The sequence below is a fragment of the Mesorhizobium sp. M1307 genome, from assembly GCF_040318155.1.
Classification (GTDB): Bacteria; Pseudomonadota; Alphaproteobacteria; order Rhizobiales; family Rhizobiaceae; genus Mesorhizobium.
This window is the reverse complement of record NZ_JAMYLR010000040.1, coordinates 1-52258: the sequence shown is the minus strand read 5'-3', so window position 1 is coordinate 52258 and position 52258 is coordinate 1. Positions and strand designations below refer to the sequence as shown.

The following is a 52258-nucleotide window of genomic DNA, read 5'->3' as shown; positions in this document are numbered from 1 at the left end:
TCGGCTGGGCTCTGAATGCTATGTCGAGTGTTCGGTACACGCTGGAAACGTCGTCACGTGCGCTGCAAATGAAGAACTCGCTGACTCAGGCCCAGATCCAAGCCATTGCCACGGAAAAATTACTGGATTTGGGATTGAAAGACGTCGACGTAACAATAGCAATCGACGTCGCCAGCGGCGGCTTTCGCATGGCACATCTGACCGCCCAATATGCGTTCGTGATCGAGTTCCCGTATTTCAACCGATATCCGATACATTATCAGACAACTGTCACAGTTCCCCTGATTGCATCGTGAGCACGTCCCCGGCCAGTCGAGCGGCACCTTTCGCAGGATGTTCGCTGCACGCCGCCTTTATAGGCGATCGCTTTGTACAGCGTGCCGTTGCCGGCTTTGTTCCGGCCGAGCCCCCACCCCTCGCCTAGCGCTGCGCCGCCGCTACTTGTTTGTTGACAGGCATGCGAGGCCTACATGTGGAATTTGGCAGCAGAGGGCTGGAGGCTCCTCAAGCAGAGCGTCATCGGCTTCATCGACGACAATGCGCTGAGCCATGGGGCGGCGATAGCGTTTTATGCCACGACCTCGCTTGCGCCGATCCTGCTCATCGTTGTGGCTATTGCCGGCATGGCCTTCGGGCACGAGGCGGCGCAACTCGCCCTTTCGGCACAGATCGCTGGCCTGATGGGGCCGCAAAGTGCCGAGCTGCTGCGAGCTACGATCGAAAACGCCTCGCAGAAGGAAGCCGGAACCCTCGCCAGCATTCTGGGGCTGGTCACGCTGTTCGTCGCCGCATCCGGCGTGTTCGGCGAGATGCAGCTGGGGTTGAACGAAATCTGGAAAGTCAAACCGAGCGGGGCAACGATTTCACGAATGGTTCGGGCACGCATTGCAAGCCTGGGCCTGGTCGCCGCCCTCGGTTTTCTGCTCCTGGTGTCGCTGGTCGTAAGCGCTGCAATTTCGGCGCTCGGAGAAGTCATCAACGCTTACCTGCCGTTCGGCACCATCATCCTGAGCGCGATCAACGGGATCGTCTCGTTTGCCCTGATCACGCTGCTGTTTGCCGCAATCTACAAGGTGCTGCCGGACCGCAGCCTGCAATGGCGCGATGTGGGCATCGGCGCCGTGGTCACCGGGTTTCTGTTCACCATCGGCAAGTCGCTGATTGGCTGGTATATCGGAACCAGCGCCATCTCATCGTCATACGGCGCGGCCGGCGCCCTGCTCGTCGTGCTGTTATGGGTCTATTATTCGGCCGAGATATTTCTGCTGGGCGCCGAATTCACGCGAGCCTTTTCGGTTCGACACGGCAGCCGGTCCGATTTGAAGAACAAGGTGGAATCGCATGACAAATGAGTTCACGCCGAAATTCGACCTCGCCGGCAAGGTGGTGCTGGTCACCGGGGCCTCGCGCGGCATCGGCCGCGCCTGCGCACTCGCCTGCATGTGCTGGCCACATTCCGCTCGGCCGCATCGGCGACCCGATCGACGTCGCGGGCACCGTGGTGTTCCTCGCCTCGCCGGCGGCGTCACTGATGACTGGCGCGAATATATTGGAGGATGGCGGTTGGTCGGTAGCGTGATAGGACTCTTTGGCTGGTAGTGCGACACCGCTTCGCGAGCGCCGTCTCCCCACACCAGGAAGAAGCGCGCGGACTTCGCAAGGTTAGTCCAAGAGGTCTTTTATGAGCGAAAAATCTCAATCGAACGGTGAATTCGACGAACCGCGGAATGAGCCACTCTTCACGGCTATCTCGCAGACAGACCCCGCCTTCCTAGCAGCTTACGATCGCGCGCTTGCGAGTGTGCCGACATTTGTCGAACATATCGAGGGAAATGCAGATGCCTTCTGTTCCGCGAAGCTTCGGTTTCGCGATCCCGACGAGTCCGTACGCCTTCGGGAGGACCACTTTGTTTTCCTTTGGCTTGCCGCTGTGCATTATCATGCTGAGGAGCGGCTATTTTCAGGTACGTTTTTCGAGGTGCCACCCGAGCTTCAGAAATGGCATCAAGTCGGACAGCGACTTTCGTTTGAAGGCGATGATATTTTCGATTGGATGGTTCTCGACGCGGGGCACTTGCAGGGGGGATTCACATTGCGTGTAACCCGAGACAAGCTTCCTGAGAAAGATCGTGGCTCATACGATCGATACATCGGGGTTTCGGTTTATGAGCCACTGCCGTCCTGATTCAACGTATGCTTGATAGCCTGGTCTTTCGTTGGAGGATTGGGCAGCCGCACTGGTCAAACCAGCTTTCTCATTCATCGCCGGCGAGCCAACGGACCATGTTCGCCATCAGTCTTCCGTAGAACGGCCGTCCGAGGAAATCCTGCGAGAGCCAATGCGGGCCGATATCGGTTGCCCAGGCAATCGTGCGGCCGCGGCCATGGCTACCGACGGCAAGGAGCGGCCAGTCGGTGCCGCGATGGTGGCAGGTCGCCAGAAGCCGGGACGAACCGTCGCGCCTGAATTCCAGCTTGTTCATGCCGAGAATCGGCGGCAAAGGCCCCTCCACCCCGGAAAAAATCGGATGTGACGACTGCAGGACGGAGGCCTGCAGTCCTTGCGGCACCTCCATGCCGTCGCAGTAGGGTAGGCAACGGACCGGCAGAACGTCCTCGACCGGGGTGTCGTGGAAACGCGCCGTCCCGAACATGCCCTGAAAGCCCATGTAACCGCCGGCCAGCATCAGCCCGCCGCCACCTTCGACATAGGCCTTGAGCACATCGAGGCGGTTGACGCCGACACGCCCGGCGCGGGCATCCGGCGTCACCAGCAATGTCAGGGCGCCGACGTCGGAGATCACCACCGCCTGATATTGGGCGAGCCCATCGAGGTCATAGGGAAACTCCGCGCCGCAACGCTCGCCGCCGATCTGCGTGACCGCGATGCCTTCAGTGGCCAGCGCGGCATTGAAGGCCGTCGCACCATTTGCCGAGGCCGCACTTGTAAGCACGTCGCTGCCGATGGCAACCGAGGTCGTCGCTGCAAAGGTTTCGCCTGCAAGCAATATCTTCATTGCCGCCCCGCACTGTTTTCATTCGAGAGGTTTTTAGGAAGGGCGCCGGATGGACCGGCGCCCCCTAGAACTCAAGCTCTATAGGATCAGAATTTGAACTCGGCCAGATTTTCGGGAGTCACGATCTTGGCCGGACCAAGGATCAGTTCGCCGCCGGCGCCAATCGTGTATTCGCCGAGCCTGCCTGCCGTGAACTTCTCACCCTCCTTGCCGGTGATCTTGCATTGCGCAAACGCCTGGGCCGTCTGATAAGTAAGATAGCCAAGATCGGTGACGTTCCACCAGATATCCTGAGCCGCTTCGTCCTTGATGTATTTCGAGATCAGAGTGGCCGGCGCGAGGCCGGTCAGCTTGACCTTGCCGATCATGCCCGCTTCCTCGAGTGCACGCGCGGCCGCCGGAAGGCCGATGCCTGCCGGGACGATGATCACCTTGAGATCGGGAAACGCCTGGACCAGCGCCAATGCCTGCTGCTGGTTGATCTGTTCGCTTTCTTCGCCATAGGCCACCTGCACCAACTTCATTTTGGAGAACTTCGGCTCGGCCGCCATCTTCGCCTTCATGAAGTCGATCCAGGCATTCTGGTTGGTCGCCGTCGGCGTCGACGACAGGATCGCGAATTCGCCTTCACCGCCGCTGAGGGCGAATGCACTTTCGAGCATCATCTCGGCGAGACTGTCGCCCTTCACCTGATTGACGAACACCGCACGCGCATCGGCGGCCACATCGGAGTCATACGAAATCACCCTGACGCCCTGCTGAACGGCGCGCTTCAGCGCAGGCGCGACGGCATTGGCGTCGTTGCCGGCAATTGCGATGACTCCGACCTTCTGCGACACGAGGCTGTTGATGAATTCGATCTGCGCCTCGGCGGTCGCCTGCGATGGGGCGACCTGGGTAGCGGTGCCGCCAATTTCCTTGGCTGCCTCTTGTGCGCCTCCAAAGGCCACTTTGAAGTAGGGATCCGTGTCGAGCTTGGGCAGGAAACCGACCGTTACGGGTTTCTTGGCGCACTCCTGGCTGAAGGCCAGCGAGCTTGGCGCAAGCAGAACCGCGGATGCGAGCAGGGCTAATCTAAACGCTTTCATTGTGACTCCTCCGTCAAAATTCGGGCTTGAAGGAAGGGGCCCGAGATCACCCCTTTGTCTCGCGCATTGCGCGGGATCTGCTGAGCATCTCCTGTGTGGAGCGCCAGTAATTGCCGACCAGCAGCGAGCCGATCAAAAGCAGGCCGATGATCATGCCCTGCGCGTCGCCACCGATCTGGTTCAGCGCCAGCACGTTGCGGATGATGGCGATCAGGACCAGTGCCAGCATGACGCCGGTCAGGCGTCCCTTGCCGCCAAAGACGCTGACGCCGCCGAGCAGCACGATGGTGATGACGTCGAGCTCCATGCCGAGCGCATTGTTGGCGCGGGCGTTGGAAAGGCGCGCGGTATAGACGATGCCGGCTATCGCCGCGACGATGCCCGAGACGACGAACAGGTTCAGCACCATCCGGCGCGTGTTTATGCCGGAATAGCGCGCCACTTCGGGGCTGCCGCCGAGCGCGTAGATGCGCTTGCCGGTCGGCGTCTTCTGCAGCACGACCGCAAACACCGGCGCCAGCACCAGGAAGGGCACGATGGTCCACGGTATCTCGGTGCCAGGCAGGTTGTTGATGCCGAAATCGACGACCGCGGGCGGCAGGATGTTGACCGAGCCGGTGCCGAGCAGGATGTAGCCAATGCCTCGATAGAGCGCCATGGTGCCGAGCGTCACAACCAACGACTGCAGTCCAAGGCCCGAGACCAGATAGCCGTTGAAGGCGCCGAGCAGGCCGCCGATGACGAGCGTCAGCGGGATTGCGGCAAGTGTCGGCACACCGGCCTGGACCAGCAAGCCAAAGACGACGGACGTCAGCGCCAGCACCGAGGCGATCGACAGGTCGATCTCGCGGGTGATGATGAGCAGCGTCATCGGCAGGATCAGCAATGCCTTTTCCGAGGCGCTGGCGGCCAGTTGCGAGAGATTGAAGCCGGAAACGAAATTCGGCACGAAGATCGCGGCATAGAGGAAGATGGCCACGCAAGAGGTCGCCAGCAGCAGATCCCAGAAGTCGATCGAACGGAGGAACTTTTTCACCGCGCCCTCGCCTGTCTTGCCTGCTCGGCCCGCCGCACGATGAAGGTGTCGATGCCGATGGCGACCAGGATCACGAGGCCGTAGACGCCCTGCAGCCACAGCGGGTCGACGCGCACCAGCGTCAGCCCGTTTTTGATGACGAGCAGCGTGAGCGCGCCGAGGATGATACCGAGCAGCGTGCCCGAACCACCGCGGATGGCGACGCCGCCGACCACCGCCGCCGCGATCACGGTGAGTTCGAAGCCGAGCGCGACGCGTGCATCGATGGTCGCATAGCGCGATGCCCACAGCGCGCCACACAGGCCGCCGAGCAGGCCGGCCATGCCAAAGGCCAGCAGAATGCGGCGGTCGACGGGGATGCCGATAAGACGCGCGCCGTCGGGATTGGAGCCGGCGGCGAACAGTTCGCGCCCGATCGCTGTGCGATAGAGCAGCACGTAGCCCAGGCACACGATAACGATCGCGATGATGACGATCAGCGGCACGCCGGCGATCTTCAGGCCGGTCATGTCGAGCCAGGCTTGCGTGACTTCGTCGGCGCTGATCTGATCACCGGCTGCCCAGATCGAGTTGAAGCCACGGAAGATCGACATCGAGGCCAGCGTGACGACGATCGCCGGGATCTTTCCCCTGGTGACGACGAGGCCGTTGATCAGGCCGGCGACGCCACCGACGGCGCATGCGGTTATCAGGCCAATGCCGATGTCGAGCCCTGGATAGGCCTGGACCATGCTGGCCGCCATGTAAGCCGACAGGCCGATCACCGCAGAGATCGAAAGGTCGATGTTGCGGGTGATCAGCACCAGCATCTGCGCGAGTGCAGCAACGACGAGCAGGGCGGCATCCATCGACACGGCGGTCAGGTTTGCAGCGCTCACCATGCGCGGGTTGATGATGGTGACCGGGATGGCGACCGCCAGCATCGCGGCGAGCAGACCGAACTCCCGCCGCTTCAGTATGTCGAGCGGTCCTTTTCTCTTCTCCTCGCGGGCGGCCTGTGCCGCCGCATCGGCGCTTTCGCCGGCCTTGGTCGCTGCTTCCAGCACCTTTTCCTGAGTGGCTTCGCCCCTGGCAAATTCGGCCGTCCGATGGCCTTCGCGCAGGACGATGATGCGGTCGCACATGCCGATGAGCTCGGGCATTTCGGAGGAGATCAAGATGATTGCCATGCCCTGGGCGGCAAGGTCGGCGATCATCGCATGCACTTCCGCCTTGGTGCCGATATCGATGCCTTGCGTCGGCTCGTCGAGGATGAGGACGCGCGGTTCGGTGCGCAGCCATTTGGCCAACACCACCTTCTGCTGGTTGCCGCCGGACAGTTCCTTTACCGGCTGCGCGTAGCCGGAAAAGCGAAGCTTCATGCGCTTCAGCCAGTCCGAAACCAGATTGATCGCGCGGTTCGTGCCGTAGAAGCTGGAGCGGGCTGTCTTGTCGAGGACTGGCAGCACCGCGTTGTCGAGGATGGAAAAATCCATCACCAGGCTCTGGCCCATGCGGTCTTCAGAGACATAGGCGATACGCGCATCCATGGCGTCGCGTGCCGACGCGAAGCGCACAGCTTCGCCGTCGATCAGGATTTCGCCGGCATCGGGCTGGTCGATTCCGAACAGCACGCGCGCGATCTCGGTCCGCCCGCTGCCGACCAGGCCGCCGAGCCCGAGCACCTCGCCGGCATGGAGCTTGAGGTCGATATTGGAAAAGCCACCGGCGTGCGAAAGCCCCCTCGCCTCCAGCACCAGTGCGCCGGTGGCGTGGCTTCGTTGCGGATAGAGGTCGGTGACCTCACGGCCGACCATCATGCCGATGGCAGCGGCGCGGCCAAGCTCGGCCTTCGGCTTGACGCCAATGAGACGCCCGTCGCGCAGCACCGCGATGCGGTCGGCGATGCGGAAGATCTCGTCCATGCGGTGGCCGACGAACATCATCGCCACGCCGTGCAGCCGCAGGTCGGCGACGACAGTGAACAGCCGCTCGACCTCGCGCTGCGACAGGGCGGCCGTCGGCTCGTCCATGATCAGCACCCGCGCGTCGAGCGACAGGGCGCGGGCGATCTCGACCAGTTGCTGTTCGGAGGTGCGCAACATTCCGAGCCGGGTTTCGGCCGGCACGTCGAGGCCGACTGTCGCCAGCACCCTGCGCGCGCCGGCAAGCATGGCGGCGTTGTCGATGCCGCCGAAGCGGTCGCGCGGCATATGGCCGAGATAGATGTTCTCCGCCACCGAAAGATCAGGGAAAAGACCGGGGTGCTGGTGCATGACCGAGATGCCGGCAGCCTGGGCGTCGTGCGGCGAATGGAAGACCACAGGCTTGCCATCGACTTCGACATGGCCGCCGGTCGGGAGATACACGCCGGCCAGCAGCTTCACGCAGGTGCTCTTGCCGGCGCCGTTTTCGCCAAGCAGAGCCAGCACCTCGCCTGAGCGCAATTCGAAGGACGCGTCCTTGAGGGCAATCGTGCCGCCGAAGGCTTTTGTCGCCTGAACCAGGGCAACGGGGACAGCCGCGTCGCTCTTCACCATGGCGTCGGCTTCGCCTAATGCGCCCAAGTGCAGCACCTTTCCTCCCTGGTCCTGTTTTTTCAATTTGCTATATTAAATGGCCGAATGCCGCAACTGGAAAATTGACTTCCATGGCCGCGAAGGGCACTGTCGCGTCGCGCACGGGTGCGATTGGAGTGCTCGACCCCGCGGCAGCCTCAAAGCTGCAAGCGGCTGGAGTGGCTCTGCGGGAATGAATGGGGAGGCGCCGGTTTTGTCCGGAAAAGGCAGCAATTCGGTCAAGGTTCGGCATTATAACGAGCGCTTCGTGCTTGATGCCATTCGCCGCCTGAAGGAGGCATCCAAGTCCGATCTGGCGCGCGCCGCAAATCTGACGCCGGCTGCGGTCGCCACCATTGTCGACGGGCTGGAATCGTCCGGATTCGTAAAGCAAGTGGGAAAAAGGTTCGGGCAACGCGGATCGCCATCCACTCTCTACCGACTTGCACCTGAGCGTATCTACAGCGTCGGCATCAAGATCGGCCGGCGCGCGCTGGAAGCCGTGCTCGTCGACTTTGCCGGCGAGGTCCGCTCGCGCGAGTCGCACGAATATCGCTTTCCGGATCCCGACATGGTGCTCAAGGCAGGCAACATGTCGCTGGCCAATTTCGACAAGCTGGTCGAGGGGCTTGGCGATGCCAGCATCGTCGGCGTCGGCATCGCCTCGCCATATTTCCTCGGCGGCTGGAGCGAAGAGCTCGGCTTTCCCGACGATCTCGGCAGCCGCTGGGAAGCAATCGATCTGACGACGTTCTTCGCCACAAAGCCGAAGACCCCGGTCTTCGTGGAAAACGACGCATCATCGGCCGCACTCGCCGAACTCATCCAGGGGACCGGCGCGCGGTTCCGCGACTTCATGCATATCTCGATCGACACCTTTGTCGGCGGCGGACTGGTGCAAGGCGGCAAGGTCCATACCGGGCCGCACGGCAACAGCGCCGCGCTCGGTCCTTTGCCGGTCTCGCCTTCAAGCCTCGATTCGGTGGCGGCCAAGCCGGCGCGCTACCAGAGCCTGCTGCATCGCGCTTCGATCTATGTGCTGGTCAATCATCTCAAATCGCGCGGCATCGAGATCAACCGCGTGCGCGAACTCGACCCCTTGCCGCCAGGGGCGCGCGAACCGCTGTCCGAATGGATCGACGATTGCGCCAATGCGCTGGTCGAGGCGATCATCGCCATCACCTCCGTCATCGACATCGAGGCGATCGTTCTCGACAGCATCCTGCCGCGGCCGATCCATCTCGAGCTGCTGGCAAAGGTGCAGACCCAGTTCAACAGGATCAGCGCCATCGGCATCGTGGCGCCGGAAATCGTCTCGGGACAATTCGGCCCCGAGGCCTCGCCGATCGGCGCGGCGATGCTGCCGTTCTCGGCACTGTTGGCGCCCGACAGCGGCGTGCTCATGATCGGCAAGGACAGAACAATGCTGCCGGGCAGCCTTTCGAGGCTTGCCAGCCAAGGCCAACCAGCAAGAAGCTCAGCGCCTTCAACGGCATAAGACAGTGCCGCGAAAGAGCATCAAGCTCCAGGCATCATCAACATCAGCTCGCAGTCCGGCACGGGCACGACGGGCTTTTTGCGCCGGCACTGGAACTTTTAGCGGCTGCTAATCTTCATTCGTCACCAACATTGAAATGCCGATCGGTCCGCGCTCCGCTTCAGTGCGGGCCCAGGAAGCAAGGAGGAACATATGAACTGGGATCAAATCAAGGGAAAATGGACGCAGTTCAAAGGCAAGGCGAAGGAGCAGTGGGGTGACCTCACCGACGACGATCTTGATCGTATCGAGGGCAATAGGGACCAGCTCTTGGGACGCATCCAGGAGCGATATGGCATTGCCAAGGAAGAGGCGGAGCGCCAGGTTGATAACTGGTCCAGAAGCATCAGCTGAGCCTTTGGATGCAATGCCGTTTGCTGCCCACCACCGGGGTGAAACTCTGCGTCGCCCATGCCGACTGGTGCGGTGGGCTCTTTCGACAGCGAGGCCCGCGAGGATGCTTTAGCCATATCTGATGTTCTACTTGCGTGGCGGGCTTCGCCTCGGCGTGCCCAGCCCGTAGGCGAAGGAGCGTAATCATGAACAACATTATCTGGCTGGTCGGCGCGATCGTGATCGTAATAGTCATTTTGAGCTTTTTGGGTCTGCGATAGGCCTTAGCCCTCTCCTCGACCTCTTCGATTCGGCAACGGCTCCCTCTCGGCGTGGCCTCACTGCCCGTTGCATTCAAGCAGGTCAGACTTAGGTCCCAAGCAAGATACTCAAGGATTGGACCGAAGCCCCGGCTGAGGAACGTAGCCGGCTGGCTCACGTTGTGGTGAGCTTTGGCGCGACGAAGATGCGTCCGGGCGGATGAGTTCAAGCCAGGGAGGAGAGGCCCCGACGCTCCGAACGGGCGGCGGGCCTGGACGTAAATGCAAACGATCAGCAGGCTGTTCAATTCCCATGCCCAGGCAGCACGTGCCGTTGCCAGGCTTCAGGCTGCCGGGATTCGTCGCCGGCAAATCAGCGTCGTCGGATCTTACAATGACAATGATGAACCGATCAGCGTTGCTGGATATTACGAAGATGAGATGAGCGCTCTCTGGCGAGGTGCCGTCGCTGGTGCCGCACTTGGCGCGACGGCTGGTCTGTTGGCCGGCTTCAGCGCTTTTGGAGCTCAAGACGTTGATCCTGCGGGGATGACCGGCATGGCCCTGGTCGGTGCGGCTTGGGGCGGCTTTGCCGGCGTGCTTCTCGGAACTTTTGCCAATTTTGCCCAGAAGCCGCGCAAGCCGAAGATCGCTGAGGGTGTCGTATTGGTGATTGCTCGCGTCGATGAAAGGCAGGCCGGCGCCGCGCATACGGTGCTCCGGAGTTTCGCGGAGATGCCTTCCGGGCCGATGAAGAGGAGCGCTTTGCCAAATTCAAGCCGGCTCCGCGTCCGATCTGGTGCCCGATGAAGTTTGTTTCGCGAAACGGGAATTCAAACCGGAGGCGCCCGACGAAAGCTTGGCAAACCAACACTTTGGAAGCATGCGGGCTACTTGCCGTCGTGTTGTCCTTTATTCTTACCGTTCTGTTGGTTGGTCTCATCCTTGGCTGAACCCATGCCCTTGCCACCGGCGACACTATGCCCGGCAATTGGCGAAGGTTGTGGCCAGTTCGAAGGATTAAACCATTCGTGCTAAGCGTTAATAGGTTATCGGCAAAAGTAGAGGGCGATCACGTGGACAAACGGGCTGAAGGAGACGCGGAGAAATTGGCTCGAGGCGAGTTCGAGCTCAAAGCCGAACGATATGGCGTGAACGCCTTTCTTCTCATTGTCGAACTTGTAAATCTGCTGGAAAAGCGCAGAACGATCAGCAGCGACGACGTCGCGAAAATCGCCGAAGCCGCCGCACTTGCCGTTGCCGCATCCAGCGAACCCGACGTGAACAGCATCAATCTGTTGCAGGCCATCGCTGCCGCACGCCGGCCCAAATAGGCTTATATCAAATCCGCCAGCAATCGGCGCCAACCGATAAACGCTATGTTGAACTGATCTCGGTCGAGCGTACGGAGCCTTTCCATGTGCAATGACTACGAGCAGCACATCGCCTGGGCCGAATACTGCCGGATGATGGAATCGCTGGCGCTCAAAATCCCCAGCCATCAAACCGAATTGGATCTGCCGCAGGCGGATGACATCCACATCAACGACCCCGCGCCGGTAATGCGCGCCGCCGGCGACGCAATCGAACTGGCGTCGATGACGTTCGGCTTTCCCCCGGCCGGGCCAAAAGGCGGACCTGTATTCAACTTTCGCTCGGAGGGCCGGCAGTTCAGCAACAGCAAGCGCTGTCTCGTTCCGGCGTCGGCATTCTTCGAATTCACGGGAGCGAAATATCCAAAAACCAAGCACAGGTTCACGCTGAATGGCCATTCGTTCATGGCGATTGCCGGGCTGTGGCGCGAGGGTGTCGGCAACAAGCCGCCGACGTTCACGATGCTGACGACCGATCCGGGGCCGGATGTCGCGCCATATCACAATCGGCAAGTGGTTGTGCTGCGGCCATCGGACTGGGCGGCATGGATCCATCTGACGAAGTCCGAGGCTGAACTCATGCTGCCACTGCCGGAAGGGTCGCTCAGCGCGGAAACAGTTCGCGCAGGTTCCGAGTAGAATCCATCGGAAGACTGCGCGCGCTGAGCTACGGCCGCGCCGCATCGTCACGGCGATGCGCGCCATGCTCAGAACGAATGCCCGCGCGATATAAGCGCTTCAGCCCGGCTTGACGTAGCCGGCGGTGACCTCGTCTTTGTGGGCGGCGAAAGCTTCCAGGACTTCGGTTTTCTCAGGCTTCGGAATTTTGAAATGATCCAACGTCCGCCCGAGTTCGGCTGCGACCTCATCGAATTCCGCGGGGGAAATCCGCAGGTCGCGATGCGCCTCCTCGAGACCGAGCGGCGTCGTGCCGGGCTTGGTGGCGACGAACTTGAAGGGCCCGCCAGAAACGTCGCAGACCCACAGCGTGCGCATGAACTTAAGGCCGGGCAACCTTTCCAGGTTCTTGGTGTGCCATTTGCGCAGCTGCGGATTCTTGGACTTTTGGCCGACGATCGGGTTCCTCACGACGGCGTCGCTGAAATGATCGATCACCGCTGCGATGGCAAACACGCCGCCCAGCCGCTCATACAGACTTTTCTCGGATGTGGTTTTCTTCGTCTGCGCGAGCGCCTTGTCGACAGGCAATACCGACGTCGATGCGGCGGCCAGCGCCAGCGCGGCGACAACACTTCGTCTTGTGAGAGAAGTCGAAATTTTCATCCCTGGTTCCCTTCGAGGTTAGGCCAGAGCGAGCCGCAGCCTGTCTGGCGGGCTTCATGAAATGACATTCGGACACTTTGCCGTATTTTAGCATCGCCTAAAGAACTAACGAGCCCTTCGCCCGAATTATTCCGATTGGGCGGCATTGCCGTGGTCAACATGCGTCAAAAGGGGCGAAGGCCGCGCGGATGAGGAAGTGTTAAGCACGCGTCGCTGCACGCGGCAGAGGTCGCGAAGCCACTTCGGCCGCATCTGTGCCCCTGACCTTGGGCATTTTCCTTCTGTGTCGTGTTGTCGGCGGCAATCAGCCCCGGTAGGGGGCGTACAATCGCTTCCCGCGGCTTTGCCGGCTGCTTGCGGCCAATAGCCTGTGCTTTTCGAAGATCGCGAGCTTCTGCGGATAGGTCATCCGCACCTTGGCGTTGCACCCGTCGCATCTGAAGTGCGCGATTGTTCTTAGTGCAGAGCCCTTTCTTACCGCCGGATGCAAGCAATCCGGACATTCGAATGTGAGCGCGACATCCGATAAGTCTTCGGCTAAGCCCATTTCCGTCCCCTTCGCAAGCTCGGTGGCTACACTCTGGCGATTCTCAATGAGCAATTCAGATGCCAATCCGATTGTGCCAATGCGGGACTAGAACAATTCGCCTCGGAACGCCGCCTAGCTAGTGCGCCTTCTCTGCGCCTTTTGAGCGACGAAGAGACCTAACTTCCTCCAGCAGTTCGCGCTCATTGGTAGTCACGTTTCGGAAGATTGCGACAATCATCACCGCCAAGGCTTCGGCATCCAGGCTTAGAGGGTCAATGTGCTCATCTGCGCAAACCTGATCAAACACGCGTTCACAAATAGCCAAATCGTGAGGGCTGAGGCGAGTGCGATTGAAACGCCGGCGCGACATTTGCGAGCCTTCGACGCCCGCCGCCCCGTTGCAAAAGAAGCGGGCCTTGGCAAGAAACGCGAGTCGTTGAGTGGTTGTTCCCGGCTGCAAGCTTTGTTAAGCCGCCTGCAGCAGGGCAGACTGGAACGCCTTCCCCGCGCGCATCATGGCGCGTGCGAGCGGAGCTGTGCCTCGACCTTGGCATTTTCCTAGCATGGCGAGATGCTTGGCACCTCAGGCATTTTCGGGCGCCCGCCCGAACGGGGCTGGCCGCCATGCGCGGGCCGATCTTGGACGGCTGGACCGTTGGACTCACGTCAGACACAGTAGCCTGGGGGCAAGACTGCTTCGAACTCTAAACGGGGGCCGTCGGCTACCCATTTGACGACGCGGAGGAGCCACGCCTTGCGCTGCTGGCACTCGTCATCGCAGCCAATGCCACCGCGACACCTAGTTCCAACGCTTGAAAACTCTCCCTAGAATCGTGAACAGTCTTCTTTGGCGGCAGGCGCTTTAGCTCGCTCGAAACTTGGTCCGTGCCGTAAGTCGGTACATATGCTATAGCTAATATTGGGTCGAGGGGACGACCATGAAAGGGAGGACCAACCATGAAGCCGCATTCCCTCAGCGCCCGCCGTATTGGCCTGCTTATATTCTCGGTGTGTGCTTTCGGGCTGATGACGTCAGCCTCAATGCCCGCAGACAGCAAATTCGCCGTCGAGCCGGTGGTTGAGAAAAAGGTGAAGGAACTGCCCTCCGGACCGTTGTACTGGCGGCTGGATAATCTGCCAACGCTGGCGCAAGCCCAAAGCGTTGCGGGCCCGACCTCGCTTGCGGCCGAGGTCGCAGGCAAGGTCTGGCTGTTCACGCTTGGACCGAAGGATGGCTCTACGACCGGCGGAACCAAGGTCGTCGAGATCGGACCGATCCCTCCGATCAGCGCAAGCGAGTATTTGCTGCGTGTCAACCGCGCCGGTGGAGCGCCCGGCGTCAAGACGAAGATCCATACGCATCCGGGACCGGAGGCCTTCTATGTGCTGGCCGGCAAGCTCGGCCAGAGAACGCCCCACGGAGTGACCTATGCTGAAGCTGGCACGGCAATGATCGGACACGGGGCCAACACGCCGATGGAGGTGTTCAGCGCCGGCACAACCGATCTCGATGAGCTGGCCATCTTCGTGGTCGACGCCAATCAGCCGTTCTCGTCGCCGGCCAGCCTCGATTGAGGCGACATTTCCCGGGATGATACTTCCGCTCTCCACCTGTTGCAGACAGTCGGCGACCAGTTGACGCTAACAGGTGTATGCTGAATTCGATGGTGCTGCGAGAGAGGATTGAACTCTAGGTATCTATAATAAAATCAACTACTTACGATGAGTTTTGTAACATTGTGACGGGCGACAAAATGGCTGGGAATCTCTTCTAGCCTGCGGTTCTGGCTGGACGCCAAAAGACCCGCCTCCCCTTTACTGTTTTCTCTCCAAGGCATTCTAGATCAAGCCTTCATTTGAATGCCTGGACCTTCACCGCGCCGCCAAGCACCAGGAACCGAAATACGTTTACGACGATCCGTATGCGCCGTGATGATAGATCAGCGCCGGGCCCGGCTCTCCGCTCACCACATGCCGGACGCTGCCGAGGATCAGCGCGTGGCTGTGGCGAATAATAGTATCCTCAACCGCGCAGTCGACCGCGGCAAGCGCCTCGTCGAGTGCCAGTGCGCCGCTTGCAAGGCTGGACCAGCGAGCGCCCTCGTAGCGCGCCGACCCCTTCAGGCCACCGCGCCCGGCAAAGCGGTCGGCAATCGCGATCTGGTCGGCACGCAGCACATTCACGCAGAAATGCCGATGCCGGCTGATGGCTGCCCAGGTAGACGAGTTCAGATTGATGCTGACAACCATCACCTCTGGTTCGACCGATAGGGAATGGGCGGTGGTAACGGTTGCGCCCGTCCGTTCGTCGCCAACACCGGCGGTGACCACGGAGACAGCTCCGGCCAGGTGTCGCATCGCAAATTTCAGGGGAACCCGGGTTTCCACTAAGGTTTCCAATAGGGGAACGCGTTCGGTCAGTGTCATCTGGATAGCCTCATCGTGTTTGCAGCTTCACGACGCCTTGCGACGCAACGCCGTTTGGTATCCCAACCATTGGTGAATTTCGGCGGCGATGCGCTCGGCATGTGCGGTGACTTCGGGAATTCCCATCAGTTCGCCGACGCTGCCTCGCGCCAGTGGCCCGCTGACGAAAATGCTATCGGTCGGGCGCCCGGATGTGCCGACCGCACGGCCTTGGCTGTCGGTATCCAAACCAAGACCAATCGGATCGAGCCGGACCAATCCCATCCGCGCGAGCGCCGCAATCGCCGTGTTGGTCCGCAAGATATCGGCGTGCGCCGGTCCGGTCGTCACGATCACACTGTCGAAAGCATCGACAACGAGGCTGCGTTGGCCACGCAGCCGCTGCCTGACGCGAATGCATCCGTCTACCTGTTCGGCGCCGACAATCGATGCGGCGCGATAGGAAAGCCTGCCCTCGGCAGCGCGGCGATCGAGCACGGCCGCGATCTGTGGCGCAACGCGGAAGCGATGCACATCCCACAGCGCGCGAAGATGACGCACAACCTGGCGCTGCTCGGCTAGCGGCAAGGCCTGCCAGATGGCCTGTCCCTGACGCCGGACGGCATCGAGCACCGGGTGCCAGTCTTCGCCCTGACGCTTGGCATCAAGAATCGTGGCCCGGATGCGCTTGAACAGTGCCGTTGCGCTGCGTGAAGGAAGGGTCGTGAAATCACCGACTGGATCGGCCGGTATCGAGGCGTGGCTGCGCGAGCGATAGCCATGACGTGACAGCGCGACAATGTGGCCACGATGCCCCTTGCGGTCGAGGGTCGCAATCACGTCCGCCGACGTCAGTCCGGTGCCAACGACCAGGACACGGTCGTCGCGGCCGATCGCTTCCAGCCTCTCGAGATCATAGGGATTGGCCACCAGCCCGGCTGTGCCAGCCACGGACTTCAGGGGCATCGGCAAGGCCGGCGGCGGATGCGTCGTCGCAATCACCACGGCGTCGGCAGCGAGCGTCCCGCCATCAGCGAGGATCAGACGGTAGCCCTCGCCGGTGCGCTCGACCGATGCGACGGCGGACCTGACATGGCGGATCGTTTTGCTGAGCAGAAAGGGCTGGAGATGGGATTCGACATAGCCGCCGAAAACACGGCGCTGCGGGTAGATCGCGCCGTTGGCGGCAATAGCCTCGACATCCCCCACAATAGCGCTGCTCTGCTGCAGCCAGTCGGCGAAGTGGCTATCCTGGCCGGAGATCAGCGTCATCCTCGAGGCCGGCACATTGATGCGGTGTGAAGGATCGGTCGTCGAATAGGCCAGACCATAGCCGAGCCTTTCGCGCGGCTCGACGACCACGATATCGGATGCACTGGCCGGCAGCAGCCGCGCCAGATGAAACGCAGTCGCCGCACCTGAAAAGCCGCCGCCGACAATCGCTATGATCGGTTCGCTGGCGCTCAAGACTGGCTCGCGCGCAGCGACGACGGGCGATGGTCGCCGGCCACCGTTTCGCCGAAGGGGCCCATGTTAACCGCCGTCGGCCGCGTCGAGATTTCGTGATCGAGCGGCAACAGCGGCAGCACCAGTTCGCCGAAGCGATAGGCTTCCTCCAGATGCGGATAGCCGGACAGGATGAAGGTATCGATGCCGATGCGCCGGTATTCGTCGATGCGCTCCGCCACCGTCGCCGCATCGCCGACCAGAGCGGTGCCGGCGCCGCCGCGCACCAGGCCGACACCGGCCCACAGATTCGGACTGATTTCGAGTTTGTCGCGACGGCCGCCATGCAGCCGGCTCATGCGCGACTGGCCGACGGAATCCATGCGCGCGAAAACCTTCTGCGCCTCGGCGATCGTCTTGTCGTCCAGGCGGCTGATCAGGCGGTCGGCATCGGCCCAGGCTTCGTCATTGGTTTCGCGAACGATGACATGCAGCCTGATGCCGAAACTCACCTGGCGTCCGGCCTTCTCGGCAAGGCCGCGCACATGGTCGACCTTGGCGGCGACGTCAGCCGGCGGTTCGCCCCAGGTGAGGTATTTGTCGATCTGCTCGGCGGCGACCGCATTGGCCGCCTCCGACGAGCCACCGAAATACAGCGGCGGATGCGGGGTCTGCACAGGCGGGAACAGCAGCTTTCCGTCCTCGATGCGGAAGTGCTTGCCTTCGAAGGCAATGGTCTCGCCGCTGAGCACGGCCTTGTAGATATCGAGAAACTCCCGCGTCACCTCATAGCGCTCATCATGGCTGAGGAAGATGCCGTCGCCCTTGTTCTCGACCGGGTCACCGCCGGTGACCACGTTGATAAGCAGGCGCCCGCCGGAAATGCGGTCGAGCGTCGAGGTCATCCGCGCGGCAAGCGTCGGCGATTGCAGGCCCGGCCGCACCGCAACGAGGAAGCGGAGCCGCTGCGTCAACGGCGCCAGCGCCGACGCCACGACCCAGCTGTCCTCGCAGCTTCGGCCGGTCGGCAGCAGCGCGCCGTAATAGCCGATGGCGTCGGCGGCCTTGGCGACCTGGGTCAGATAGGGCAGGTCGACCGCCCTGCCCCCCTCGGAGGTGCCGAGATAGCGGCTGTCGCCATGGGTCGGGAGAAACCACAGGACCTTGATCCTGTCGGGGATGGCAGTGCTCATGAACAGTCCTTTGTGACTTTACGGCGTTCTCGCTCAGCTCCAGGCGTGGAGCGGCGGATTGACGTCGTTCAGGTAATAGTTGCCGAGGATCGCGTATTTCCAGCGCACCGGATCGTGCAGCGTGTGGGTTCGGGCGTTGCGCCAGTGCCGGTCGAGATTGTGCTCGGCCAGTGTGGATCGCGTGCCGGCGAGTTCGAACAGTTTGTTGGTGGCCTTGATGGCGATCTCGGTGGTGAGGATCTTGGATTCGGCAACCGCGATCTGCGCTTCCGCGACGGTCTTATCGTTCGGATCGGCCACGGCGCGGTCGACCGCCAGCCCTGCCTTGTCCAGAACGGCCTGCGCCGCATTGGCCCGCAGGCGAAGGTCACCGACGGCCTGGATAGTGTAGGGATCCTGCCAGGCATGATCGACGCCGCTGTCGATCCACGCGCGCGACTTGGTGCGCACGAAGCTGACGGTTTCGTCGATCGCCGCGTTGGCGATGCCGAGATCGACAGCAGCCTGGATGATCTGGAAGATGGCGCCGTCGGCCGTCGCCCGGTCATAGCCCTTGTAGCCGGGGACGAGATGCGTCTTCGGCACTTTCACATTGTCGAGCAGGACTGTGCCGGACAGCGTCGTCTTCTGGCCGAAGCTCGACCAGTCGTCGATGACCGTCAGTCCGGGCGCGCCGCGATCGGCGATGGCATACCAGGCCCGGCCCTCGTCATCGAGCGCCACGATCGGCACCAGATGGGCGAGCAGCGCGCCGCTTGAATAGAATTTCTGGCCATTGACCACGACGTGGTCGCCAGCGTCGACGAATTTGGTCTCAAAATCGGCCGCCCGCTTGGAGCCGAATTCCGAGAACGCGTTGCCGAACCGCGTGCCGGACAGAACTTCGGCGAAGAGCAACTGCTTCTGGGCCTCGTCAGAGACGGTGCGGATGGCGGCGACGACGCCGAGATGGTTCTGCGGAATCTGGCCGAGCGACGGATCGGCCGCCGAGATGATGGTGATCACCTTCGACAGCGTCACATAGGAGAGTTCCGGTCCGCCATAGGCCTTCGGCACGTTGATCGACCACAGGCCGCTCTGCGAAAACGCATCGAGCTCTTCCTTCGGCCAGATGCGCTCGCGGTCCCGCCTGGAGGCGTCCTTGGCGAAGTCTGCGGCCAGTTTTTCCGCCACAGCGATCGCCTCGGCATCGGTCTTGATGACATGCGCTCTGGCCGACGGACGCTCGACCGGAGGGACGGCGCTGCGAGTATCGGACGGCTGCTTCGATTGGATGGTCATGCTGCGGTCTCCTGGGGAAAATGTTGCGATGGAAGCGGCGTGCCGCCGAGATAGTAGGTCTTGATGTCGTCGCGCTGGCGCAGGTCGGCGGCCGACCCTTCCAGCACGCTCTTTCCGTTTTCGAGCACGGTGGCGCGGTCGGCATATTTCAGCGCCACTGCCGAATTCTGCTCGGCGACAAGGATCGAAAGATCTTCGTCCCGATTGAGCCGCTTCAAAGCGCTAAAAATCTCGTCGACGATCAGCGGCGCCAGCCCCATCGAAGGCTCGTCCAGCACGAACAGTTTCGGCCGCGACATCAGACCGCGGCCGATCGCCGTCATCTGCTGCTCGCCGCCGGAGGTGAGGCCGGACCGGGTTCGCCGCTTCTCGGCGAGCCTGGGGAAAAGCGCATAGACGCGGTCGAGGTCGGCCTTGACGCCGGTGCGGGAGGACGAACGCCCGAGCGCGCCGGTCAGAAGGTTCTCCTCGACCGTCAGCGAGCGGAAGCAGTGTCGGCCCTCGAGGACCTGGACCAGACCCTTGCGGATGAGGTGAGAGGGGCTTGCCCTGGAGACATCCTCGCCGTCGAAAGTGATCCGGCCAGCGGTAACGGTGCCGCGCTCGGCCGGGAGGAGATTGGATATGGCGCGTAGCAGCGTCGTCTTGCCGGCGCCGTTGGAGCCGAGCAGTGCGACGATCTCGCCTTTACCGACCGACAGGTCGACACCGTGCAGGGCGGCGATGGCGCCGTTGTAGACGGCCTCCACGCGACTGACCGACAGGATCGGATTTTCCGGGCTGGACATCGAGGACCCCGCAATAGGCAGGAAACCGCGCCCGGCCCGGGGCCCGGCCGCGAGTTGTTTGACTTCAGTTGCTGACCACTGCTTCGGCGTCTTCGGCCGTGCGGATCTTGATGCCCTTTTCCTTGGCATAGGCCTCGGACGACTTCTCGATGATCGGACGCAGCAGCTTCCAGTCGGGCGCAATCCAGTCGGAGACGACGTTCCACTTCTTGCCGTCCCACTGCTGGAAGGTCACGTAGCCGTCACCTTCGTGATTGTCCCAGGAGACGTTGATCGAGTGGAACAGGTCCTTGGCGCCCAGCGCCTCGACGCGTGCCGGATCGAGCTTGAGATGCTCGAAGCCCCAGCGGACTTCGTCGCCGGTGAGCGTGCGGTTGCCGAACTTGGCCTGCGCGATGCGGACCGCCTCGACATTGAGGATGCCGTTGACGATGCCGAGATTGTGGTAGACCGAGCCGATACGGCTCTTTTCCTCGAGATTGCCTTTGCCGGCGCCGTAGACCGTTTTGACGATCTCCTGGACCACCGGATACTGCTCGCCTGACGCCTGGGTGGTGATGGCCGTATAGCCCTTGGCGGCATCGCCCGCGGGGATCACATCCTCTTCCGAATTCGACCAGACATTGCCGACGATGTGATCGGCCGGGAAGCCGGTCTTCTGCGCGGTCTTGAGCGCAACCGGGTTCATCACGCCCCAGCCGCGCAGCACCACATAGTCGGGATGCTCGCGACGGATCGTCAGCCACTGCGCCTGCTGCTCGTTGCCTGGATGCGGAACCTCGATCTGCGACAGCTCGAAGCCGTATTTCTGCGACAGCAGCTCATAGATCGGAATCGTCTCCTTGCCATAGGGCGAGCCGTGATAGAGCACGACGATCTTCTTGCCCTTGAGCTTGTCGAGGCCACCTTCCTTGGAGGCGATATAGTTCACGATGCCCGAGGTCTCGCTGTACGGATTGAGCAGCAGCGGGAAGACGTAAGGGAACACGCGTCCGTCCGTGGTGTCGGTGCGGCCGTGGTTGATGGTGATCAGCGGCACCTTGTCATCGGTGATGCGGTCGATCATGGCATAGGCGATGCCGACCGAAAGCGGGTTCCAGGCGGCGATGCCGGGATTGCTCTTCAATCGTTCATAGACCTCGACGCCCTTCTCGACCTCATACTGCGTCTCGCCCTCGCTCCAGGTCAGCTTGACGCCGTTGACGCCGCCGTCGCGGATGTTGATCAGGTTGAGATAGTCGATGAAGCCGCCGAAGAAGCCGGTGCCGCCGGCGGCATAAGGGCCGACGCGGTAGCTCTGCAGGGGAAAATACTGCTCGTCGGCGTGGACCGCCGTCGCGCCGAGGACGAAGGCCGTGGCGATCGCCGCTTTCTTGAGGTGACTGAAGAAGGTCATGGATTGCGTCTCCTGAGGTTGTGGTCCGTGAGAGGATGTCGAGCGGCGCTCAGCTGGACCTTGAGCCGATCCGTCGTTTCAGGCGGTCGAAGAGGGCCGACAGCCCGTTCGGTTCCGCGATGAGGAAGATGATGATGAGCGCGCCAAGCACGATGCGCTGGCTCATGTCGAGAACACCCGAATCGAACAGTCCGCCAAACAGGAAGGCGCCAAGCCGCGACAGGATGAGCGGAAAGATGACGATGAACGCCGCTCCCAGAAAGGCGCCGCGTATCGAGGCCAGCCCACCGATGATGATGATGAACAGGATCTGGAACGAGCGGTCGAGATTGAAGCCGGCCGGCTCGACGGTGCGCAGATAGGTGAAGGCCCACAGCACCCCGGCGACGCCGATGATGAAGGACGAGATGGCGAACGCGAGCAGCTTGGTCTTCAGCACAGGGACGCCGATCACCCGCGCGGCGGTTTCGTTGTCGCGCACGGCGATGAAATTGCGGCCGGTCGCGCTGTTGACCAGGCGCCAGACGAGCGCCGTGAGCACGATGACCGTGGTCACCGAGAGCAGGTAGCGGCCCGTCGCCCTGTCGAGCGAGAAGCCCGCAACGGCAAGGTGCGGCGCCGATATCACCCCGGAAGGGTTGTCGTTGGAGAACCAGCCGAACTTGGTCAGCGCCCACTGCACGAAGAACTGGGCGGCGAGCGTCGAGACGGCGAGATAGAAGCCGCGCAGGCGCAGGCTCGGCAATCCGAACACGACGCCGATGCCGGCGGCCGAAATCCCGGCCAGGATCATGGTCGCAGCCAGCGGCAGTCCTTCGACCCGAAGGTTGAAATTGTAGGCGGCGAAAGCGCCGACCGCCATAAAGGCGGAGGAGCCCAGCGAAAGCTGGCCGCAATAGCCGGTCAAAAGGTTGAGGCCGACCGCCGCCAGGCTGAGCGCAAGGAACGGCAGCAGGATCGCCTCGACGAGATAGCTCGACGCATAGGCGGGGATCAGGCCGTAGGCCGCGGCAATCAGGGCGACGGGCAGAGCTAACCTCTGCCAGTCGATGGGAAGCCTTGCGGCATCGAGCGCTTGCACGGCCATCGGTCAGACCCTTTCGACAGTCTTCTGGCCAAACAGGCCGGAGGGGCGCACCAGCAGCACGACCAGCGCCAGCGCATAGGCGAACCAGCCTTCGATGCCGCCACCGACAAAGGGTCCGAGGTAGACCTCGGCGAGCTTCTCGCTGGCGCCGATGATGAGGCCGCCGACGATGGCGCCGAGGATGGAATCGAAGCCGCCAAGCACCAGCACAGGCAGCGCCTTCAGCACGATCAGCGACAGCGAGAACTGGACGCCGAGGCGCGCGCCCCACAAGAGCCCCGCGACCAGTGCCACGAACCCCGCGGCCGTCCACACCGTCCCCCAGATCCGGGGCAGCCGCAGCCCGACGGCGAGCGCGGCGAACTGGTCGTCTGCGACGGCGCGAAACGCCAGGCCGATGCGGGTCCAATAGAAGAATGCGCTCAAGCCGGCGACCATCGCCGCGGCAATGCCTGCAGCAAGAAGATCGAACGACGATATCAGGATACCGCCGACCTCGAACGGCGTGTCGTCGATGCCGAGGTCGAGCCCGTGCACCTGCGTGCCCCACACCAACTGGGCAGCGCCTTCAATGATGTAAGACAGGCCAAGCGTGGCCATGAACAGCGTCATCGGCGAGCGATTGACCAGCGGCCTCAGCACAGTTCGCTCGATGGTGAAGCCCAGCGCAACCATGACCGCGAGGGTAATGAGCAGCGAAAGCGCAAACGGGATGCCGCGTTCGACAAGGCTGACAAAGGTGAGTGCGGCGAACAGCACCATCGACCCTTGCGCGAAGTTCAGCACGCCCGACGTCTTGTAGATCAGCACGAAACCGATGGCGACGAGCGAATACATGACGCCTGAGAGCAAGCCACCGACCAGCACCTCGATGACGAAGAGGAAATCATAGTAGCTCATCAGATGCCCTCGCCATGTTCGCCTTCGGCGGTGCCGATATAGGCCCGGATCACCGCCGGATTGGCCCTGACCTCGGCCGGTGTCCCGTCGGCGATCTTGCGGCCGTAGTCGAGCACGGCGACGCGGTCGGAGAGCCCCATGACCACGCCGATGTCGTGTTCGATGAGGATGATGGTGACGTCGTGCCGGTCGCGCGCTGCGCGCACGAAACCGGCCATCTCGGCCTTCTCGGTCGCCGTCATGCCGGCCATCGGCTCGTCGAGCAGCAGGATCTTCGGCTCGGCGACAAGCGCGCGCGCCAGTTCGACACGCTTCTGCAGGCCGTAGGGCAGCGTTGCGACCAGGCGATCGGCGACGGCCTCGAGATGCAGGAAGGCGATTGTCTGGTCGACCTTTTCAGCGATCGCGGCATCTTCGCGCCGGGCGCGCGGTAGACCGGCGATATGTTCGACGAAGCTGGCGCGCCGGGTGTGGACGCGGCCCGACGCGATGTTGTCGCTCACTGAAAGCCCACCGAACAGTGCCAGGTTCTGGAAGGTGCGCGCGACGCCGAGCCGTGCCAGACGGCTTGCCGACACCCGGGAGAAGGACTGGCCATCGATCGCGATCTTGCCCTGATCGGCGTGATAGAGGCCGCTGATGATGTTGATCAGCGAGGATTTGCCGGCGCCATTGGGACCGATCACAGCGCGAATCTCGCGGCGTTTGACCTCGAGGTCGACATCCCGCAGGGCCGTGACGCCACCAAAGGAAATGCTGATCCCGCCCAGCGCCAGGATCGCATCAGCCTTTGCCGACAGGCGCGCCGGGCGCGTGTCCTCGACGGGACCAGCACCAGCAAGAATGCCGGAAATTTCGGGCGCGCGCTCGTATGCGGCGGCTCCCAGCGAAGCACCAATCATGAAACGTCCCTGATTTTGAAGGCGTGCGGGCGGCGGCCTGAAGGCCGCGCCTGTCCTATTCCGCGGCGACGAGCTCCCTGTCGCGCGCCGCTTCCAGTTCGCGCACCAGAGGGATGACGCGCTTGCCGAAGAACTCCACCTCTTCCTGGAAATGCAGGAAGCCGAGCAGGATCAGATCCGCGCCGGCATCCTTCAGCTTGAGGATGCGTTCGGCAATCTGTTCCGGCGTGCCGATGAGATTGCTGCGGAAGCCGTCATTGTATTGGACAAGATCCTCGAAAGAGGATTTCGCCCAGTTACCCTCGCCTTCCGGCGAGGCCTTGCCGGCATTCTTGACCTGATCGGCGAAACCCTGCACCGCCTCCGGATTGGCCTTGGCGATGATCTCGTCGAGCACGGTGCGCGCTTCTGCCTCGGTTTCGCGAGCGATGGCAAAGGCGTTGACGCCGATCTTGACCTTGTGGCCATTGGCCTTCGCCTTGGTCTTGATGTCATCAACCTGCTTCTTGATCTCTTCCGGCGTGTTGCCGTTGGTGAAATACCAGTCGGAAACCCGCGCAGCCATGTCGCGCGCCGCGCGTGATGAGCCGCCCTGGAATATCTCCGGCTGCGGATCGATCGGCTTCGGCTTCATCGAGTAGTTGGTAAAGCGATAGAAGTCGCCCTTCAGAGTGAAATTGTCCTCGGTCCAGATGCCGCGCAGCGCACGGATGAATTCCTCCGAGCGGCGATAGCGCTCGTCGTGGTCGAGCCACAGCTCGCCGATGGCGGCGAACTCACCGCGGAACCAGCCGCTCACGACATTGACCGCGACACGGCCATTGGTCAGGTGATTGATGGTGGCTATCTGCTTGGCCGCCAGCGCTGGATTCCATGGGCCGGGCAGGATCGCCGCGATGACTTTCAGCGTTGTGGTGGCAGCGAGCAAGGCATGGCTGAACGAGACGGATTCGTGCTGGTTGTCGGCGCCATAGCCGGCCGTGAAGCGTATTTGGCTGAGCGCGTAGTCGAAGCCGTTGGCCTCGGCGATCTGGGCAAGCTTGCGGTTATAGTCGATGTCCCAGCCTGTCCGCTGCTCGATGTTGGAGATGACAAGGCCGCCCGAGACGTTCGGGACCCAGTAGGCGAACTTCACGTTGTCGGAATTCGAGGTCATTTCGTTCGTTTCCCCTTTTGATTGGCTTCAACCGACGCGCGTGACGACGGCAGTGTTTGCATCACTGGAATTAAGCAAGGAAATCGCTTCGGTAGCGGCCCGTGAGATGCGCTCGATAATCGCCGCGCGGACGATCTTGGCATCGACGAAATCGTCGGGCGCGCCGTAGACGCCGGTCGGGACGGTGACGGCCCCGAAAAAACCGAACAATGGCCGGAGCTGATGTTCGAGAACCAGGCCATGGTATGGACTTCCGCCGGTTGCCGCGAGAAGCACGGTCTTGCCCGTCAGTGCACGATGATCGACGAGGTCGAACAGGTGCTTGAGAGCGCCGGTGTAGGACGCCCGATAGACCGGCGTTCCGACCACGAGCAGGTCGGCCTTCTCGACACGCTGGATGATCGCTTCGCCAGACGCGCCGAGCGCACGACGAGACAGCCCGGCGAAAATCGAAGGCGCCGCCTCGGTGATTTCGATCAGGCCGGTTTCTGCCGGGACGCGCAAGGCGACTGCCTTGACCAGCGCGTTGACCACCGCGGTAGTGCGCGATGGTGTGCTTACGCCGCCGGATATTCCGAGAACCGATAGCCTTGCCAACTCGTCAATCTCCCGGACCCTGCATGCGCATCAGGTCATTTCCAAACCTCTTGGAGGTGTGGAAGAACATGGGGTTTACCGAGCGGAGCGGCCAGGAACTACGTTCCGATTTTTCGGCCTCGCGGAGAAAAATGCCGTTCTGCTAATGGACGTAGCAATGTCCGTATAGCGAGCAGACCGAAGCTCAGGCCATCAATACGGCTTCGCATTCATCCATCACCATTTTCAAACGCGCCTAAGCCTTGGGCAATTAGGTTCGTTGCCATGACCAGTGAAACGATCGCGCCGGAATTGAAAACGACGACCCACCATTTACCGCCGGACAGGAAGCCGTAGCCGTCGGCGACGGCTAGCCCCCAATCGGCCGACGGCGGCTGGATGCCGAGGCCCAGAAAACTCAGCGTCGCGATCGAAAAGAACGCGTAGCCCAGCCGAGTGACGAACTCGATGAGGATCGTCTCCCTGATGTTGGGCAATATCTCCAGGAACATGATAGCGAGCGCGCCTTCGCCGCCAAGCCGGGCGGCGCTGACATAGTCGCGCTGCTTCTGCTCGCGCACGGCGGCGCGGACGGTGCGCGCCACCAGCGGCGCATAGGCGATGCCGATCACCAGGACGACGGTCAGGTTCGACGGCCCGATCGCCACCAGCGTCATGGTGACGAGAACGATGAATGGAAACGCCATCAGTGTATCGAGCAGCCGCGCGCCGATGGCATCGGTGAGGCCATCGAAATAGCCGAGCACCAGGCCGATGATGCTGCCGGCGGCAACGCCGACCAGCGTCGCCAGCGGCGCAACCAGCAGGATATCGCGCGATCCGACGACAATGCGGGACAGCAGGTCGCGGCCGAGCTGATCGGTCCCGAACCAATGCGAGGCATCGGGCGGCGTCAGCATCGCCAGAAAATCCTCGGCATAGGGATCATACGGAACGAAAAGATTGCCTGCTACCGCGCATACGACCCAGAACAGTAGCAGCAGCGTTCCGATCACGACCGATGGGGGCAGTCCGGAGAAGGCACTGCCGATCCTGCGCACCGCCGGAAAACCGGCCACGGCGCGCCGTGATGCGGGAAACTCCGTCAGATCCGTCATGGCGAGGTCCGACGGCGTTGCCGCGGATCGAGCAAGGCCAGCACGAAGTCGCCCGCCGCCGCCGAAAGAACAAAGATTGCCGCCATCACCAGCACCCCCGCTTCAAGCATCGGGAAATCTCGCGCCTTGGCCGCGTTCAGAACCAGATTGCCAAGTCCCTGGATGCCGAACAGCGCTTCGATCACAACCAGCCCGCCAAGCATGTATCCGGTCTGCGTCGCCAGCACCGCGATGGTCGGGGTCAGCGCATTGCGCAGCACGTGCCGAAGGATGATCTCGCGCCGCTCAAGCCCTTTCAGGACGGCGGTGCGTGTGTAGTCGGCGGCCATCGCCTCGATCACGCCGGCCCGCGTCATCCGGGCGATGTAGCCGGCAAGATTGAGCACCAGCGGCAGCGCCGGCAGGATCAGATAATAGCCTTGCGTCCAGAAGCCCGCGCCATCCGGCGCAACGCCTGAGATCGGGAACCAGTTCAGCCACAGGCCGAAAACGATGAGCAGCATCAGGCCGGACACAAAATCCGGCACGATGCCGAAGGAGACGCCCGCCATCACGATCAGCCGGTCGATGAGGCGGCCGGCGTTGAGACCGGCGATGACACCGCCGCCAACCCCGAGCGGAATGAGAAAGACCAAAATAATGCCGGCAAGGGATGCGGAGCGCTTCAGGCTCTCCAGCACGAACGGGGCCACCGGCGCGCGCATCGAAAGCGAGGTGCCGAAATCGCCTGACACCGCCTTGCTGAACCAGAGCCAATACTGGACGAGAACTGACTGGTCGGCGCCCAGCCGCTTGTTCAGCTCCGCCACCGCCTGCGCGTCGGCAAAAGGCCCGAGCATCACGCGGCCGACATCGCCGGGCAAAACCTGCCCGGCGAAGAAAACCAGGACACTGACAAGCCACAGCGTGAGGACAAGAGTGCCGACACGCGCTGACAGAATGCGGCCGGTCAGCATGTCGCGATCATGCCTGGACGAAGGAAACGCGATCGAGCAGCAGATGCGAGATTGCGGTGAAGCGCACGCCCTCGACCTTCGAGCTGACAATCCGGCTGTATTGCGAGAAGTAGCTGATGATCGCCGGCGTCTCGTCAAGCAAAAGCGTCTGGATCTTGCCGGCAGCAAGGCGCTGGGCATTGAGGTCGCGCGCCTTCGAGTAGTCGAGCAGCAGCGCATCATAGCCGGGGTTGTTGAAATGCGCCGCGTTCCAGGCTCCCGTACTCTTCAGCGTGGCGTTGAGGAAGATGTCGGGCGTGCCGCGATGGCCGTAGTCGGTGATGCCGAGAACCGAATCCAGCCAAGGCGAGCTGCCGAAGGTCGCCGAGCCGTAATAGGCGTCCTGCGGCAGGACATTGAGCTTGACATCGATGCCGATCTTTTTGGCGAAGTTCTGGATGATCACCGCATAGTCGGGAATGTCATAGGCGCGTTCGGTGGTCAGCGTCACCTCGAAGCCGTTCGGCACGCCAGCCTCGCCAAGCAGCCGCTTGGCTTCCGTGATATCGTGCTTGCGCTGCGGCACCGACGGATCGGCCGAAGGGAAGATCGGCGCGAACGGGGTGTCGTTGCCGACGATGGCGCGGCCCTTCAGCAGCCCCTTGACCACCGCCTCGCGGTCGATGGTGAGTGCCAGCGCGCGGCGGATGCGCTTGTCGGTGAACGGCGCCTGGTCGGTTCTGAGATGCACCTGGTCATGCGAGCTTGCCTGCACGCTGAGCAGCTTGAAGTTGGGGTTGCCCTCGATCGCCAGTTCCAACCGCGTCGTGCTGGGGATGACGTCGAGCTGGCCGGCCTGCAGCGCCAGCACCTGCGCCTGCTCGTCGTCGAAGAACTTGATCTCGATGCGGTCGGGAAGTGCCTTCTCGCCCCAGTAATCCGGATTGCGCACGAAGCTGGCGCCTTGCTTGGGACGGAAGGATTCGAGCTTGAACGGGCCGGTGCCGTTGAAAGTCTTCTCGAAATCGCCGGCATAGTCGGCCGGCAGGATGACGGCATTATAGACGTCGGAGGAGACATAGAAGGGAAAGTTGCTGTTGGGACCGTCGAGATCGAAGGCGACTGTCTGCTCGTCGACCAGTTTGGCGCCACCCTTGGACAGGATGCCCTTGTAGGCTGAGAGCGCCGACGAGCCGCTGGCGGGATCGACCAGCCGCTCGAAGCTCGCCACCACGTCCCTGGCGGTGACCGCGCGGCCATCGTGGAATTTCACCCCTTGCCGCAATTTGAAGGTCCAGCGGCTGGCTGTCTCGTCGGCCTCCCAGGACAAGGCGAGCTTCGGCTGGAGACCGTCCTTCGGATCGTCGAGGATCAGATATTCGCCGACCTGGCTGATCACCCCGATGCTGGCCGGATCGGTCACCGAAACCGGATCGATCGCCTTGGTCGGCTGACCGAGCCCGACACGAACCGTGCCGCCGGCGGCGGCCGCGGCGCGTGCGGCTCCGAACCCCTGCGAGGCGGCAAAGCCTGTCAGGCCGAGCAGTGCGGCGTATTTCAGGAGATCGCGGCGCTTGAGAAAGCCGCCCTGATATTCGTCGACGGCGACATTCCAGATGTCCCCCGACAGGCTGCGAAGTGCGTCGATATCCCTGCGTTTGGTCATGTTAAACCCTGCTTTGAAATGAAAATTGAAAACCTATGCGACGGGTTCGCCGTCGAGATGGATGCGGTCAACGGCCTGCGGATAGAAGGCGATGAGGCCTTTGATCTTCGGCATTTCGACGATTGGATCCCGGTAGCTCCAGGCGATGTCCGGGCGCACCGTTCCGTCGCTCAGCAGCCCCGACCAGTAGGAGGCAATGCCCTTGTAGGGACATCGCGTCGTTGTAACGGACGCCGTCAGCCGCTCCAGCCGGATGTCTTCCGCCGGCAGATAGAAACGCGTCGGCAGATGCGTCTCGAACAAAAGCACCGGGCGGTGACTGTCGGCGATCGGCTCGCCGTCGAACCAGACCTGCACATGGCTCGTGCTTTGCAGCACATCAATGCGCGCATAAGGGTCTCGCGCATGGACGAAGACCTCTTCGTCCTCCTCGAACCATTGGTCGACGGCCTTCCAGGTGAAGGCGATCCGCCCGGCCAGGGACGCCAGCGCTTCGTCCGGCGGCGAGATGAACGCCCACGCCGCGTTGGCACTGCGCCTGTCGCCGCTGTCGATATCCCAATAGGCCGTCTCGCCACCGACTGGATGCGGTTCGCGATGCAGCGAGGGCTTCAGCACCGACGGGTCTACCGCTGACGGCGGGAAGAAATAGATCGGCAGGAAATGGTTGGAGCGCAGCACCAGCACGTTGCGGCTGTCGGCGATGGTGCGGCCGCCGAATTTGACGCGCACACGCTTGGGACCGTGCAGGACATTGACGAGCTGCGGCGCGGTGGCTTCGCGAGGCTGCAATCTTGGCGCGACGGTCATGATCGTTCTCCCGGTCAGGACACGGCGCGTGCGTTGTCGCGCTGCTCGGCGAAGCGGTTTGCCGGCCGCGCCAGACCGAAGCGGTCGCGCAGCGTTCCCGGCGCGTATTCGGTCGGGAACACGCCGCGGCGCTGCAGCTCCGGCACCACCTGCTCGGCGAAATTCACCCAGTCCTCGGGCAGCAGCGGGAACATCAGGTTGAAGCCGTCGGCGGCGCCTGAAACGAACCAGTCCTGCAGCTGGTCGGCGATCTGCGCTGGGGTGCCGGCGACGGTCGGCACCGAACCGCTGTTGGCGAGCTTGCGGGCAATCTCACGCAGGCTGAGATTCTGCTTGGCCCACTGCTTGACCCGGTTGAGCGATGTGCGCCCGCCATTGAAGGTGCTCTCGTCCGGCAGCGGCGGCAGCGGCCCGTCTGGCGGATAGACGGAGAGATCGATGCCGCTCCAGCTGGACAGAAGGTCGATGCCGACCTGATCGGGCAGCAGGGTTTGGAGGTATTCCTGCTTTTCGCGGCCTTCCGCCTCGGAAGCGGCGACAATCGGCAGGATGCCCGGCAGGATCTTGAAGCTCTCCGGCCGCCTGCCGTGGCGGGCAAGCCGCTCGTTGATATCCTGGCGATATTTGATTCCATCCTCCTTGGTGCTGTAGACGGCGAAGTGGGCATCGGCCTGGGCGGCGGCGAAGTTCTTGCCGTCCTCGGACGAGCCGGCCTGGACGATCAGCGGGTGGCCCTGCGGCGGCCGCGAGACGTTGAGCGGCCCGCGCACCTTGAAGTGCTTGCCCTTGTGATCGATGGGGTGGACCTTGTCGGGATCGGCGAAATAGCCCGTCTCCTTGTCGATCAGCAGCGCCTCGTCTTCCCAGCTGTCCCAAAGCGCCTTGACGATATCGAGGAATTCGGCCGCGCGCTCATAGCGGAACGCATGTTCGATGTTGCCGTCGCGGCCGAAATTGCGCGCCTCCTCGTCCATGGCCGATGTGACGACGTTCCACGACGACCTGCCCTTGCTGATATGGTCAAGCGAGGCGAACATGCGCGCAACATTGTAGGGCTCGCTGTACGAGCTCGACACCGTGGTGATCAGGCCGATGTGTTTGGTCACGCCGGCCAGTGCCGACAGCAGCGTCAATGGCTCAAGGCGGGCATTGGCGTAGTGGGCGACACCGCTCTTGACCGAATCCCAGATCGAAACGTGGTCGGCGACGAAGATGGTGTCGATCCTGGTCCGCTCGGCCGCTTGCACGAGATCACGGTAGAACTCGAAGTCCAGCACCTCCCGGCCCGGCGCCCGCGGATGGCGCCACGACATCCGATGATCGCCCTGCGGGTTGAAGAAAAATGCGCTGAGGATCATGTGGTCTCGAGCCATGCCAGTCTCCTTCCAGATCTGCCCTGGAGATTGTCGCACTGCTTCGGCAAGCGGCGACAATCGCTCTTGAGCCATGAAAGTTAGATTGCGCTCCGTCCTAATTCGAGTAACTTTATAGATATAATGCGTTGCGAAAGTGGAAGCGATTGCCCTCGATCGCGACGCTGGAAGAAAGTGGTTTCAAGCTCCCAATGTCCTCCTCGGTTCTGAACGTCGACCAGCTTTCCATCGCCTATGAAGGGCGCAATGGATCGCATCCCGCCGTCAGTGGCGTCTCCCTGCGCATAGGCGAAGGCGAAGCACTCGGCCTTGTCGGCGAGTCTGGATCGGGGAAAAGCTCGGTGGCGCTCGCCATCCTGCGCTATCTGCCGAAGAATGCCCGCATCGCGGCGTCAGCGCTGGAGTTCCAGGGCCGCGAAATCCGCGACCTCTCCGCCGAGCAGTTGCGCCAACTCAGGGGAAATCACATCGCCGCCGTCTACCAGCACCCGGGCGCGGCCCTCAACCCAAGCATGACGATCGGCCGCCAGATCACCGAGACGATCATGCGGCATCGCCCGGTGCGCCATGACGAGGCGCGCGAGCGGGCTTGCGAACTGCTCGGGCGCGTTCGGGTGAGCCATCCGGAGCGGGTGCTGGGGCTCTATCCACACGAACTCTCCGGCGGCATGCAGCAGCGCGCCAACATCGCCATCGCGATTGCGCTCGACCCGTCGCTGCTGGTGCTGGACGAGCCGACGACGGCGCTCGACGCCAGCGTTCAGTCCGAGATCATCGCCATCCTCTCCGGCCTGCGCAAGGACCACAAGACCAGCATTCTGCTGATCAGCCACGACATCAACATGATCCGCCGCTCCTGCGACCGGGTGGCGGTGATGCAGTCGGGAACCGTGGTCGAAAGCGGCGCCGCCGGCGATGTCTTCGACAACCCCTCTCACGCCTATACGAAGGCGCTGATCGCCTCGATCCCGGCGCTCAACTACACGAAGCGGAATGGAAGACTGGCGGAGACGGACGGCCTGCCATCGCACTCGGCCGTCCAGAATGAAGATGCCGGCGAGCGCAAAGAACGCCGAATCGCGATCGCCTGTAAAGGTATCAGCCATGCCTTCGGCAGCCAACCGGTGCTCAGCAATGTCGATCTCGATATCGGCCACGGCGAGACCTTCGGGCTGATCGGCGAGTCCGGTTCCGGCAAGTCGACCCTGGCAAGGATCGTCACCGGCCTACAGATGCCAGACGCCGGATCGGTCGAACTGTTCGGCAGGACGGTCGCACCGCGCGTCGAGAAGAGAAGTCTTGGCGAACGCCGCGATGTGCAGATGGTTTTCCAGTCGCCGGATCGCACGCTCAACCCGCGTCAGCGGATCGGCAGGATCCTCGGCCGCCCGCTACGCCGGCTCGCCGGCCTGCGCAGCAGTGAGATAAATGCCCGCATCAGCGATTTGCTGCAATCGGTTCGCCTTGCCGGCGCCACAGCCGAGCAGAAGTCGCGATCACTATCCGGCGGCCAGCGGCAACGGGCGGCCATCGCACGGGCCTTCGCCGGCGTGCCGAAGGTCGTGGTGCTCGACGAACCCACTTCGGCGCTCGACGTTTCCGTCCAGGCAACCGTTCTCAACCTGCTCAACGACCTGCAGCGCGACAAGGACACGACCTATCTGTTCATCAGCCACGATCTCAGGGTCGTGCGCTACATGGCCGACAGGATCGGCGTGCTGTACCGCGGCCGCCTGGTCGAAACCGGCTCATCCGACCAGATTTTTCACGGGCCCAATCATCCCTATACGAAACTGCTGCTGGCGGCGTCTTCAGACGATGCAGCGCCGAAGATCATCTCTCAGGCCGACATCGCGGCGGGCCCGAACCAGGGATGCGCCTTCGCCGGCCGTTGCTCGATCGCTGTTGCCGATTGCAGGAAAGCCGAACCGCCCCTCAGCCAAGCTGGCGACGAGCACCTGATCGCATGTTGGCGGCTCGACCAAGGTTCATGAAGACGGATCATCATTCTGAAGATCCGTCGCGCTCGCGAGGAAGGCACGATGGAGCTGATCCCCGTCGCAAAGTGCCAAGAGACCGGGAGCTGCGGCCGTTCGAGGCGTGGATAGCAGGAAGCTTGGCGATCAGGCATCCACCGTAGTCACAGGCAAGCTCGCATGGCATTTCGTCTGAGGCTCGCTCCTTACAAGGCAATGTCTACAAGTTTGATAGACATTTGCTAAGAAGCCGGTCATACTGCGCTCTTCAAGTGCCTGACTTTTCGCCGTCCATGTTCGCAGGATCAGGAGATGACGATGACGCAGACATTTCTGGAAGCCGTTCCGGGCTGTATCAGGATCGTGATCGGCGCCCTTTTCCCGCCCATGGAGCTTTCACGTTATGCGCCGGACCAGGCGCAGGCGGACGACGCTTCTGACTCCGAGGCGAAATTTCGCCGCTCAGGACGGGATGAAGCTTTCTATTGGGGCATCGGCACTTGCGGCTATTGGTAGGCACCGTCGCATCCGGCCATAGACCTATCATCGAAATGCGGGGGGTTACCTGGCAGCATTGGCTGGCTGTCGCGATCCAGGAGGAGACCGATGATCACACGCCTTTTACCCGCACTGCATGAGGGCCATGCTCCGATTCATTTGCACGGAGCCTTCGACGATGCCTTGGAAGCCTACCAGACCTGGACTCCGGGAACGGACGAGCCGCACGTGGAGTTTGAGAACCATATGGTGCCGATCAGTTCGGTCTTCGGCCGCATGCGGACCTGCACCGATATTCTTCCTTGGCGCATCGAGGGCGATGTCCTAGAGGTTGTCGGCAATACACTGGTGTTCGGCGGCGAAAAGGCGATCACTTACGCCGATGCCGCTCTGGTCCTTCGCGCTTTGTGCGTGAAGCGGCTCCGGAGCGGCGACGTCGGCAACTAACAGGCGACGCTGCATAGGTTCCCGTCAAAGCCGGAGCCGGGCACAAGGGCAGCTCGGCTCCGTATCATTCAGCCAGTATGCGTCGCGATCTGCCCTGATAGCCTCTATTTGCTCAGTCGGTCATGCGCGGCGATGGCCATAGCTCTGCATGGTGCGGATAGACTGGTGCTGCGAGAGAGGATTGAACTCTCGACCTCTCCCTTACCAAGGGAGTGCTCTACCACTGAGCTACCGCAGCCGCCGATGGCGGGGCTTCTGCCATATCGAACCGGCAAGCGCAAGGCCAAGACAAAGACGGGTTGAAAGGCCGCACCGGGCGATCGTTGCGGACATGGCCGTGCCACAATGTTGGCTATCCCTTGATACGCACCGGCGGGTCGCCGGCCGGGGACAGAACGATGAACGGCAAGACAGTTTCTCCGAACAAGGATGGATCACCGAAGAAGGATGGTTCAGCGAAAAAGGCCGGAACGGGCCGCAAGGACCGGCTGGCCGAGCAGTTGCGCGCCAACCTGCAGAAGCGCAAGGCGCAATCGCGCTCACGAAGGACCGGCGACGCCGACAAGCGGCGCGCTGGCGAGGCCGACGAGCTGCCGGAGGGGCTGCAGGCGGCGATGAAAAAAGATTAACGCGAATCGGCTATGTTGGTCGCCGGTACTTTGGCCAAGTCGGCGTGGGCCAAAGTGGGGAGTAGCCTGTTTCTTGAACCAAGCCGGCCAATGGTCTAGATGGCCGCAACAGACTCAACCGATTTAAACCGGCCTTGGCGCCGAGGGGACGCTCTTCATGGATCGCATCAGAATTGTCGGCGGCAACAAGCTTGCCGGAAGCATTCCGATCTCGGGCGCGAAAAACGCTGCGCTGCCGCTGATGATCGCCGCGCTTTTGACCGATGACACGCTGACGCTGGAAAACGTGCCGCATCTGGCCGATGTCGAGCAGCTGATCCGCATCCTCGGCAATCACGGCGTCGACTATTCGGTCAATGGCCGCCGCGAAAAGCAGCAGGAAGGCTATTCGCGCACCATCACTTTCTCCGCCCGCAACATCGTCGACACGACGGCGCCTTACGAGCTGGTGTCGAAGATGCGGGCCTCGTTCTGGGTGATCGGCCCGCTGCTGGCCCGCATGGGCGAGGCCAAGGTGTCGCTGCCCGGCGGCTGCGCCATCGGCACACGGCCGGTTGACCTCTTCCTCGAAGGCCTGCAGGCGCTGGGCGCCGATATCGACGTCGACACCGGCTACGTCATCGCCAAGACCAGGAACGGCCGGCTTGTCGGCAACCGTTATCTGTTCCCGAAAGTCTCGGTCGGCGCCACCCATGTGCTGATGATGGCGGCCTCGCTGGCCAAGGGCGAGACGGTGCTCGAAAATGCCGCCCGCGAGCCGGAGATCGTCAACCTCGCCGAATGCCTCAACGCCATGGGCGCGAAGATCTCCGGCGCCGGCACGGCGACCATCACCATCGACGGCGTCGAGGCGCTGTCGGGTGCCCGCGTCAGGGTGATCCCCGACCGTATCGAGACCGGCACCTATGCAATGGCGGTGGCGATGACCGGCGGCGACGTCGTGCTGGAAGGTGCCCGGCCCGACCTGTTGCAGACGGCGCTCGACATCATTTCGCAGACCGGCGCCGAGATCACGCAGACCAATTCCGGCATCCGCGTCAGGCGCAACGGCGCCGGCATTTCGCCGGTCGACGTGACGACGGCGCCCTTCCCGGCTTTCCCGACCGATCTGCAGGCGCAGTTCATGGGCCTGATGACGATGGCCAAAGGCAAGTCGCGCATCACCGAGACGATCTTCGAAAACCGCTTCATGCACGTCCAGGAACTCGCCCGGCTCGGCGCCCACATCACGCTGTCCGGCCAGACGGCGATCGTCGACGGCGTGGCGAAGCTGAAGGGCGCGCCGGTCATGGCGACCGATCTTCGCGCCTCGGTGTCGCTGGTCATCGCCGGCCTGGCGGCCGAAGGCGAAACCACGGTCAACCGCGTCTACCATCTCGACCGCGGCTTCGAGCGGCTGGAGGAAAAGCTGTCCGGCTGCGGCGCGGAAATCGAGCGCATTTCGGGGTAATGATAGCAGGCTCAGGTCGGCGCTGCCCCTCACCTGCCTGCCGGCATCTTCTCGCCGTATAGGGACGGGGAGTAGGACCGCCTCGCGAAGGATTTCGCCAATCTCCGGCGTTGCGGAGAGGGTGCCGAGGTTGCGGCCAGCCCCTACACCCGTCCCTATACGGGGAGAAGGTCCCGGCAGGAGGATGAGGGGCAGCGCCGACCGGGGCGATTGCCTGGCCAAGACCTCCGGCGCGGTTGCACGAGCCGGAAAGACCGCCTAACAGAAGGTCGAATAATCAACTCGCAGGTGCGAATTCCGCATGAATGGCCTCAAGCTTGTCGCGCTCGACGATCAGGATCTGAGCATCATCTCGGCGCATGTCCAGGATGCTGTCATGAAGGTCAGCGATCTCGAATACCTGCCTTCTGTAAAGCGCTTCGTGCTGACCATGAACCGCTTCGTCTGGGAGGCGAAATCCGGCTTCTTCCGCCAGCACAATGAGCGGCGGCAGGCCGTGCTGCATTTCGACCGGGTGCTCGGCGCCAAGACCAGCGGCATTGCCCGCGACAAGCCCGACGAAGTGCTGTCGCTGCTGGCGATCAGCTTTCTCGCGCTCGACAAACCGGCCGGCATCGTCGAGCTGATCTTTTCGGGCGGCGGCGCGATCATGCTCGATGTCGAATGCATCGAGGCGCGGCTTGCCGATGTCGGCGGCGCCTGGGAAGCGACGTCGCGCCCGGTCCACAGGGTCTGATGTGATGGCTATCACGCTTCGCCAGTCCGACGCCGATTTCGAGCAGCGCTTTGCCGCGTTCCTGCTGACCAAGCGAGAAGTCTCGGCCGATGTCGACGCCGTGGTGCGCGAGATCATCGCCAAGGTGCGTGCCGAGGGCGACGCGGCGCTGGTCGGGTACACGCAGAAATTCGGCGGCGGCGACCTGGCCAGGCTCGGCATCGCCGTCTCCAGGGACGACATTGCCAAGGCTTACGAGGCCGCCGATCCGCAGACGGTCGAGGCGCTGAAATTCGCGCGCGAGCGCATCCGCTCCCACCACCAGCGGCAGATGCCGCAGGACGACCGCTACACCGATGCCGCCGGCGTCGAGCTCGGCTCGCGCTGGACGGCGATCGAGGCCGTCGGGCTCTACGTGCCGGGCGGCACGGCGAGCTATCCGAGCTCGGTGCTGATGAACGCGGTACCGGCCAAGGTCGCCGGCGTCGAGCGCATCGCCATGGTGGTGCCGGCCTCCGGCGGCGAGGTGCCGCCGCTGGTGCTGGTGGCAGCCGACCTAGCCGGTGTCTCCGAAATCTACCGCGTTGGTGGCGCCCAGGCGATCGCGGCCCTTGCCTATGGTACCGAAACGATAAAGCCCGTCGCCAAGATCGTCGGCCCCGGCAATGCCTATGTCGCGGCGGCCAAGCGCCAGGTGTTCGGCACGGTCGGCATCGACATGATCGCCGGGCCGTCGGAAGTGCTGGTCGTCGCCGACGGCAGCAACGATCCGGACTGGATCGCCGCCGACCTCCTCGCCCAGGCCGAACACGATGTGTCGGCGCAGTCGATCCTGATCACCGACGACCGTGCCTTTGGCGTAGCGGTCGAACAGGCGGTGGAGCGGCAGTTGCAGAACTTGCCGCGCGGAGAAACGGCGGCAGCGAGCTGGCGCGATTTTGGCGCCATAGTCCTGGTGCCGACGATCGAGGCAGCACTGCCGCTGGTCGACCGCATCGCGGCCGAACATGTCGAGCTTGCGGTCGACGACCCAGAGGCCTTCCTGGCGCGGATGCGCAATGCCGGTGCGGTGTTTCTCGGCCGTCATACGCCGGAAGCCATCGGTGACTATGTCGCCGGCTCCAACCACGTGCTGCCGACGGCGCGCTCGGCGCGCTTTTCGTCCGGGCTTTCGGTGCTCGATTTCGTCAAGCGCACCTCGGTCCTGAAGCTCGGGCCGGAGCAGTTGCGGGCACTGGCGCCGGCGGCGATCACGCTCGCCAAGGCGGAAGGCCTCGATGCGCATGGACGCTCCGTCGCCATCCGGCTGAACATGTAGAAATGTCCGACTACGACCAAACCCGCGCCAGGCTGATCGATGTCGAGCTCGACGAGACGATCGGCCGCTCGACGCCCGATGTCGAGCATGAGCGGGCGGTGGCGATCTTCGACCTGATAGAGGAGAACCGCTTCCAGCCGGTCAATGACGACGGCGCCGGCCCGTACCGGCTGAAACTGTCGCTGGCCGAGTCCCGGCTGGTGTTCGCGGTGGCGCGCGAGGACGGCGCAGCCGTGGTCACCCACATCCTGTCGCTGACGCCGCTTCGGCGCATCGTCAAGGATTACTACATGATCTGCGAAAGCTATTACGATGCCATCCGCACCGCGACACCCAGCCACATCGAGGCGATCGACATGGGCCGGCGCGGCCTGCACAATGAAGGCTCGCAGACGCTGATGGACCGCCTTGCCGGCAAGATCGAGATTGACTTCGACACGGCGCGCCGGCTGTTCACGCTGGTTTGCGTGCTGCACTGGCGAGGCTGAACTGGCCGCCCCGCTGCCCCGCCCGATCCTGCCCCGCTCGATCCTGTTTGTCTGCGGTATGAACGCCGTGCGCTCGCCGATGGCCGAATTGCTGGCGCGCAAGGTGCTTCCGGCCACCACCTTCGTCGCCTCGGCGGGAGTGCGCGGCGGCGAACGCGATCCGTTCGTCGATGCCGTGCTGGCCGAAGAAGGGCTGTCGCTGGGCGAACGGCACCCGAGAACGATGGACGACCTCGAGGACGACTATTTCGACCTGATCGTCACGCTCGCACCGGAAGCTCACCACACCGCGCTCGAGCTCACCCGCTCGCTGGCCGTCGAGGTCGAGTATTGGCCTATGCCCGACCCGACCGGCGTCAGCGGCACGCGCGAGCAGATCATGGCCGCCTACCGCGACGTGCGCGAGCGGCTGAAGGCGCGGATCGGCCGCCGTTTTCTCGGCAACGGGGCTAAAAACGCCGCGGATTAAGCATGTTCACAAGCGGACGTTTATCATATAGGTTCCGCGCAACTTTCCGGCCGGGGCGCTGGAAGTACCCATCCAAGCAAAGGTATCGAATGCCGAAGGAAGAAGTCCTCGAGTTTCCGGGTGTCGTGACGGAACTGCTGCCCAACGCAATGTTCAGGGTCAAGCTCGAAAACGAACATGAAATCATCGCCCATACGGCCGGCCGCATGCGCAAGAACCGCATCCGCGTTTTGACCGGCGACAAGGTCCTGGTCGAGATGACGCCCTACGACCTGACCAAGGGCCGCATCACCTACCGCTTCAAGTAAGTTCAAGGACCCGGCCGGGATCGCGATGGGCATTTTGCAGAAGCTCGTGCTTGCCTCGGGTTCGCCACGCCGGATCGAGCTGCTGCAGCAGGCTGGCATCGAGCCGGACCGTGTGCTGCCGGCCGATGTCGACGAGACGCCGCTGCGCGCCGAACACCCGCGCTCGCTGGCCAAACGCCTGGCAACACAAAAGGCCGAGAAGGCGCTGGCTTCACTGAAGACCGAAGCCGACTACCTGCCGAGCTTCGTGCTGGCCGCCGACACGGTGGTTGCCGTCGGGAGGCGCATCCTGCCCAAGGCCGAGACGCTCGACGACGCCGCCAACTGCCTCGGGCTTTTGTCCGGCCGTTCGCACCGGGTCTATTCCGGCATCTGCCTGATCACGCCGGGCGGCAAGCAGCGCTTGCGGCTGGTCGAGACCAGGGTGCGTTTCAAGCGGCTGCCGCGCGAGGAGATCGAGGCCTACATCGCATCCGGAGAATGGCGCGGCAAGGCCGGCGGCTATGGCGTCCAGGGGCTTGCCGGCGCCTTCGTCGTCAAGCTTGTCGGCTCCTACACCAACGTCGTCGGCCTGCCACTCTACGAGACGGTAGCGCTTTTGAGCGGCGAAGGGTTTAAGGTGCACGCCAACTGGCTGTCGGGTGCGCGGATATGAGCCCGGACGACAAGGTCACGCCGTTGCGGCCCAAGCGGCCCTGCCCCGAATGCGGCAAGCCATCGGCGCGCGAAACCTACCCGTTCTGCTCGACGCGCTGCAAGGACATCGACCTCAACCGCTGGCTGAAGGGGGTCTACGTCATCCCGGGCCGCGACGACGAGGACGAGAACGACGACCAGAAATAGCGCCGTCCACCTGCGGTTTTCCACAGGCTTGGAACGGTTTCGCAGCCGCGATCGTGACCGATGATCGGCCTTGCGGACTGCTGTCGTTTCCCGCCTGAAATCAATGTCCAGAACTTGTTCCATCCGGGCACTGTTGGACGGAACAGCTTCTGGCGTTTTGTTTGAGCATGATCTTTTCCGAAAACCGGATTCCACTTTTAGGGATCATGCTTTTTGTCTGAGCATGATCTTTTTCCGAAAACCGGATTCCACTTTTCGGGATCATGCTCTAAGCGCTGGACAGGCCGAATTCCCGTGCTATAACCCACGCGCTTTCAAGGGGTGCCGACGGCGCTTTCATGAACCCGGTGTGCAGATTGCCGCCCGCCGGAGCAGGCCCAGATAGCTCAGTTGGTAGAGCAGCGGACTGAAAATCCGCGTGTCGGTGGTTCGAATCCGCCTCTGGGCACCACTACTTCCTCATATAAAATCAACGGCTTGCGGTGTCGCCAACTTGGCGACTTACGGCATTTCATGTCGCGCCGTGTTGCGAACTGTTACCGTTGATTTTCAAGGGTTTCCTGCGACTGTCGACAACTCCACGCGACATGAGCACGCGTAAAGCGCGCCGATGTTGCTGTCCGATCAATCGGCTGCTCGATTAGCGAGCACGGACTGTAGGAAGCGAAGCGAATGAGGTCTGGTATGACTTTTGTAAGCGGGGCAAAGGCCATACCAGAGGATTCGGTCAGGCCGCCTCAACAGGGCGAACGATAGGCAAGTGCATCGTTGGTCACCGGCGAGCGCCGTCGCCAAACGCACTGATGAGCAGAGGCGAGCAGCGCTTTGTCTGATTGAGCCAGCCTCATGGCAAATGCTCGGTTTCAAATTTCATGTGCCCGCCGGCTTTACCGCTTTCTGGCAACCACCAGGAAATTCTGCGCAAGCTCCGCCGGAATCCTGGCACTTGCGCAGATCCTTTCAAACGGCACGATCAATATTTCGCAGAGTCTTGGCAGCAATTTCCCGGGTCGCGGCAAAAAACCGTACCCAACTATCCGCTCGACAATAAAGCCATTTGCAATGAGCGTCTGCTCGTATCCTTTAATGCTCAAAGTATGGCGGACTGTCCCTCCTGCATAACGGTTCAGAATGCGGCAGACCAGCCCTATTGGCGAGGTCGCATTCATGTGGATATTCGAGATAAGCAATCCGCCTTCGTTCAAATGCGCGCTGATGGCCGACAGTGCATCCTTCCTGAGCTCATCTTCAGCATTGAGGAAGAATCTGAATGCCGTGACCACGTCGAACCTTTCGGCAAGCGGAGAGAACGTAATATCAGCGCGGACCAATTTCACGTTCTTCGGAACCCGTGCGCTAGCCAGCATAGATTGGGAGATGTCAACGCCGACGACTTCACCAAAAAATTGAGCTGCGATATTTGCTATGCGGCCTGTGCCGCATGCGAAGTCCAGGCATTTCCGGTTCGGCCCGCCGACAGGCAGGAGAATACGTTCGACCAAAGGCTTTTCGATACCCGACCACAGAGCTGCATAGTAGCCGGACCGGAACGTGTCGGAGTAATGGGCACCGTACCCATCCGTCTGGTGGCTTGCTCGGTAACCCCGAAGAGCGGGTGCACGGTTCTCATGGACGCTGCCTAACGGTCGCCACTGCGCCCGCAGAAATCTGCGAATGCCAACGAACGATCTCACCGTGAGCACCATGCAACTCGCGCCTCTAGTCTGGCCCGACGCATGCCGTCGCGGGCAATCCGTGCCCCACGATGCGCGCGACGACCTGTTCGAAATTGCGTGGGTCGAGGCCGTCGACACGCATCAGCGGCCATTTGTCTTGCAGGCATTGGCCGATCTCCCTCGCGATATCCGCTTGCTTCAGGCCCCTGACCACTCCGACTTCGAGAAGGCGCTCGAGGTACGGCTGCCGCGCATACCGCTCAATGAGGCGGTGGCGCAGCGTTTCCCCGGGCGCGTCGACTTGAATGAGGAGATCCGGTCGCGGCAGGAACGTCAGGCAATTACGAACCATGTCGATACTTGGATTTCGTGCCAACAGGACGAGCGCACACAACGCCTGAACGATGCCCTCTTCGAAAATGAAGTACCCTTCTGAGGCCTGCGCTGTATTCCAGGCTTCGAAGAGCAAAACGACGTCGATCTTCAGACGCAACGCCCATATTCGACTTTTTGGAGGGATCGATGCCAAAAGCCGCGCAGCGGCCCCCTCGCTCGGCGGGGTCGAGAACAAGACCGGACTCGCGGTGGCGAGCTTGTGCACCAGACGCTGGATGCCATGGCGTGTCTCCGGGCCTTCATCCTCGACCGAATCGACTTCGCTGCCGAAAGACACAAAATCAATCCGGCGATAGCCATTGACTGTCTTCACACGGATGTCGCGTTTCGCCAGCTCACGGCAAAGGGCGCGGAGAAGGGTCGTCTTGCCTGCACCAGGCGGACCGAACAACTCGATGATCATGTAGGGACCTCCCGAACAGGACGCAGAAAGATCGGATGAAGCGAGTTCGCCCGCTCCGGCGGTGTGGCGAGCGTAAACACTCTGGCATCAGCCTGGCCGAGTTGACCCCGCTCGCTGGCATCCTGCTGACGCCGCAAAAAGCTTTGGAGGAGATGCGATGCGGCGGGAGACTGCCTTTCCATGGCGTGCAGTCCCGCCTGTTGAGCCGCGACAGCGTTGCCGGTTGACTTGAGAACTTGCAATTGCTTCTCGATCGCCTGCGCTTGCGGCTGGTTGACACGCCTGTCGCTGTCGAACTGGCTCGTCGCCCGTGCCATCTCCTGATCGATCGAGCGCCCCACGGTTGCCCGTTGGTCGACGTCGGTCGTCGTGGCTTCCACGCGTGCGAGCCTCGACGACCCGACCCCGCCGCCTGCGCCAACACCTCCGTCGTCGCGCCGCTTGCGCCCATAGGAATATGGACCTCAGAAAGTCTCTAAATTGCCTGTGGATCGGAGCTTACTAGGAGTGCCGAACCATACCATCATCCATCTGAATGACTGTCGGCACCACGGCACGGGTGTTTGGACGCTGAACAGGGCAACGAGTTCAGGCCGAGCGGGCGCTTTTTGGCTTGACGCGACACAAACGCGACATTCGGCCTAAAATCTGAACAATATCAATCACCGAAAGCGGACTGAAAATCCGCGTGTCGGTGGTTCGAACCGCCTCTGGGCACCATTTTTTCCCTGTACGGCCCGGAGACATGGGTGACAGTTGTACCTAAGACATGGGTGACACCCTCGCGCCGATCGGATTGTCGATGGCGTGCAAAAATTATCTGGACCATGGCGCCAGCGGCTCCTGCTCGCCGGCCAAATGACGATGAAGAGCATCTTCGGCATCTTGGATCCCGCTCTGGCCATAACCGCTCTACAGACCGAGGGCGCAGCCGTCCTTGCGCGGTTCAGAACCGCCCAGCAGGGTCCCGTTTGCCCAATCGATGCGAATGGCCTGCGCACCGCCGATCGGGTCCGTGGCCGGAATGATTTCGAAACCGCGTCGGCTAAGTTCAGCTACGGTTTCGCCAGCGAGCCCGTGTTCGGCCTGGACGTTCATGGTGCCGCTGACGGGGGCGACCCGCGGCAGATCAATCGCCTCCTGCAGATCCATCCCGAAGTCGAGCACCTTCGTCAGCAGGTGCGCATGGCCCATTGCCTGGTAGTAGCCACCCATAACGCCGAAAGGCATTTCTGCCCGGCCGTCTCTCGCAAGCATCCCGGGTATGATGGTATGCAAAGGTCGCTTGTTCGGCGCCACTGCGTTGGGGTGCCTGGGGTCAAGCGAAAAGCTTTGCCCGCGATTGTGCAAGACGACACCGGAGCGTGGCGAGACCAGGCCCGAGCCAAAGCTGTCGAAGACCGAGTTGATGAAACTGACCGCATTGCGGTCCTTATCGACAACGGAAATATAGACCGTGTCGCTGTGCAGCGGCATATCGAACGCCGGCAGGTCCGCGCGGGCGCGCTTTAGGTCAATCATGCCGGCCAGACGATCGGCCCAGGCATTCGACAACATGTCGGCCACCGGGACCTCGGACGTGTCGGGATCGGCGACGAGCAGGTCACGCGCGGCGTAAGCGAGGCGTGTCGCTTCGATTTCCAGGTGAAGCCGGTCCGCGGATTGCGGGTCGCCGTGCGCTTCGAAGCGCGAGAGGATGTTTAGAATGAGCAGCGCGATCACACCCTGGCCATTCGGCGGACATTCGAACACATCGCAGCCTCGGAACGCCGTGCTGATCGGGGTCACGTATTCGCCTGTTGCCGAGGCGAAATCTTCGAGTGTGTGCAATCCGCCGAGCCCACGAAGATAGGCGACCATGTCGTCGGCCACAGGGCCAGTGTAGAAGGCCTCTCGTCCCTTCTTGGCGATCAGCCGCAGCGTTGCAGCCAACTCAGGCTGGCGATGCACTTCGCCAACACGTGGCGCGCGGCCGTTTGGCAGGAAAATCCGTTTCGCGGCTACATCGGAGGCCAGAAGTTCTTCTTCCAACGCCCAGTCACGATGGACCCGCGGTGAAATGGCGTAGCCTTCCTCGGCGAAACGTATAGCGGGGGCCAGGATTTGATCGAAGCGCATATGTCCATGATCAGCGTGCAGTCTGGTCCAGGCATCGATGGCTCCCGGGATGGTGACGGAGCCGGGAGAATTGCGGGCCACCTCGGCCATGCCACGTTCGAGGAACCAGTCAATTGTCAGGGCGGCGGGTGTCCTGCCCGATCCGTTGTAGGCGATGACCTCGCCGGATCCGTTTCGCGACAGAAGAGCGAAGCAGTCGCCTCCAATGCCGGTCGAGGCTGGCTCGACGACACATTGCACCGCGCAGGCTGCGATGGCGGCATCCATGGCGTTGCCGCCGGCCGCCATGATCTCCACCGCCGTCAGGGTCGCCGACGGATGAGAGGTGGCGGCCATGGCCTCGCGTGAAACGACGACCGAGCGCGTTGGTTTCTCAAAATTTCGCATGCTATGCCCTTCTGATCGTGCTCAAGAGGCGGCGTCGCTCATCGTCGAGGGGCGGTGCCGCAGATGCCGCGACATCCAGTATTCGAGTGCCGCCAAGGCACGGATGATCGCGAAGTTCAAAGTGAGATAAATGGCGCCCGCGCAGATGAAGACTTCAAAGGCGCGGTAGGTCTGGGAGATCAATCCCTGGGCAATTCCAGTCACCTCCATCAAGGTCACGATGGAAGCCAGAGACGTGCCCTTGATCATCAGGATGATTTCATTGCCGTAACTCGGCAGCGCCTGGCGAAAGGCCAGCGGCAGGATAACGTGCCGATAGGTCAAATAGGTGGACAGGCCGACAGACCGGGCCGCCTCGACAAGGCCGCGTGGCACCGATTGAATCGCGCCGCGGAGGATTTCGCTGCCATAGGCGGTGGTGTTGAGTGTCAGCGCGATGATTGCGCACCAGTAGGGTTCGCGGAAAACGGCCCATAATCCAATTGCCGACAGTTGGTGCCGGAATTGACCAAGGCCATAATAGGTCAGAAAAATCTGCACCAGCAGAGGCGTGCCCCTGAACACGGCAACGAAGCCACGGATCGGCAAGACGACGAAGGGCGATTCCGATTGCTGGGCAAGCGCCAATGTGACGGCAAGAACGAAGCCGGCAACGATGGAAGTCAGGGCCAGTTCCATCGTGAGCGGCAGGCCGGCGAGTAGCTTCGGCAGGATTTCGAGGAAAAAACTGAAATCTATCATGCCGACCGGACGCGCCACGGCGCCTTGCGTTCCAGACGGTAAAAGGCGTGGCCCGTGACGGAAGCGATAGCCAGATAGAGCAAGGCTGCAGCAATGTAGAAGATGAACGGTTCACGGGTCGAACCTGCAGCGATCTGCGCCTGGCGCATCAGTTCAACGAGGCCGATTACCGATATCAGCGACGAGTCCTTCAGAACCAACTGCCACACATTGCCGAGACCTGGCAGCGCGTATCTCAGGAGCTGGGGAAAAATAACCTGTCGCAGCCGCTGCAGCCGGTTGAGACCAAGCGCGCAAGCGGCATCGTGCTGTCCCTGGTCGATGGCGAGGTAAGCCCCTCGATAGACCTCGGCTTGATAGGCGCCCGAGATGATCGCGATAGCCAAGGTTCCAGTGGCAAAGGCCGGAACGCCGACGAATCCGGACCCGCCCAGGCTATGACCAAGCGAGGTCAGGGCGACACTACCTCCATAGTAAAGCAGATAAATGGTCAGAAGGTCGGGCACGCCCCTGAAAACCGTGCAATAGCCAAGGGCCAAGAACCTCAATATTTTGGAGTTGCGGAGACGCCCGGCCGCTGCCAGCCCGCCAAAGACAGCGCCAAGCGCAAAGCCCAGCACAGACAGGAGCACTGTGACCGAGGCCGCCATGAGAAGAGCAGCCCCCCAACCTCCGTGCTGGAAACCAAGCAGCCGGAATGCGTCAACCATTGATACCCCCGGCATTGATACCCCCGGCATTGATGCCCCCGGCAGGACGAACGGCTCAGCTCCGGAACGTGGTCAGGAATGGCCGTTCGCCGGCAAGCGCTTACTTGACTGGAGTGACGTCGCTCTTGAGCCATTTAAGCGACAGGGTTTTGATCGTGCCGTCGGCGGTCGCGGCATCGATGGCGCCGTTGAGCATGTCTTTCAGCTTGGTGTCCTCTTTGCGGATGCCGGCCCCGGAGCCAAGACCGAAGAGACCCCCGACAAATCCTGGTCCTGCAAGCGTATAGTCGCTGAACTCCGGCTTGCTCAGCGTGGCGGCCAGCGCTGTCTGTTGCGCGAACAGCGCGTCGATGCGACCCGCGGCAAGATCGAGATCGTGTTGCTCGGTGGTCTTGTATTCGCGAATCTCGGCGACGTCCGAGAAGTATTTTTTCACAAATTCCAGGTTCGCCGTTGCAGCCTGAACTCCAATGATCTTTCCCTTCAGCAATGGCTTGAGCGTGTCGATTGCCGCCTGCGCAGAGGCTTCATTCTCCAGCTTGAACCGCTCGTTGGAGATGCCGAGCTTGCCCAGTTCGCTATCCTTGGCGACCGCGAAACCTGAGGGATCCACGGCATACGGCTGGGTAAAGTCAATGATCTTCAGACGTTTTTCAGTGATGAACATGCTCGCCATGATCACATCGAACTTGCCGACGGTCAGCGCGGGGATCATGCCGTCCCAGTCCTGTGCGACGATCTTGCACTCGATCTTCATTCGCCCGCACAGATCATTGGCGAGATCGACTTCGAAGCCGTCCAGCTTGCCGTCGGCTGTTGTGAAATTCCAGGGCGCGTAGGCTCCTTCGGTGGCAATGGTAATTGCCTTTGGTGTTTCTTGTGCAACGGCGGCCTGGACCAGGCCGAACAGGACCGACGCAATGGCTGTGATGCGGCTAATTTTCATATCATTCTCCTCTTTTTGCCGGTATGACAGTTCCCTTTCGTCGTGCCGGATTATCTTCCGGCTTCAACGAGTTAGACGGTATTCCCTAGCGGCGGCCGGGACTTGCGAAGTTGGCCAGAAGCGGCGCTGTCTCGACGATATGATCCCGCATGACGATCTCAGCCTTGCCGGCATCACCTGACCGCAGCACGTCGATCAGGATCTCGTGCTCGGCACGCGCGCTGGCGGGTTTGTCGACATAGTCGAACCAGATGCGCAGGTAGGGCTCGATCACGACGTGCAGGCTGGCGATCTGCCGGACCAGCTTGGGTCTGTTGCTCAATTGGCAAATCTGCAAATGGAAGGCCTGATGGCGCACGACCCAGTCGCTGCTGCCGGTCTGGCTGGCGCGCTCCATGCGGTCAAGCTGGCGTTCCAGTTCTTCAAGCACTTCGACATCGATGTGCGGCATGGCAAGCCTCACCGCCAGCCCTTCGAGCACCGAGCGCATTTCAAACGTTTCGTAGATCTCGTCGAGGGTAAGCCCGGCGACGATGCAGCCACGGTTCGGGCGAATGACCACAAGACCTTCCGCGGCCAGTTGGCGGAATGCTTCGCGAACCGGCATGCGGCTCATGCCGATTTCCGTCGCGATCTCTTCCGGGATCAGCCGGTCCCCGGCCCGATAACGCCCCATCCTCAGGGCCCGCTGAATGTGGCGATAAGCTTCCTCCTCGGCGGTCGCGATGCCCAACGGCTCGATTGCGTCAGCTGCCATGTCCCTGGTCCGATCAGAGCGTATCTGTGTATCCACTTATCCAGTTGTCGAAACCTGTGTCAAGCACCGATGCTTGGGCGCTTTAGAATTTCTCTTGTGAGAATAAGCACTTGGTAGGGGAAATCGGGTTAAGCACACTGTGATCAGCTAAGCCGCTGATCGGCCTACTTTTCAACATCCGGCAAAAAGGCCCGCCGCTCCATTTGCGAAGCGGCGAGGCCCCATATTCGGGGACGATTGCCGGGATTTCCCGGCATTGCCTGCAATGCAATTCAGGTGCCAGATTTGTTGATCCAAAACGGGTCACCGCACCGGGGCGCCAACGCGGACCTTCCGCGATCACGCTACTGCCGCGCTTTGCCATTCCTGCTATGTTATTTTGCGGCGGACGTAATTTTCCGCCTGGCCGGCGCCCCATCAGGCAACTTACCCCAACGCGCCCCCCAAGTGGCGCCGGCCATTTTCCCCTTATTGGGGCACGGGCGCGCCGATTCCGTTATGCGCTTTCGAGCTATGGCAATCCGCCGGCGAGCCGCTTTGTCCAGCCTGCAACCATCAGTCCGCACGCGATTCCCGCGCAGTCGGCCGCCCAGTCGAATAAATCCGGGTCGCGCCCTATCAGTTGCACGGCCTGAAGCCCCTCGATCGCCGCACCCGTGAGAACGAGGAGTACGATCAGCTTCGCCTTGCGTTCCGGCCAGCCGAGACTTCCGAGAGCCGCCAGGATGACGAAGGCGGCGGCGTGATTGAGCTTGTCGTGATCAAACGTGAAAGCCAGGCCAAGGCCCTGCAGGAGTTGCTCCGGCAGAAGGGCGAACAGCAGAACGCCGGCAAACGCGGCCGGAAAGGCAATCCTTGCCACGATCTGATAAGAATCCAGGCGCAACAAGGATAGAATGGCCTTTCGTCCGAAATCTGCAGGGAACACCGGCCGCTGAATCGAGAGCGAGCGCGGTGTCCAATTTCCGCCGTCGGGGCGTCCGGTGCATCGTCAGAATGAATGAATGCCTCGGGTCAGCCGCTGGCAGGCCGAACTGCTGGGGAGGGCTCTGCATGGTGTAGCTTCCGCGATCACGCAATTACCTGCTGCGCCAGCGCGGCTACAATCTGGCTGCGGCGGACCTGATTTCCGCTTGGCCGGCGCTGCGTCAGGGCACCTTACCCCATGCCACACGAAGCAGCGCCGGCCAGAATTCCATCGATTGCGTGATGACCGACCCGCGTCAAAAAAGCCCGCCGCCCTGTCGGACGACGGGCTCCGTTGCCTGGGCGCCAGGGCGCCACGGTAGCGACTGATGTTACTAGTGCTCCCGCAGGTCTCCAATATGCTTCCGCCGCATGGCGTTGCGCATCGGCTAAACAAACGAAGCCCGCGCCTCTGGCGGAGGGCGCGGGCCGATCGGGTTGCACCCGATCTGCAGCAGAATCCTGGGAGGTTCCCGCTGCTTAAGATAACAATTAGAGACTTCTAATGTTCCGCGCTAGGGGAAGATGCCGCTGCACCAGAAATCTGATGATGGTCGGCGCGATGATGATCGAGCCGTCAGTTCGTGCGCAAGTCGATCTGGAAAATCCGCTCGTCGAAGTGCCGCGTTTCAACGGCAAAGGTCAAAGCCACTTCAAGGACCAGACCGCCACGGTCGTCCCGGACCTTGACTGCAATCCTGCGATGAGGAAGGCCATCCCTGGCCATCTCGGCCAATGTGCGAAGGGCTTCTTTCCTGACCAGCGGGAGATCGTCATATAACGTTCCCTGATCGTCGGAATAGACGATTCCGTCTTCATCGGAATCGAAGAAGTAGCGGGGCATTGCGCTTGGCCGAAGCGGCGGCATCCGGGCACGTTGTCGATAGCTGGCCGGATCTCGGCCGATCGCGATCAGCGCCTCTCCACCGTTGGCTTCGCCGCCAGCTCACTTGCGCTCGCGCAATGCCTTCACCGCCTGCGAGAGGATCATCCGGTCGCCACCGGTCCTTTTGATCAGCTTGCTCACCTGGCTGGGCGAAACACCATTCTCCCGCGCGAAATATTCGACCTCGTAATACTCATCCGCCGAAACGCGATTGCGGTCGCTGAAGTCTCGCTTGCTCTTGTCGTCGGCCATTTCCGCTCTCCTCGCCCCTTCTCTTCGCTTCAGGGGGTCAACTTTGGTGCACGCAGCAATTTGAGGGTTCGCCCGCCACAAAGTGACGCGCGAACCCTTATCGGCGCAGGAAGGGACAGGGCTGCGCAGATGCCGGGTTCGATCGGAATGGAAACAGCCAGGACCGGTGCGAGCAACCGTCGACCTTTTCCATGGAATCCTCCTGGAACGTGCAGCCAGCAACGGCTAGGTGCCGCGGCGGTTCCGGGTCACGCGGCAAACCCACCCTTTGCGCGCAAGGATCAGACTTAGGTCCTGCGGCAACACGTCGGTTGGTCCCTGCCGGGCGGGACCGAAGCCCCGTCGACGGAACGTTTTCAGCTGCCTTCCGTTCGAGTGAGCCTTGGCGTGAAGAGCGGACCGAGTTCGCAAAGGAGACGACCATGAGAATGCATCTTTCCACCGCGGTGGCGGGATTTTTGCTGCTGGCAGGCATCGGCGCCGCTGCGGCGCAAGACGTTGTCATCGAACCGCAGCAGGAAACGGTCATCAAGGAGTATGTGAAAAAGCAGCCGCTGGCCTCGGTGAAAATCCCTGGGGTGGAGCTCAACATCGGCTCGACGCTCCCCGATACCGTCGAGCTTCATGAAGTCCCCAGCGTCAAATACCGCTATGTCATCGTCGACAATCGCACCGTCGTCGTCGACCCAGGCACGCGCAAGATCGTCAAGATCATCGATTGACGTGAAAGTTCGGGCAGCCGTGGGGCGCCCCCCGCGGGGAGGGGGGGGGGGGGGGGGGCGGGGTTGGGGGGGGTGGGGGGGGGGGGCGGGGGGGGGGGGGGGGGTGGGGGGGGGGGGGGGGGGGGGGGGG

Annotated in this window: 55 protein-coding genes, 2 tRNA genes and 1 pseudogene; 23 read left to right on the top strand and 35 right to left on the bottom strand. The window is 62.1% G+C overall.

All coding sequences use genetic code 11. From position 1 onward, the window contains the following. The 4 genes and pseudogenes from NKH16_RS28360 to NKH16_RS28345 form a co-directional block, all read left to right on the top strand. The coding region (locus NKH16_RS28360) for a pilus assembly protein (RefSeq protein ID WP_352748541.1) at positions 1-296 on the top strand (296 nt) is incomplete at its 5' end. A gap of 174 nt (positions 297-470) precedes the next feature. Further along, positions 471-1352 (top strand): YihY/virulence factor BrkB family protein, encoded by an 882-nt coding sequence (locus tag NKH16_RS28355; RefSeq protein ID WP_352748538.1) that lies wholly within the window; start codon positions 471-473, stop codon positions 1350-1352. An 86-nt stretch (positions 1353-1438) separates the two neighbouring features. Beyond that, positions 1439-1579 (top strand): annotated as a pseudogene (locus tag NKH16_RS28350) (SDR family oxidoreductase); the annotation flags it as partial. A 102-nt stretch (positions 1580-1681) separates the two neighbouring features. Next, entirely contained in the window at positions 1682-2185 is a 504-nt protein-coding gene (locus NKH16_RS28345; protein ID WP_352571645.1) for a DUF2314 domain-containing protein, read from the top strand. A gap of 70 nt (positions 2186-2255) precedes the next feature. Here NKH16_RS28345 and NKH16_RS28340 read toward each other — a convergent pair whose 3' ends face one another. The 4 genes from NKH16_RS28340 to NKH16_RS28325 all read right to left on the bottom strand — a co-directional run bounded on the left by NKH16_RS28340 (position 2256) and on the right by NKH16_RS28325 (position 7696). After that, a complete protein-coding gene (locus tag NKH16_RS28340) occupies positions 2256-3017 on the bottom strand; it encodes a glutamine amidotransferase (RefSeq protein WP_352903007.1) in 762 nt (253 codons plus the stop codon). 86 nt (positions 3018-3103) lie between these two features. Then, positions 3104-4105, bottom strand: coding sequence for a rhamnose ABC transporter substrate-binding protein (locus tag NKH16_RS28335; RefSeq protein WP_352903004.1), 1002 nt, complete (start codon positions 4103-4105; stop codon positions 3104-3106). A 46-nt stretch (positions 4106-4151) separates the two neighbouring features. Then, complete coding sequence (locus tag NKH16_RS28330; protein ID WP_352903001.1) at positions 4152-5141, bottom strand: ABC transporter permease; 990 nt, start codon at positions 5139-5141, stop codon at positions 4152-4154. Further along, positions 5138-7696 carry an ATP-binding cassette domain-containing protein gene (locus NKH16_RS28325; protein ID WP_352902999.1) on the bottom strand — a complete coding sequence of 853 codons (2559 nt, stop codon included), beginning with the start codon at positions 7694-7696 and terminating at the stop codon, positions 5138-5140. The genes NKH16_RS28330 and NKH16_RS28325 overlap by 4 nt, the downstream gene beginning before the upstream one ends. A 196-nt stretch (positions 7697-7892) precedes the next feature. Between NKH16_RS28325 and NKH16_RS28320 the strand changes: the two genes are divergently transcribed. Together NKH16_RS28320 and NKH16_RS28315 are read left to right on the top strand one after the other, a co-directional pair. After that, on the top strand, positions 7893-9176 hold the full coding sequence (locus tag NKH16_RS28320; protein WP_023677417.1) for an ROK family transcriptional regulator: 1284 nt from the start codon (positions 7893-7895) through the stop codon (positions 9174-9176). Positions 9177-9368: 192 nt separating this feature from the next. Then, positions 9369-9569 (top strand): CsbD family protein, encoded by a 201-nt coding sequence (locus NKH16_RS28315; protein ID WP_023719429.1) that lies wholly within the window; start codon positions 9369-9371, stop codon positions 9567-9569. A gap of 368 nt (positions 9570-9937) precedes the next feature. Here the strand turns inward: NKH16_RS28315 and NKH16_RS28310 are convergent, their stop codons facing one another. Next, positions 9938-10519, bottom strand: coding sequence for a hypothetical protein (locus NKH16_RS28310; RefSeq protein WP_352457052.1), 582 nt, complete (start codon positions 10517-10519; stop codon positions 9938-9940). A gap of 269 nt (positions 10520-10788) precedes the next feature. Between NKH16_RS28310 and NKH16_RS28305 the strand changes: the two genes are divergently transcribed. Together NKH16_RS28305 and NKH16_RS28300 are read left to right on the top strand one after the other, a co-directional pair. Beyond that, on the top strand, positions 10789-11142 hold the full coding sequence (locus tag NKH16_RS28305) for a hypothetical protein (RefSeq protein WP_352902996.1): 354 nt from the start codon (positions 10789-10791) through the stop codon (positions 11140-11142). 84 nt (positions 11143-11226) lie between these two features. Then, complete coding sequence (locus tag NKH16_RS28300; RefSeq protein WP_352457048.1) at positions 11227-11820, top strand: SOS response-associated peptidase; 594 nt, start codon at positions 11227-11229, stop codon at positions 11818-11820. 99 nt (positions 11821-11919) lie between these two features. Here the strand turns inward: NKH16_RS28300 and NKH16_RS28295 are convergent, their stop codons facing one another. Further along, the gene (locus tag NKH16_RS28295; RefSeq protein ID WP_352457047.1) at positions 11920-12465 is read right to left on the bottom strand and encodes a group I truncated hemoglobin; all 546 of its coding nucleotides are present in this window, start codon (positions 12463-12465) and stop codon (positions 11920-11922) included. A gap of 665 nt (positions 12466-13130) precedes the next feature. Further along, positions 13131-13454 (bottom strand): hypothetical protein, encoded by a 324-nt coding sequence (locus tag NKH16_RS28290; protein ID WP_352453636.1) that lies wholly within the window; start codon positions 13452-13454, stop codon positions 13131-13133. A gap of 497 nt (positions 13455-13951) precedes the next feature. On the opposite strand from NKH16_RS28290, the gene NKH16_RS28285 reads away from it, so the two are divergent. After that, positions 13952-14569 (top strand): cupin domain-containing protein, encoded by a 618-nt coding sequence (locus NKH16_RS28285; protein WP_352453637.1) that lies wholly within the window; start codon positions 13952-13954, stop codon positions 14567-14569. A 333-nt stretch (positions 14570-14902) separates the two neighbouring features. Here the strand turns inward: NKH16_RS28285 and NKH16_RS28280 are convergent, their stop codons facing one another. From NKH16_RS28280 to NKH16_RS28205, 16 genes are all read right to left on the bottom strand, one after another. Next, a complete protein-coding gene (locus tag NKH16_RS28280) occupies positions 14903-15421 on the bottom strand; it encodes a flavin reductase family protein (RefSeq protein WP_352453638.1) in 519 nt (172 codons plus the stop codon). Positions 15422-15448: 27 nt separating this feature from the next. Continuing rightward, the gene (locus tag NKH16_RS28275; RefSeq protein WP_352457046.1) at positions 15449-16867 is read right to left on the bottom strand and encodes an FAD/NAD(P)-binding protein; all 1419 of its coding nucleotides are present in this window, start codon (positions 16865-16867) and stop codon (positions 15449-15451) included. After that, complete coding sequence (ssuD, locus tag NKH16_RS28270) at positions 16864-18039, bottom strand: FMNH2-dependent alkanesulfonate monooxygenase (RefSeq protein ID WP_352852214.1); 1176 nt, start codon at positions 18037-18039, stop codon at positions 16864-16866. The genes NKH16_RS28275 and ssuD overlap by 4 nt, the downstream gene beginning before the upstream one ends. Before the next feature lie 33 nt (positions 18040-18072). Further along, on the bottom strand, positions 18073-19320 hold the full coding sequence (locus NKH16_RS28265; RefSeq protein ID WP_352620152.1) for an SfnB family sulfur acquisition oxidoreductase: 1248 nt from the start codon (positions 19318-19320) through the stop codon (positions 18073-18075). Next, on the bottom strand, positions 19317-20108 hold the full coding sequence (locus NKH16_RS28260; RefSeq protein ID WP_352902991.1) for an ABC transporter ATP-binding protein: 792 nt from the start codon (positions 20106-20108) through the stop codon (positions 19317-19319). Before NKH16_RS28260 ends, NKH16_RS28265 begins: the two co-directional genes overlap by 4 nt. A 64-nt stretch (positions 20109-20172) precedes the next feature. Further along, on the bottom strand, positions 20173-21504 hold the full coding sequence (locus NKH16_RS28255; protein WP_352516270.1) for an ABC transporter substrate-binding protein: 1332 nt from the start codon (positions 21502-21504) through the stop codon (positions 20173-20175). A 49-nt stretch (positions 21505-21553) separates the two neighbouring features. Beyond that, the gene (locus NKH16_RS28250) at positions 21554-22591 is read right to left on the bottom strand and encodes a branched-chain amino acid ABC transporter permease (protein WP_352902989.1); all 1038 of its coding nucleotides are present in this window, start codon (positions 22589-22591) and stop codon (positions 21554-21556) included. 3 nt (positions 22592-22594) lie between these two features. Then, positions 22595-23491, bottom strand: a complete 897-nt coding sequence (locus NKH16_RS28245) for a branched-chain amino acid ABC transporter permease (protein ID WP_023722895.1) — start codon at positions 23489-23491, stop codon at positions 22595-22597. Then, positions 23491-24393 carry an ABC transporter ATP-binding protein gene (locus NKH16_RS28240; RefSeq protein WP_352902986.1) on the bottom strand — a complete coding sequence of 301 codons (903 nt, stop codon included), beginning with the start codon at positions 24391-24393 and terminating at the stop codon, positions 23491-23493. The genes NKH16_RS28245 and NKH16_RS28240 overlap by 1 nt, the downstream gene beginning before the upstream one ends. A 55-nt stretch (positions 24394-24448) precedes the next feature. Beyond that, the gene (gene sfnG, locus NKH16_RS28235) at positions 24449-25549 is read right to left on the bottom strand and encodes a dimethylsulfone monooxygenase SfnG (RefSeq protein WP_023722893.1); all 1101 of its coding nucleotides are present in this window, start codon (positions 25547-25549) and stop codon (positions 24449-24451) included. Between the two features lie 27 nt (positions 25550-25576). Then, entirely contained in the window at positions 25577-26146 is a 570-nt protein-coding gene (msuE, locus tag NKH16_RS28230) for an FMN reductase (RefSeq protein ID WP_352902983.1), read from the bottom strand. Positions 26147-26355: 209 nt separating this feature from the next. Continuing rightward, the gene (locus NKH16_RS28225) at positions 26356-27243 is read right to left on the bottom strand and encodes an ABC transporter permease (protein WP_352902981.1); all 888 of its coding nucleotides are present in this window, start codon (positions 27241-27243) and stop codon (positions 26356-26358) included. After that, positions 27240-28199: an ABC transporter permease gene (locus NKH16_RS28220; protein WP_352902978.1), complete on the bottom strand. Its 960-nt coding sequence runs from the start codon at positions 28197-28199 to the stop codon at positions 27240-27242. The genes NKH16_RS28225 and NKH16_RS28220 overlap by 4 nt, the downstream gene beginning before the upstream one ends. Positions 28200-28206: 7 nt before the next feature. Further along, positions 28207-29844, bottom strand: coding sequence for an ABC transporter substrate-binding protein (locus tag NKH16_RS28215; RefSeq protein WP_352813646.1), 1638 nt, complete (start codon positions 29842-29844; stop codon positions 28207-28209). 33 nt (positions 29845-29877) lie between these two features. Beyond that, on the bottom strand, positions 29878-30654 hold the full coding sequence (locus tag NKH16_RS28210) for a DUF427 domain-containing protein (protein ID WP_352902974.1): 777 nt from the start codon (positions 30652-30654) through the stop codon (positions 29878-29880). Between the two features lie 14 nt (positions 30655-30668). Beyond that, positions 30669-32027 carry an LLM class flavin-dependent oxidoreductase gene (locus NKH16_RS28205; protein WP_352902971.1) on the bottom strand — a complete coding sequence of 453 codons (1359 nt, stop codon included), beginning with the start codon at positions 32025-32027 and terminating at the stop codon, positions 30669-30671. Between the two features lie 191 nt (positions 32028-32218). Here NKH16_RS28205 and NKH16_RS28200 point away from each other — a divergent pair, with 191 nt between their 5' ends. The 3 genes from NKH16_RS28200 (at position 32219) to NKH16_RS28190 (ending at position 34948) form a co-directional block, all read left to right on the top strand. Next, the gene (locus tag NKH16_RS28200; protein ID WP_352902968.1) at positions 32219-34021 is read left to right on the top strand and encodes a dipeptide ABC transporter ATP-binding protein; all 1803 of its coding nucleotides are present in this window, start codon (positions 32219-32221) and stop codon (positions 34019-34021) included. A gap of 294 nt (positions 34022-34315) precedes the next feature. Beyond that, a complete protein-coding gene (locus tag NKH16_RS28195; RefSeq protein ID WP_352457712.1) occupies positions 34316-34519 on the top strand; it encodes a hypothetical protein in 204 nt (67 codons plus the stop codon). A 90-nt stretch (positions 34520-34609) separates the two neighbouring features. Further along, a complete protein-coding gene (locus tag NKH16_RS28190; RefSeq protein WP_352453574.1) occupies positions 34610-34948 on the top strand; it encodes a BRA0787 family protein in 339 nt (112 codons plus the stop codon). Between the two features lie 163 nt (positions 34949-35111). On the opposite strand, the gene NKH16_RS28185 is transcribed toward NKH16_RS28190, so the two are convergent. Then, positions 35112-35186 (bottom strand) — tRNA-Thr (locus NKH16_RS28185). 160 nt (positions 35187-35346) lie between these two features. Here NKH16_RS28185 and NKH16_RS28180 point away from each other — a divergent pair. The 10 genes from NKH16_RS28180 to NKH16_RS28135 all read left to right on the top strand — a co-directional run bounded on the left by NKH16_RS28180 (position 35347) and on the right by NKH16_RS28135 (position 41619). Further along, positions 35347-35577 carry a hypothetical protein gene (locus NKH16_RS28180; RefSeq protein ID WP_352747102.1) on the top strand — a complete coding sequence of 77 codons (231 nt, stop codon included), beginning with the start codon at positions 35347-35349 and terminating at the stop codon, positions 35575-35577. Positions 35578-35734: 157 nt separating this feature from the next. After that, entirely contained in the window at positions 35735-37027 is a 1293-nt protein-coding gene (gene murA / locus NKH16_RS28175; protein WP_352902964.1) for a UDP-N-acetylglucosamine 1-carboxyvinyltransferase, read from the top strand. Between the two features lie 301 nt (positions 37028-37328). Continuing rightward, positions 37329-37763, top strand: a complete 435-nt coding sequence (locus NKH16_RS28170) for a DUF2948 family protein (RefSeq protein WP_352470153.1) — start codon at positions 37329-37331, stop codon at positions 37761-37763. Between the two features lie 4 nt (positions 37764-37767). Beyond that, on the top strand, positions 37768-39060 hold the full coding sequence (gene hisD, locus NKH16_RS28165; RefSeq protein ID WP_352902961.1) for a histidinol dehydrogenase: 1293 nt from the start codon (positions 37768-37770) through the stop codon (positions 39058-39060). 2 nt (positions 39061-39062) lie between these two features. Beyond that, positions 39063-39548 carry a UPF0262 family protein gene (locus NKH16_RS28160; RefSeq protein ID WP_292663977.1) on the top strand — a complete coding sequence of 162 codons (486 nt, stop codon included), beginning with the start codon at positions 39063-39065 and terminating at the stop codon, positions 39546-39548. Position 39549: 1 nt separating this feature from the next. Continuing rightward, positions 39550-40017, top strand: coding sequence for an arsenate-mycothiol transferase ArsC (locus NKH16_RS28155; protein ID WP_352453427.1), 468 nt, complete (start codon positions 39550-39552; stop codon positions 40015-40017). Positions 40018-40106: 89 nt separating this feature from the next. After that, complete coding sequence (gene infA / locus NKH16_RS28150) at positions 40107-40325, top strand: translation initiation factor IF-1 (RefSeq protein ID WP_006200926.1); 219 nt, start codon at positions 40107-40109, stop codon at positions 40323-40325. Positions 40326-40350: 25 nt separating this feature from the next. After that, positions 40351-40980, top strand: a complete 630-nt coding sequence (locus NKH16_RS28145) for a Maf-like protein (RefSeq protein ID WP_352457706.1) — start codon at positions 40351-40353, stop codon at positions 40978-40980. After that, on the top strand, positions 40977-41168 hold the full coding sequence (yacG, locus tag NKH16_RS28140) for a DNA gyrase inhibitor YacG (protein WP_023677402.1): 192 nt from the start codon (positions 40977-40979) through the stop codon (positions 41166-41168). The genes NKH16_RS28145 and yacG overlap by 4 nt, the downstream gene beginning before the upstream one ends. 375 nt (positions 41169-41543) lie before the next feature. Beyond that, positions 41544-41619 (top strand) — tRNA-Phe (locus NKH16_RS28135). Between the two features lie 436 nt (positions 41620-42055). Here NKH16_RS28135 and NKH16_RS28130 read toward each other — a convergent pair. The 11 genes from NKH16_RS28130 to NKH16_RS28080 all read right to left on the bottom strand — a co-directional run bounded on the left by NKH16_RS28130 (position 42056) and on the right by NKH16_RS28080 (position 51406). Further along, complete coding sequence (locus NKH16_RS28130) at positions 42056-42670, bottom strand: class I SAM-dependent DNA methyltransferase (protein ID WP_352453412.1); 615 nt, start codon at positions 42668-42670, stop codon at positions 42056-42058. A 217-nt stretch (positions 42671-42887) separates the two neighbouring features. Further along, positions 42888-43643 (bottom strand): AAA family ATPase, encoded by a 756-nt coding sequence (locus NKH16_RS28125; RefSeq protein ID WP_352453411.1) that lies wholly within the window; start codon positions 43641-43643, stop codon positions 42888-42890. Further along, positions 43640-44023 carry a hypothetical protein gene (locus NKH16_RS28120; RefSeq protein ID WP_352453410.1) on the bottom strand — a complete coding sequence of 128 codons (384 nt, stop codon included), beginning with the start codon at positions 44021-44023 and terminating at the stop codon, positions 43640-43642. Before NKH16_RS28120 ends, NKH16_RS28125 begins: the two co-directional genes overlap by 4 nt. Positions 44024-44555: 532 nt before the next feature. Next, entirely contained in the window at positions 44556-46148 is a 1593-nt protein-coding gene (gene ggt, locus NKH16_RS28115) for a gamma-glutamyltransferase (RefSeq protein WP_352902956.1), read from the bottom strand. 21 nt (positions 46149-46169) lie between these two features. Beyond that, positions 46170-46889: an ABC transporter permease gene (locus tag NKH16_RS28110; protein WP_352457755.1), complete on the bottom strand. Its 720-nt coding sequence runs from the start codon at positions 46887-46889 to the stop codon at positions 46170-46172. Beyond that, entirely contained in the window at positions 46886-47599 is a 714-nt protein-coding gene (locus tag NKH16_RS28105) for an ABC transporter permease (protein ID WP_352698118.1), read from the bottom strand. Before NKH16_RS28105 ends, NKH16_RS28110 begins: the two co-directional genes overlap by 4 nt. Before the next feature lie 100 nt (positions 47600-47699). Further along, on the bottom strand, positions 47700-48545 hold the full coding sequence (locus NKH16_RS28100) for a transporter substrate-binding domain-containing protein (RefSeq protein ID WP_352902953.1): 846 nt from the start codon (positions 48543-48545) through the stop codon (positions 47700-47702). A gap of 85 nt (positions 48546-48630) precedes the next feature. Beyond that, positions 48631-49302: a GntR family transcriptional regulator gene (locus tag NKH16_RS28095; protein ID WP_352747061.1), complete on the bottom strand. Its 672-nt coding sequence runs from the start codon at positions 49300-49302 to the stop codon at positions 48631-48633. Between the two features lie 511 nt (positions 49303-49813). Beyond that, on the bottom strand, positions 49814-50191 hold the full coding sequence (locus NKH16_RS28090; RefSeq protein WP_352747059.1) for a VanZ family protein: 378 nt from the start codon (positions 50189-50191) through the stop codon (positions 49814-49816). 654 nt (positions 50192-50845) lie between these two features. Next, positions 50846-51112, bottom strand: coding sequence for a DUF6894 family protein (locus NKH16_RS28085; RefSeq protein ID WP_352448669.1), 267 nt, complete (start codon positions 51110-51112; stop codon positions 50846-50848). 102 nt (positions 51113-51214) lie between these two features. Then, entirely contained in the window at positions 51215-51406 is a 192-nt protein-coding gene (locus NKH16_RS28080; RefSeq protein ID WP_023719459.1) for a DUF3606 domain-containing protein, read from the bottom strand. Between the two features lie 422 nt (positions 51407-51828). Here NKH16_RS28080 and NKH16_RS28075 point away from each other — a divergent pair, with 422 nt between their 5' ends. Continuing rightward, on the top strand, positions 51829-52128 hold the full coding sequence (locus tag NKH16_RS28075; RefSeq protein WP_352747052.1) for a DUF1236 domain-containing protein: 300 nt from the start codon (positions 51829-51831) through the stop codon (positions 52126-52128). Positions 52129-52258: the final 130 nt, after the last annotated feature.

Coding starts and splice junctions, on each gene's coding strand:
- NKH16_RS28355 (WP_352748538.1), top strand. CDS start 471: ATGTGGAATTTGGCAGCAGAGGGCTGGAGGCTCCTCAAGCAGAGCGTC.
- NKH16_RS28345 (WP_352571645.1), top strand. CDS start 1,682: ATGAGCGAAAAATCTCAATCGAACGGTGAATTCGACGAACCGCGGAAT.
- NKH16_RS28340 (WP_352903007.1), bottom strand. CDS start 3,017: ATGAAGATATTGCTTGCAGGCGAAACCTTTGCAGCGACGACCTCGGTT.
- NKH16_RS28335 (WP_352903004.1), bottom strand. CDS start 4,105: ATGAAAGCGTTTAGATTAGCCCTGCTCGCATCCGCGGTTCTGCTTGCG.
- NKH16_RS28315 (WP_023719429.1), top strand. CDS start 9,369: ATGAACTGGGATCAAATCAAGGGAAAATGGACGCAGTTCAAAGGCAAG.
- NKH16_RS28310 (WP_352457052.1), bottom strand. CDS start 10,519: ATGCGCGGCGCCGGCCTGCCTTTCATCGACGCGAGCAATCACCAATAC.
- NKH16_RS28305 (WP_352902996.1), top strand. CDS start 10,789: ATGCCCGGCAATTGGCGAAGGTTGTGGCCAGTTCGAAGGATTAAACCA.
- NKH16_RS28300 (WP_352457048.1), top strand. CDS start 11,227: ATGTGCAATGACTACGAGCAGCACATCGCCTGGGCCGAATACTGCCGG.
- NKH16_RS28295 (WP_352457047.1), bottom strand. CDS start 12,465: ATGAAAATTTCGACTTCTCTCACAAGACGAAGTGTTGTCGCCGCGCTG.
- NKH16_RS28285 (WP_352453637.1), top strand. CDS start 13,952: ATGAAGCCGCATTCCCTCAGCGCCCGCCGTATTGGCCTGCTTATATTC.
- NKH16_RS28280 (WP_352453638.1), bottom strand. CDS start 15,421: ATGACACTGACCGAACGCGTTCCCCTATTGGAAACCTTAGTGGAAACC.
- ssuD (WP_352852214.1), bottom strand. CDS start 18,039: ATGAGCACTGCCATCCCCGACAGGATCAAGGTCCTGTGGTTTCTCCCG.
- NKH16_RS28265 (WP_352620152.1), bottom strand. CDS start 19,320: ATGACCATCCAATCGAAGCAGCCGTCCGATACTCGCAGCGCCGTCCCT.
- NKH16_RS28260 (WP_352902991.1), bottom strand. CDS start 20,108: ATGTCCAGCCCGGAAAATCCGATCCTGTCGGTCAGTCGCGTGGAGGCC.
- NKH16_RS28255 (WP_352516270.1), bottom strand. CDS start 21,504: ATGACCTTCTTCAGTCACCTCAAGAAAGCGGCGATCGCCACGGCCTTC.
- NKH16_RS28250 (WP_352902989.1), bottom strand. CDS start 22,591: ATGGCCGTGCAAGCGCTCGATGCCGCAAGGCTTCCCATCGACTGGCAG.
- NKH16_RS28245 (WP_023722895.1), bottom strand. CDS start 23,491: ATGAGCTACTATGATTTCCTCTTCGTCATCGAGGTGCTGGTCGGTGGC.
- NKH16_RS28240 (WP_352902986.1), bottom strand. CDS start 24,393: ATGATTGGTGCTTCGCTGGGAGCCGCCGCATACGAGCGCGCGCCCGAA.
- sfnG (WP_023722893.1), bottom strand. CDS start 25,549: ATGACCTCGAATTCCGACAACGTGAAGTTCGCCTACTGGGTCCCGAAC.
- NKH16_RS28225 (WP_352902981.1), bottom strand. CDS start 27,243: ATGACGGATCTGACGGAGTTTCCCGCATCACGGCGCGCCGTGGCCGGT.
- NKH16_RS28220 (WP_352902978.1), bottom strand. CDS start 28,199: ATGCTGACCGGCCGCATTCTGTCAGCGCGTGTCGGCACTCTTGTCCTC.
- NKH16_RS28215 (WP_352813646.1), bottom strand. CDS start 29,844: ATGACCAAACGCAGGGATATCGACGCACTTCGCAGCCTGTCGGGGGAC.
- NKH16_RS28210 (WP_352902974.1), bottom strand. CDS start 30,654: ATGACCGTCGCGCCAAGATTGCAGCCTCGCGAAGCCACCGCGCCGCAG.
- NKH16_RS28205 (WP_352902971.1), bottom strand. CDS start 32,027: ATGGCTCGAGACCACATGATCCTCAGCGCATTTTTCTTCAACCCGCAG.
- NKH16_RS28200 (WP_352902968.1), top strand. CDS start 32,219: ATGTCCTCCTCGGTTCTGAACGTCGACCAGCTTTCCATCGCCTATGAA.
- NKH16_RS28195 (WP_352457712.1), top strand. CDS start 34,316: ATGACGATGACGCAGACATTTCTGGAAGCCGTTCCGGGCTGTATCAGG.
- NKH16_RS28190 (WP_352453574.1), top strand. CDS start 34,610: ATGATCACACGCCTTTTACCCGCACTGCATGAGGGCCATGCTCCGATT.
- NKH16_RS28180 (WP_352747102.1), top strand. CDS start 35,347: ATGAACGGCAAGACAGTTTCTCCGAACAAGGATGGATCACCGAAGAAG.
- murA (WP_352902964.1), top strand. CDS start 35,735: ATGGATCGCATCAGAATTGTCGGCGGCAACAAGCTTGCCGGAAGCATT.
- NKH16_RS28170 (WP_352470153.1), top strand. CDS start 37,329: ATGAATGGCCTCAAGCTTGTCGCGCTCGACGATCAGGATCTGAGCATC.
- hisD (WP_352902961.1), top strand. CDS start 37,768: ATGGCTATCACGCTTCGCCAGTCCGACGCCGATTTCGAGCAGCGCTTT.
- NKH16_RS28160 (WP_292663977.1), top strand. CDS start 39,063: ATGTCCGACTACGACCAAACCCGCGCCAGGCTGATCGATGTCGAGCTC.
- infA (WP_006200926.1), top strand. CDS start 40,107: ATGCCGAAGGAAGAAGTCCTCGAGTTTCCGGGTGTCGTGACGGAACTG.
- NKH16_RS28145 (WP_352457706.1), top strand. CDS start 40,351: ATGGGCATTTTGCAGAAGCTCGTGCTTGCCTCGGGTTCGCCACGCCGG.
- yacG (WP_023677402.1), top strand. CDS start 40,977: ATGAGCCCGGACGACAAGGTCACGCCGTTGCGGCCCAAGCGGCCCTGC.
- NKH16_RS28125 (WP_352453411.1), bottom strand. CDS start 43,643: ATGATCATCGAGTTGTTCGGTCCGCCTGGTGCAGGCAAGACGACCCTT.
- ggt (WP_352902956.1), bottom strand. CDS start 46,148: ATGCGAAATTTTGAGAAACCAACGCGCTCGGTCGTCGTTTCACGCGAG.
- NKH16_RS28110 (WP_352457755.1), bottom strand. CDS start 46,889: ATGATAGATTTCAGTTTTTTCCTCGAAATCCTGCCGAAGCTACTCGCC.
- NKH16_RS28105 (WP_352698118.1), bottom strand. CDS start 47,599: ATGGTTGACGCATTCCGGCTGCTTGGTTTCCAGCACGGAGGTTGGGGG.
- NKH16_RS28100 (WP_352902953.1), bottom strand. CDS start 48,545: ATGAAAATTAGCCGCATCACAGCCATTGCGTCGGTCCTGTTCGGCCTG.
- NKH16_RS28095 (WP_352747061.1), bottom strand. CDS start 49,302: ATGGCAGCTGACGCAATCGAGCCGTTGGGCATCGCGACCGCCGAGGAG.
- NKH16_RS28085 (WP_352448669.1), bottom strand. CDS start 51,112: ATGCCCCGCTACTTCTTCGATTCCGATGAAGACGGAATCGTCTATTCC.
- NKH16_RS28080 (WP_023719459.1), bottom strand. CDS start 51,406: ATGGCCGACGACAAGAGCAAGCGAGACTTCAGCGACCGCAATCGCGTT.
- NKH16_RS28075 (WP_352747052.1), top strand. CDS start 51,829: ATGAGAATGCATCTTTCCACCGCGGTGGCGGGATTTTTGCTGCTGGCA.